Genomic DNA, 57,671 nt, shown 5'->3' with positions numbered 1-57,671 from the left:
CCGTAAAATGCTGAATGAAAATTTTGTAATCAATCATATTCGGGTTGATCGAATGCAGCGCAGCAGCGATGGAACGATCAAAAATGCGGTAAAACTGCACGATCAGTTAACCGTAGAATCGGTATTGATTCCCACGGCTTCAAGAACTACAGCCTGTGTTTCCTCGCAGGTGGGATGTAGCCTGGATTGCCAGTTTTGCGCTACTGCGAAATTAAAAAGAATGCGGAACCTGAATCCGGACGAGATTTATGACCAGGTTGTTGCAATCGATAACGAAAGCAGACTATATTTTGACCGCCCTCTGAGTAATATCGTTTTTATGGGGATGGGGGAGCCGCTAATGAATTATAATAATGTGATGAAGGCGGTTGAGAAAATAACCTCCCCGGAAGGTTTGGGCATGTCTCCTAAACGCATTACAATTTCTACTTCTGGTGTGCCTAAAATGATCAGGAAGCTGGCCGATGATGAAGCGAAGATTAAACTTGCAGTTTCGCTGCATTCGGCCATAGATGAAGTGCGCACGAAAATAATGCCGTTTAATGAAACCTTTCCTTTGAATGATTTAAGAGCAGCCCTGGAATACTGGTATTCAAAAACCAAAAGCCGTATTACTTACGAATATATAGTGTGGAAGGATATTAATGATACTCTTAGAGATGCTGAAGCCTTGGTTCGATTCTGTAAATATGTTCCCTGCAAGGTCAATTTGATAGAATATAATCCTATAGACGATGGGAATTTCCAGCAGGCCTCATCTCAGGCTACAGATATGTATCAGCAAATGCTGGAAAGGAATAATATTACCGTAACGGTGCGCCGTTCCCGAGGAAAAGATATCGATGCTGCTTGCGGTCAATTGGCGAATAAATCGGCTTAATAGGAAATACAAAGTCACTACTGAAAATTCTCTTTAAATATTTATCTTTGGTGGCTTAATGAAAGTGATTTCCCAAATAAAACTTCCTGTAGAGAAGGAGATGGAACTTTTTGAGAAGAAGTTCTTCGAGTCTATGTCTTCTCAAGTTGCACTGCTTAATCGCATTACCCATTATATTGTAAACCGAAAAGGTAAGCAGATGCGGCCAATGTTTGTGTTCCTGGTGGCTAAAATGGTTTCAGATGGTAGTGTAAACGAGCGGACTTACAGGGGGGCTTCGGTTATTGAATTGATCCATACCGCAACCCTGGTGCATGATGATGTGGTGGATGACTCTAACCGCCGTCGCGGTTTTTTTAGCATTAATGCCTTGTGGAAAAATAAGATCGCCGTTTTGGTTGGGGATTATCTGCTTTCTAAAGGTTTGCTTTTATCTATTGATAATAATGATTTTGATCTTCTCAAGATAATTTCCGTTGCTGTTAGGGAGATGAGCGAAGGAGAGCTGCTGCAAATAGAAAAAGCACGTCGTCTTGATATCACCGAAGCGGTTTATTATGATATTATTCGTCAAAAAACTGCTACTTTAATCGCTGCGTGTTGTAGCCTGGGAGCGGCCTCGGTAAAACCCGAATCCAACGAAATTGCTAAAATGAGGAGATTTGGAGAACTTATAGGGATGGCTTTTCAGATAAAAGATGATCTTTTCGACTATGGTGATGATAAAATTGGTAAACCTACCGGAATAGATATCAAAGAACAGAAAATGACACTTCCGCTAATCTATGCCCTGAATAATTCAGCGAAAAAAGAAAAATCCTGGCTAATAAATTCGGTTAAGAATCACAATAAGGATAAAAAGCGGGTCAAAGAGGTGATTGACTTCGTGAAAATGAAAGGAGGGCTTGATTATGCTGAGAACAAAATGATGGAATTCCAACGGGAGGCTCTTCTTATTCTGGAAGATTACCCCGAGTCGACTTATAAAAATTCGCTGGAATTAATGGTGAATTATGTTATTGAACGAAAAAAATAAACAACAATCCGCGCGATTTCTGGATTGACGCGGATTGTTTGTTATTTTAGAAATCTTGCAAGCTTAAAATTCGTCGTTTATCTCTTCATCATTTATATCATCGGTTTCGTGAATTTCTTCATCGATTTCCTCTTTAACCTTGTCTGCACCTTCTTCAATTTTTTCTCCGGCCTTTTTAGTATTGTCTTCAATATCTTCCCCAATGGCTTCAATAGCTTCCTCGGTTTTTTCTTCGGTAGTTTCTCTACAGGAATTTAATGATAGGGCCAGGATGGCTGCTAAAAATAAAATTAATTTCTTCATATCTTTAAGTTTAGGTTTAATTAAAAAAAGCCACTTTCTGGGAAGAAAGCGGCTTTCGAAATTTCTTTGAAAAGAACGATTACATATTATCGTCTTCGTTCATTTCTTCTTCCATTTCTTCTTCAGCATTTTCTGCTTCAGCTTCAATTTCGTTTCCGGCTTCTTCCATTTCGTTTCCGGCTTCCTCAGCTGCGTTTTCCATGTCTTCACCAGCAGACTCTAAAGCGTCTTCTGTTTTTTCTTCGGTAGTCTCTCTACAAGAGTAGATAGAAAGAGACATTGTTGCAACAGCAAATAATAAGAATAATTTTTTCATTTTTAGATAATGTTTAATTAGTTGAAGACACAAATTTAAACTAATTTTTAATTTATCAATGGATTCTTTTCATTCAAATATTTCAATTTACTGACGGCACCGTGCTTCAGGTTTAATTATACAGGTTCTTAGGCTGTCACCAATAATCTTCTCATTAGTGCTCTTACTGGAGTTTAATATTTTTTCCTGTAGTATTAGTTACGTTAAAAGGAACCACCGCCTTAAGGTCTTGTTCCCTTAATATTTATTTTTCGATTTTGGTAGATTTTTTATCCGGATAGGTATCAGGGTCCTCCCCGGCTAACCTGGCAAAATTTCGGTAGGCCTGTTTTACCCGCTTCTGTGGAGTTTGTTCAAATTCTGCTTCTGTTACCTCATATTCTTCCTGAAGGCTATCGAGTTTAGCATGCATTTGCTCCCGAATATCAACATAATCAGGATGCTTGTAAATATTATTTTCCTCCAGCGGGTCTTCCTTTAAATCGTACATCTCCCAAAAATCTATATCATCATAGAAATGTATGAGCTTATAGCGATGGGTTCTTACTCCATAATGTCTTTTTACCATATGAAATGCGGGGAAATCGTAGTAGTGATAGTAAATAGCATTTCTAAAATCCTGATCGCTGGTGGTTTGATTTACCAGCGGCTTTAGGGATCTTCCCTGCATGTCCTGAGGGATTTCGGCTCCGGCAAAATCCAGGAAGGTAGGAGCGAAGTCGAGGTTTTGAGTGAGTGCATTGATTTCGGTGCCTGATTTAATTTCTTTCGGAAATTGCATAAGCATGGGCATAGCAAGAGATTCTTCGTACATAAACCTTTTATCGAAAAAACCTTTTTCACCTAAATAGAATCCCTGATCTGTAGTGTAAATTACTATTGTGTTTTCATCAAGCCCGGTTTCCTCCAGGTAATCCAGTATTTGCCCAACACCTTCGTCTACGGAAGCTACCGTAGCCAGGTAATCCCGCAAATACCGCTGGCCTTTCCATTCTGCCAATTCTTTGCCACTTAGGTTAGCTTCGTGAAAGGCATCATTTTTTGGCCGGTAAGCCTCGTTCCAGGTATTTCGTTGCGCAGTGGTCATTCTTTCAAAATCGGTAGTCCAGGGATTATGGGCCAGAGAGTCACTACCTTTGGCCACAGTTAATTTGAGGTCATGGCCTTTATACATATCTTCATAAATGGTTTGAAGTTGCTGTTGAGCTGCTAACTGGTTCTCATGATCAGAAAAATAGGTTTCGGGTAAAGGGAATTTTATGCTGTCGTATAAATTAAGGTGTCTCGGAGCTGGCATCCAGTTTCTATGCGGAGCCTTATGTTGAACCATAAGCATAAAAGGTTTTTCCGAATCGGCATTTTGCTTTAACCAGTCCAGCCCCATATCGGTTATAATATCGGTCGCATAACCTTCAATTCTTGTGGTATCTTTTCCTTTTATAAAATCGGGGTTGTAATAATTTCCCTGATCGACCAGGATGTTCCAATGGTCAAAACCTTCGGGTAAACCGTGAAGGTGCCATTTTCCTACCAGGGCGGTTTGGTAGCCAACTTCTTTTAAATATTTAGGTAAGGTGGCTTGGGAGCCATCGAATACCTCCCCGTTCATTCTAAAACCATTCATGTGACTATGTTTTCCAGTGAGGATTACCGCCCTGCTGGGGCCACAAATTGAATTTGTGCAAAAATTATTATTGAATTTAACTCCGTTTTGTGCTATTCGGTCAATATTGGGAGTAGGGGCCAGTTTACTGATTGGGTGTCCATATGCACTTATGGCCTGGGCAGCATGATCATCAGTCATAATAAAGACTATGTTAGGTCTTTGAGTTTTTTCCTTCTCTGGCTGTGCTTCCTTTTGCTTGCAAGAAGAGAATAAGCTTATAAAAATAAAGGCTCCCAGAAATTTCAAAAATGAATGTTGTTTGAGCATTAGACGAAGTTTAATTGATTATTTTCTTTTCAAATTTCATCAAAAATACAAAAAGCTTGTATTTTTGATGAAATTAATACTACAACAAAAACTGCACAAAAAGTTTTAAATCGATGAAAATGAAGATAGTAAATAGTCTGGTAATCACGGTTTTGATCACTGTATCGGCATTTCCCCAAAAACTTACTCCACCTATACAAAACTATTCTTCTCGAGATTATGAAGCTGCCAGCCAGAACTGGGATATAGATATAGATCACCAGGGAATTATTTATGTGGCCAATAATCAGGGCTTGTTAAGCTATGACGGGCAACGCTGGAAACTTCATAGCCTTAAGACAGGTTCGATAATTCGATCGGTGTATACTCATAATGACAGGATCTATACCGGCTCCTATAAGGAGTTTGGGTATTGGTCCCGGGATAACACGGGGAGTTTAAGGTATAATTCTTTAATGTCTCTCATGGATGAAGAGGAGCTACATAGCGATGAGTTTTGGGAAATACTCTCTTATAAAAATGCTATTTACTTCAGATCTTTTGGTGCTATTTATAAATATGAAAATGATAAAATCACCCTGGTTACCAATGAAGTCACCAATAAAATGACGGTTTTTAAGAACCGCCTGCTAATCGCTGTTGTTAATTCCGGACTTTATTATCTGGACGAGAATGGAGATATGGAAGCTTTGCCTAATCAGGATGTGCTTGAAGGTGAAACTATCATTGATATTGAGGTGAAGGGCGAGAAACTGCTAATAGGTACAAGAGATGCTTTGTACGAATTCAAAGATGGGAAGTGCAGCCTGTTTAATGATGATTTTTTGAATGCTGATTTACGACGTTTCGAACTAAATCACATTCTGGCGTTAAATGAGAATGAGATTGTACTGGGGACTGTGAAAAATGGGATAATTCATTACAATATAACTGAAGCTAACTATAGTATTTACAATAGGCATAATGGCTTGCAAAACAATACGATTTTGCGGATGGTGGAAAATAACGGTAATATCTGGTTGAGTCTCGATAACGGCGTGGATATGATTAATCTAAATTCCCCAATAGAATATTTTACAGATGAGACCGGCGAATTGGGAGCAGTATACGATCTGACTTTTTTCAATGAACACTTATACCTTGGCAGTAATACTGGTGTTTATCGTTTTGTTGGGGATGAACAAGAGCTAATAGACGGTTCCGAGGGGCATACCTGGAATCTTGAAGTTCTTAATAATGAACTTTATGCCAATCATAATACAGGAACCTATAAAATAGAAAAGAACACCTTTGAACCTGTAGAGGAACGTACCGGGAGTTTTCAAATTCTGAATGTGCCCAATGCACAGAACAGTAAATTAATTGCAACATATACAGGATTAACACAGGTAAATGAAAATGGACTGGCTCAAACCGTAGAAGGAATTAATTTTCCTATACGCGAACTTTTATATCAAAACCCGTCATTTTTTTTGGCTTCCCATCCCTACGAAGGAATTTACAAAATTGTATTGAATGATGATTTAACCAGTGCACTTTCGGTTGATAAACTTAAGGATGTTGACGGGAAAGGTCATTACAATGCCGATATTTCTCGCATTAATGATCAGCTTGCGGTCTATAATGGAGGAAAATGGTTTAGGTATAATAGTTTTTCGGATAGCCTTGAGGTTTTTAAAGAGCTGGCTTCTTTTAATAATCATAAGTTGCTTTATTATGATAGTATGGGGTACTGGTTTACCGATACCCAGAAAAACTCTTTGGTCTTCACCGATTTAAAAGATGATCAGGTTAGAGTGGCTTTTCCTAAAATTAGGGAGAGGCTTGTGAAGAAATATGAAAAACTAATTAAGACGAATGACTCGATTTATTATGTGGCTTTAAATGATGGTTTTGCAAGGATCAATCTTCAGGAATTGATAAGGAGCAGACAAAACGAAAGACTTAGTGAACCTATTATTCGCGGCTTCTCTGACATAGAAAAACGATATGATCTCTCTCAAATGCCCGTTGTACCCTACAATAAAGCCAGAGATATCCTGGTGCAAACCGCTTTGCCTGTAAGTGATGCTGCCGGGATGAATTATGAACTAATAGGAGAAGATACCCTACGGGGAAAGGTGCAAAACGGTCATTTAAACTTTCAGAATTTAAGGCATGGAGATTATGAATTAAATCTTTTTGCAGTTAGTCAGCAAAAAGGCACTCCGGCTAGAAGTTCGTTCGCCTTTCGGGTTAATCCACCCTGGTATCTCTCGGGCCTAATGAAATTTGTTTATATGCTTCTGTTTCTTGCCTTTATAGGTCTCATTTATTGGTTTAATCAACTTAAACTTAAAAAACAACATCTTTTACTTGAACAAAAATTTGAGAAAGAACATAAAGAACGGCTAAATCAGCTTGAGAAGGAGCGTCTAATGAATGAGATTACCTTAAAAAGAAAAGAGCTGGCAAATACTACAATGGTGGCCGCTAAAAAGAATGAGGTGTTGATGGAGATCCAGGGGGAGCTGAATAAAGATAAAAGTAAATTTTCCAACCAATTCAGGTTGAAGCATATTATGAATAAAATTAATAGGGCCATTAAGAACAAGGATGAATGGCAGGTTTTTGAAACTAATTTTAACGAGGTTCACGAAGATTTTTTCAAAGATCTTTTGGAAACATACCCGCAACTCACCAATAAAGATCTCAAGCTCTGTTCTTATTTGAAAATGAATTTAACTTCAAAAGAAATAGCTCCTTTAATGGGGATCTCGGTGCGGGGAGTAGAGGTACATCGATACAGATTACGAAAAAAAATGGGACTGGATAAGAAAGAAAATTTAACAAATTTCCTTATTAAAAATTTCTAATATTCTCGGAAAAGTACGATAAATCAACTACATCATTACTACATCATCTACTTAAAATTTCTTTAATTTTTTACTTCATAACGCATTTAAAAAGCTTAAAATCAGTATTTTAGCTGTAAAAATTTTATGATGTAGTGGTAATGTACTATATCGTTTGCGTGAAGATAACCTAAGAACGTATCTTTCTGTAAAATTCAGTTAAAAACCGAGCGTATGAAATTTAAATTATTTTCTCTTTTAGTCTCCTTTTTTACCCTTGCAGGGTATGCCCAGGATACTAAAACAATTAGTGGGGTCATTGTCGACCCTAGTGAAATGCCCCTACCGGGGGCCGAGGTTAAGGTAATCGGCAAGAATATTTTTTCTATAACCGATTTTGATGGAAATTTCACATTGGAGGATGTGGAAGAAGGTGATGTTTTCAGGGTTACCTTTTTAGGGTTTAAACCTCAGGAAATAACGATTTCTTCTCAAGACCAATATAATGTTACTCTGGAGGAAGATGCCGGGCAGTTGGAAGAGGTCCTTATAGTGGGTTATGGTAGCCAGAAAAAGCGAGATCTCACCGGCTCAATTGCTAATATTGATGCGGAGGAAATTGAAAAAACGCCCACTGCTAATGTGATGCAGTCGTTACAGGGGAAAGTTTCAGGGGTGCAAATTGTAAACTCCGGTTCACCTGGCGAATCTCCTACTGTTAGGATTAGGGGGGTTGGGACCTTTGGAGACGCAACCAACGTTTTATATGTAGTAGATGGGGCTTTGTATGATAATATAGATTTTTTGAATACAAAGGACATCAAATCTGTTAACATATTAAAGGATGCTTCTTCCTCTGCAATTTATGGAGTAAGAGCTGCCAATGGAGTAGTGATTATTGAAACTAAATCAGGGAGAAAAAACCAGAAAGTTCAATTTGAATATGATGGCTATACCGGGATACAACGGGCACAGAATGTGGTAAAACTAGCCAATACCGAACAATTTTATACCATGGCTTTGGAATCGGGTTCTCAAGCCGATGTTAATTTTATTGAGAATGCGATTCAGCGATATGGACGAAGCCGGATAAATCCTAATGTGCCAGCCGTTAATACCGACTGGTATAAGGAAATTCTTAGGGAAGGCCTCATTCAAAACCATAGTATCTCTGCTTCCGGCGGGGGCGAAAAAGTGGCTTATGCCGTTGGGGCCAACTATACAGGTCAGGAAGGTATCCTGGATATGAAAAACGATTACGAACGATTTAATATACGGTCTAAAGTAGATGTCGATATCAGCGATCGCTTTAAAGCCGGGGTTAATACTATATTTAGTAATGCCACGAAATACGCTCCTGAAAACGGAGCCTGGTTCAGGGCTTATTTCGCCGTACCAGTTATGCCTGTGATCGATGAACTCAACACAGAGGCCGGGCCAATTCAATATTCAAATGCACAAAATCTTGGGTACAGAGGAACCCAAAACCCTTTTCAGGATCTTGCCTATAATCAAAACAGGCTTAAGATAAGAAAGTTGCTCACTACTATGTTTCTACAGTATGAGCTAATAGAAGATAAACTGGATTTTAAAACAACTTACAGTCACGATTATTCCAGTTTAGAAAACAGGGAAGTGAACTTACCCTATACCTTAGGAAATAATTTTGAAAGAAGATCCAGTATTAAAAGAGAAAATAATAACTTTTCCAATCAGTATTGGGATAATGTGCTTACCTATAATGACAACTTTGGAGATCACGACCTCACGGTAATGTTGGGTACCTCCTTTAGAGATGAAGCCAGTAATAGATTCGAAGCTACAGGTTATGATATCGCGGGCATTGGTCTTGAAACAAGCTGGTACCTTGATTTTGCAGATCAGGATTCCTTCAGCAATAATGTAGAAGAATTAGGTACCAGGTTTTATGGAGTATCCTACTTTGGGCGGGTAGCCTATGATTACAAAGATAAGTACCTATTATACGCAACCCTTAGGGCCGATGGTTCTTCAAAATTCACCTTAGATCCCTGGGGATACTTCCCTTCTGTAGGTCTTGGCTGGGTTGCTTCTGATGAAGATTTTCTTGCCGATAATGAGGTGTTTGATTTTCTTAAATTCAGAGCCAGTTGGGGGAAGTTAGGAAATGATAATGTAGATGCCAGTGCAGGATCGAATACCATTGAAGTGATTACCACTCCTATTGGAGACCAGCCGCGAACAGGGCTTACTTCTACGAGTGTATTCTCCAATAATACCTGGGAGGTGATCGAAGAAAAGAACTTTGGTTTAAACCTGCAAACTTTTGACAGCAGGTTATCCATAGATGCCGATTATTACATTCGTGATACTCAGGATGCCATTTTACCGGTTTATATTCCTATTGTAAACCGAAGTGTAGATCGAAACTCAGGAGTTATTCGAAATGAAGGCCTGGAATTAAGTGCTAACTGGAGCCAACAGGTTTCTGATGATTTTAGTTTCAGAATTGGAGCCAACTTCACAAGCCTTAAAAATGAAGCGATAGAAATTGAAGATGAAAGAGGATATATAGATTCCGGTTCGGCTGAATTCAGACAGCGAACTGAGCTTGGTGGCCCTCTTTTAGGTTTTTACGGATATGAAAGAATTGGAGTTTACCAAAATCAGCAACAAATAGATTCAGATCCAATTGCAGTTGAAAACGGCCTTGTTCCCGGAGATTTAATTTACCGTGACCAGAACGGGGATGGAGTAATAGATGATGCCGACCGTGTAATCCTGGGGTCATTTCTTCCAAAGTATACCTTTGGAGGTAGTATTGGTGTTAACTATAAGGCCTTCGAATTCTCTATGGATGTCTACGCGCAAACCGGAAACAAGATTCTTAACCGAAAAAGGGGAGAAATTATTTTCACCCAGGATACCAATATGGATGCTGATCTCGCTATTAACAGATGGCACGGAGAAGGGACCAGTAATAGTTATCCATCATCGGCAGGCCTTCGCAAGGCTTGGAATCAGCGATTAAGCGATTTCTGGGTGGAGGATGGAGACTTCTTCCGTATTCAGAATGTGCAGGTAGCATATAATATAGAAGCCGAAGGTTTACCGCAAACCAGAATTTATTTTACTGCGGAAAAACCACTTTCGGTATTTGACTATAACGGATTTAATCCTGAAGTTCCTAACGGAGTCGATAGACAAACTTATCCGGTTCCGGCAATTTATACGTTGGGAGTTAATTTAAAATTCTAAAAAGATTATTATGAAGATATATAGTTCAACAAAAATTTTGATCCTGTTCCTTGTTATGGGAGTGGGTCTAAGCTCGTGTCACGATAAGCTGGATGTGCGGGAAGGGCAATTAAATACCGGCGATCTTGATTATACCGATGCCAGTAATATGATTCAACCCTTAATTGGTGCCTACCATGAGTTGGCTACCCGTGGTTGGGAAGAACCGCTCTTACTGGGAGTTAGGGGAGACGATGTGAATGCCGGCGGCTTAGGCGACCAGCAACCCTTTGCTGATACTGATATGTACATATATAGCAAGGATTACTGGATGTATAATTCCCTGTGGAATGTGCATTACAATGATATTATCAATATGAATACCGCCATTTTACAGCTTGAAAACTTCAGGGAATTTGCCAATGAAGAAGATGCAGCCAGAGCCGACCAATATATCGCGGAAATTATGGTGATGAGAGCCTGGCTTCATTTTAATCTGGCCAGGGTATGGGAAGATGTATTCATTATTACTTCCAACCAGCCTGAGGAAGAATTGCAACAAGGGGTTTCATCAAAAGCCAATGTAATGCAATTTATTTCAGATCAGATGGATATGGCTATCCAGGAACTGCCAGATGCCAGGCCTAATGAACGAACCGATATACAAGGTGGGGTAACCAAATATACTGCTTATGCATTGAAAGCTCTCGCTCATCAGGAACTGGGAAATCATCAGGAAGTGGCAGATGCTGCCGGAGCGATAATCAGCTCCGGAAAATTTGAGCTTTATCCGGATTTTTACCAGCTTTTCAAAAAGCCTGGTGAGTTAAGCAATGAAAGCTTATTGGAATTGCAATATTCAGATTATGGAACGCCATCAGGAGATGCCCTCTATCATTTATATGCACCATTTGGACCACAAAACTGGACTCCGAAAAGGGAAAATGCCCAAAGTGGTTGGGGCTTCTATGAGCCTAGTCTTAAGTTTATTGAATTTATGTTGGATCGGGACGAAGAGGTGAGATTGCAAACCAGTGTCTTGTTCACCGATCGTGGTATTGCTGAACTGGAAGCCGATGGGTATACCGATCTTCCTGATTTTGTAAACAATACTACTCCTTCAGGTGATGTGATCAACGATTTTGAAAGAGCCCTTTTTTCCAGCGGGAAGCATTATTTACCGTCTGAACAATTAACCGATGGTAGAAATGATTATAGTGCTGGAAAAAATTTGATCGTAATTCGCTATTCTGAAATTCTTCTTATGTATGCTGAAGCATTAACTCTGGGAGCTAATGGAAACAGCATTTCAGCCGATCAGGCCGTAAATTTAGTTAGAGATCGCGCAGGTTTAGGCGATCTAAGCGGGGTAACCCATGAACAGGTTTTAGAGGAGAAATTTGCTGAATTTGCTATGGAATGGGGGATTAGATATTTTGATATGATTCGCAATGATAAGTACGAAGAACTAAGTTATGGCGGAAGAAACTTTTCGGCCGATAAGGAATATTTGCCTTATCCTCAGGCGCAGGTAGATGCATTGCCTCTTGAAGCAAATGCCATGATGAATTCAATATTAAACCAGCAAAACAAATAGGTATGAAAAATTATATAAAATCTTCAATAGGACTTTTGCTCCTCGTTATTGGTTTTGCTTCCTGTGATTATGATAATATAGATCCACTTACACAGGTAGATCCGGGACCTGATGCGGGAGCACCAGAAATTAATATTCAGTATCCCAATGAAGGAACTACCATTCAGGTTCCTGAACCGGTAGCTGCAATTGATATCCGTTTCGAAGTAAAAGACGATATTGAAGTAGATAATATTGAAGTATTGGTGAACGGAAATCAGATCGCAAGTTTCAACGATTTCCTTGATTACAGAATCGTAAAGCAACAGGTTGCCTTTGAGCAGGTAACCAATGGCGAACACACTTTAACAATTAAGGCTACAGATATTGCCGGAAACACCACCAGCAAAACTGTAAACTTTAGTAAAGAGCCGCCTTATACCCCGAGATATGCCGGGGAGTTCTTCTATATGCCATTTGATGCCGATTTTACTGAGTTGGTGAATATTTACATGGGAGAAGAAACTGGAAATCCGGGAATTACCTCCAATGCTTATTTAGGTACAGGTGCCTATAGTGGTGCCAATGATTCTTATGTTTCAGTACCTCTTAAGCAAGAAGAATTGGGTAATGAATTTACAGCTGCATTTTGGTATAAGCTGGATTCAAGTAATGATAAAGCGGGTATCTTAACCGCCACCGATGATGATGACCGTAACCAGGGGTTTAGGTTGTTTAGAGAGACAGATAATCAGGATCCGGAATATCAACGATTTAAGCTGAACATTGGAACCGGTGACGGTGAAGTTTGGAATGACGGAGGCTTGATTCATAAGGACAATAGCGAATGGGTGCATATAGCCCTGAGTTTTTCTCCAGCGGGGACCGTTATATATTTTGATGGTGTTGCTGTAGGATCTACTGAACTAACCAATGCTCAATTCGATTGGACCGGAGTTGAAGATTTAGTAGTTGGATCTGGATTAAACTTTTCTGGATGGGGACACAATTCAGATACCAGTTTAATTGATGAATTAAGATTATTCAATAGAGCTTTATCTGCTGAAGAAATTGCCGCCATGGTAGATGATGCCGCTGTTACTTTATATATGCCATTTGAGGGAGATTATAAAGACCAGGTATCCAACAGGGAAGTAGTTGTAGAAGGTGAACCGGGCTTAACTGAAGAGGCGGCGGCCGGCACGAATGCTTATGCCGGGGCCGAAAACGCCTATTTAACATTGCCTACTGAAGGACTTCAAAACGAAGAATTTAGCGCCACTTTCTGGTATAAATTCGATGGTAGCACTGAAAATGCAGGTTTAATTGCCATTAGCCCCGAAGATACTGAGAACCCAGATGCTCAAAACCTAAGGACTTCAGGTCTCCGATTTTTCAGGGAACTTAGAGATGGAGTGCCTGTACTTAAGTTGAATGTGGGAACAGGGGCTGGAGAAAGTTGGAACGATGGGGGAGCGATAGGGCCTTACGAAGGAGAATGGGTACATGTCGCTTTTACCATTTCAAGTGCTCAAAATGAGACCATAGTCTACATCGATGGAAAACCGGTGAATAATAATAATCTCGGAGGTAATTCTATCTCCTGGACCGGAGCAGATCTTCTTTCTGTAATGTCCGGTGCTCCAAGATTTACAGGTTGGGGACACCTTTCAGATAAGAGTTCTATGGATGAGCTGCGTTTTTACAACAAAGCGCTTACTCAGGAAGAGATTCAGGCCGAAATCGGCCAGTAATTTTAAATGAATCCCGGCATCCTTTTCCGGTGCCGGGATTTTTTTAATGACTTGCTCCAGAATTATTCTGGCGAAAAGACCTATTCTTAGATTTTAAAACACCTTTTTTATTAGCTTTTTAACCTGAAATTTTTTGGGTAGTTCAATAATTCTTAAAGATCAAATTATGCTTCGGACTATGTATGTATTAGGATTGTTTTTGATTTTTACGGCTTGTTCTAACGACACTGGCCCAGGCTATCAGGAACCTTATAATCCAGATGCAGGGAAGGATGAAGACGGGGAGGAGAGTCTTAGCGATGATGAAGTACTGGAAAAAGTACAGGAAACTACTTTTAAATATTTTTGGGATTTTGCCGGGGAAAATTCGGGCTTAGCGCGTGAACGCTCCCAGGATGATGCTTATGGAGGTGAAGGAAGAAATATTGTTACCATTGGAGGCTCCGGTTTTGGCCTCGCGGCTTTTCCGGTAGCTGTAGAGCGTGGTTGGATAAGCAGAGCTGAAGCAGTTGAAAGGCTGGAAAAAATTCTTGACTTTTTGGAAGAAATTCCTACCTATCACGGCGCTTTTTCCCATTGGTATTTAGACGATATAGCCCAAACACGTCCCTTCGGAGATATGGATGATGGTGGCGATCTTGTAGAAACTGCTTTCCTGATGCAGGGTTTGCTTATAAACCGACAGTATTTTTCTGAAGCAACAAATATTTCAGAACGAATTACAGAACTGTGGAAAGCTGTAGAATGGGATTGGTACACCCAGGGAGAAAATGTGCTTTACTGGCACTGGTCCCCAACCTATAATTTTCAAAAAGATTTGAAAATTCAGGGGTGGAATGAATCTCTAATGGTTTATGTACTAGCAGCATCATCACCCACTCATTCCATTGAACCTGAAGTTTATCATCAGGGTTGGGCATCAAATGGCGCTATGGTCAATAATCGTCAACATTACGGACTTGAGTTACCACTTGGGCCATCTTACGGCGGTCCCTTATTCTTTGCCCATTATTCTTTTATAGGCCTTGATCCTCGAAACCTGAGCGATCAATACGCAAATTACTGGCAGCAAAACACCGCCCATAGCCTAATTCATTATAATTACGCGATAGATAATCCGCGGAATTATGAAGGTTATGGAGAAAACAGTTGGGGTTTTACCGCCAGCGATAATTATGAAGGTTATTCCGCGCATAGTCCGGCAAACGATTTGGGAGTGATAACGCCAACAGCAGCTTTGTCGTCTTTCCCATATACTCCGGAAGAATCTATGAAGGCCCTACGCTATTTTTATGAAGAAATGGGAGATCAACTATGGGGGCCTTATGGATTTTATGATGCTTTTTCTGAAGAAGAAAACTGGGTGGCCGATGGTTACCTGGCTATAGACCAGGGACCCATAATAACTATGATAGAAAACTACCGAACAGGTTTACTTTGGGATCTTTTTATGCAAGATGAAGAAATACAAACCGGTTTAGACAAACTGGAGTTTAATTATTAATTCCGAAAATTAAAAATTATACAATAATGACTAACTATAAATCAATTCTAAGCTTTCTCCTTATTGGTGTCGTGCTTTTTAGCTGTAAGAACGAATCAAATAAGGAGGAGCAGGAATTAGAAAAAACTGAAACCTCGTCTCTTTCCAGGGAAGCGTTATTAGATACGGTTCAAAAGCAAACCCTTAAATATTTCTGGGATTATGCCGAGCCAAATTCGGGAATGGCACGAGAACGCTATCATCCAGATGGCGAATATCCAAAAAATGATTCCCACGTGGTAACCACAGGAGGATCGGGATTCGGGCTTATGGCTATAGTTTCCGGAATGGAACGGAAATGGATTGAGCGTGATTCGGCTGTTGCCCGCTTAGATAAGATCGCTGATTTTTTAGATAATGCTCCAAGATTTCACGGGGTATGGCCCCATTGGCTAAATGGAGAAACCGGTGAAGTTCAGGCTTTCAGCGATAAAGATAATGGAGGAGATCTTGTGGAAACTTCATTTTTAGCCCAGGGCTTTATTGTAGTTCGTGAATATTTGAAAAATGGAAACGAAGAAGAACAAGCAGTAGCTGCTAAATACGATGAGCTTTGGAAAGGCATAGAATGGCAATGGTATACCAATAATAAAAACGGACTTTACTGGCACTGGTCGCCAGATTATCAGTGGGAAATGGATTTTATGATAGAAGGTTACAACGAATGTTTGATCACTTACGTTATGGCTGCTTCTTCTCCAGACCACGCTATCGATGCTAAAGCTTATCACGATGGTTGGGCTCGTAGCGGCGATATTGTAAGCGATAAAGAAGCATACGGAATTCCGTTAATTCTAAAACATAACACCCGGGGTGATAAAGCCGGGCCGCTTTTTTGGGCACATTATTCTTATTTAGGATTAAACCCAAAAGGACTTGAAGATAAGTATGCGAATTACTGGGATTTGAATGTAAATCATACCCGAATTAACTATGAGTATACCCAGGAAAATCCAAATGATTTTGAAACTTATAATGAAAATTCATGGGGACTAACAGCTAGTTATACCCGAAATGAAAACGACGGTATAGGCTACACAGCTCATTCTCCAGATACCGATCGGGGAGTTGTTTCCCCAACTGCGGCGATTAGTTCTATCCCTTACACGCCGGAACTTTCATTGAATGCAATGCGTTATTTCTTCGAAGATCAAAATGAATTGCTTTGGGGACCTGCCGGTTTTTACGATGCTTTTAGCCTTGAAGGTGAAGATTGGGTAGCTCCAAAATACCTGGCTATAGACCAGGGACCACAAGTGGTGATGATAGAAAATTACAGATCTGGGTTAATTTGGGATCTATTTATGGGCGCTCCCGAAGTACAAAACGGTCTCGAAAAATTAGGGTTTAATACTGCTGATTAATTTATATGAATTACGAGCTAACATATTTTAAAGGTATTCGGAGTTTTATTTTGATACTTGTCGCAGTAATGATTACAGGTTCTTCATTGTCTCAACAAAAGTCTTTTGAATTTGTAGTGCTGCCCGATACCCAAACTTATGTTGAAGAATATCCAGAAATCTACCTACACCAAATGCGTTGGTTAGCAAATAATAAAGATAGATTTTCTTTCGCGTTGCATGTTGGTGATATTACCCAGAATAACAACGGGAAAGAATGGGATATTGCTAAAAAAGGCTTTCATATAATTAAGGGGAAGTTACCTTATTCTTTTGCTTTGGGAAATCACGATATGGGAAGTGAAAGCGGGAAATTTGCTGACACCAGGAATACTTCTTTAGCTAACGCCTACTTTACTGCTAGTGATTTTGCTAATCTTAAAACCACGTTTCCGGAAGGGAAAATAGATAATTTATTAAGTGAATTTACTATTGGCAAACAAAAATGGATGGTGCTTTCATTAGAATTTGGCCCACGTAATAAAACAATAGCCTGGGCAGATAAAATGATCGCAAAATATCCGGAGCATAATTTCATCATTGTCACTCACGCTTATGTTTATGAAGATAGCACACTGCACGATGGTGAGGATTGGTGGCTGCCTGAGAATTATGGAATAGGTAAAGATACCGGTGAAGAAACTCCAAATAACGGCGCTCAACTTTGGGAAAAACTAATTAAAAAACACGAAAATATTTCAATGGTGTTTTCAGGGCATATTCTTAAATCTGGCGTTGGAACTTTAATAAGCGAAGGTAAAAATGGGAATAAGGTTTACCAGATGCTTGCCAATTATCAAAAAGGGGTGGAAGGCTCGGAAAATGGTGGAAATGGTTTTTTAAGAATTATTAAAGTCAATCCCGAAAATCAAAGAATTGAAGTGAAAACCTACTCGCCCTGGCTTGACGAGTTTAAAAAGGAGAAAGCAAATGATTTCACTTTTAAAAATGTATTGTTTAAATAACACCAAACCTCATAGATTTCAAAAGCCTGTGAGGTTTATAAAAATGAATAAAATATGAAAAAGCGATTTTTAAACGTCTTAGCGGTTTTACTGTTTATTTTACTCATTGTGCCACTTTCAGTAGAAGCACAGGAGAATGAAGCCTTTAAAAAAGAACATTTTATTAAAAATTCTGATACCCTAAATTACCGTATTCTTTTTCCGAAGAATTTTTCTGAAGAAAAGGAATATCCTGTGGTTTTGTTTCTGCACGGTGCCGGAGAAAGAGGTAACAATAACCAGTCACAATTAACCCACGGTAGTGATTTGTTTTTGAAAAATCAGGAAGAATTTCCAGCCATAGTTATTTTTCCGCAGGCACCAAAAGAGGACTATTGGGCAAAGGTGGAGGTAAAGCGTGATACGGTTCCTTTTCAATTCGACTTTATGAATGAAAAACCTGCTACCAAATCGCTACAATTAGTCATGGGGCTTATGGATGAAATGACTTCAAAGAGCTACGTCAATAAAGATCGAGTCTATGTTGGCGGACTATCAATGGGAGGAATGGGAACCTTCGAGATCATCTATAAAAAGCCTGAAATGTTTGCAGCAGCCTTCGCTATTTGCGGCGGTGCAAATCCTGAAATAGCTAAAGAATATCCTGAAGGTTTCAATATTTGGCTTTTCCACGGAAAAAAAGATGACGTAGTACTTCCAAAATATTCTGAGGCTATGGCCCGGTCTATTAATCACTACGGTGGGAATGCCAAGCTTTCTTTATATCCGGAAGACAATCATAATAGTTGGGATTCAGCCTTTGCAGAACCTAATTTATTGCCGTGGTTATTCTCTCATAAAAAAGAAGAATAAGGAAGTAGTATAAAAAAGAAATGATGAAAAATTTCAAGAAGTTATTTACAATTACCGCCATACTTTTTGGTGCAATTTTAAATGCACAGGAAGTAGTGCCCGAAACCTATATCAATCCCCTGGATATTGATTATACCTATATGGTTTATAATTCCAGTAAGAATATTTCCTATCGTTCGGGTGCCGATCCTGCCGTAATTGAATTTCAGGGCGAATATTATATGTTTGTTACCCGTTCTTTTGGGTATTGGCATTCTAAAGATTTGATCAATTGGGAATTTATAAAACCAAAACAATGGTTTTTTGAAGGTTCCAACGCACCAACCGCTTTTAATTATAAGGATTCACTAGTTTATTTTGCCGGTGACCCCGCAGGTTACGGAAGCATTCTTTACAGCGATGATCCTAAAAGTGGTGAATGGACTCCAACAGCTTCAATTTCTAATAATATTCAGGATTCCGAATTATTCATTGATGATGACGGGAAAACCTATTTGTATTGGGGTTCCTCCAATGTACACCCACTTAAGGTTAAAATGCTCGACAAAGACGATCGTTTTCTTGAAACGGGAGTTGAAAAGGAACTTATTAATCTGGTAGAAGAAGAACACGGCTGGGAACGTTTTGGGGAGAATAATTACCATCCCACCTTAAAGGAAGGATATATGGAAGGTGCTTCAATGACAAAGCACGATGGAAAATACTATTTACAATATGCAGCACCCGGAACACAATTTAATGTTTATGCCGATGCCGCTTACGTAGGTGAAACGCCACTTGGTCCTTTTAAATACATGAAAAACAATCCCATGAGTTTCAAGCCGGGCGGATTCACCAATGGTGCCGGCCACGGAATTACTATGCAACAAACCAACGGACAATACTGGCATTTTGCCACCATGGCCCTGGCTTCTAATTCTCATTGGGAACGCAGGCTGGCTATGTTTCCCACTTATTTTGATGACGAAGGACTAATGTATACCATTACAAGTTATGGCGATTATCCTTTGTACGGTCCAGATCATCCTACAAAAGCAGGGCTGCACAATGGCTGGATGTTGCTTTCCTATAAAGGAAAAACAACGGTTTCCTCTTCAAAAATGCAGGTAAGAAAAAGCACTGCCACAGATGGTGATTTTGATATTACCGAAATGCCATTGGAAAAGAATAGTGAAGGTGAAATTATCTCAAAACTATTAACCGATGAAAGTCCAAAATCTTTTTGGGTTGCTCAAGCCAACGATGATAAACAGTGGGTTGAGATCGAGATGCTTTCTCCAGGAAAGATTTATGCTTTTCAACTGAATTTTCACGATGAGGAATCTGGTATTTATACCCGTACCGAAGGTTTACGACACCGGTATACCTTAGAAGTTTCAGAAGATGGTGAAAACTGGAAAACCATTGTAGATAGAAGTAAGAGCTTTGAAGATACGCCGAATGCCTATTTAACCCTTAACCAGCCTGTAAAGGCACAATACGTGCGCTATAATAATATTGAAGTTCCGGGGAATAACCTGGCTTTATCTGAAATTAGGGTTTTTGGGAAAGGTTTTGGCAAGAAACCTGCAAGGGTAAAAAGCCTCGAAGTTTCTCGCGAGGAAGACCGAAGAGATGCATCTTTCAGCTGGAAAGCAGTAAAGGGAGCCCAGGGCTATAATATTCGCTGGGGTATTGCTCCTGATAAATTATACCACGCCTGGTTAATTTATGATAAAAATGAACATTTTATGCGAAACCTGGATCGGGATACTGAATATTACTTTCAGATTGAAGCTTTTAATGAAAATGGGATTTCAGAGCGATCTGAAGTTATATATGTAGAATAAAAAATTTGTGAATTAATTAAACCAATAGAAATGAGAAAGATTTATTTGTCGATTAGCCTATTCCTTCTCGCAGGAACCTTGGTGCTGCAGGCACAAAGCCAAATTCCGGAAGTAGAAGAAATTCTGGAAAAAATGACGCTGGAAGAAAAGATTGGCCAGCTTAACCTACTTACTCCCGGTGGCGGCGTGGCTACAGGATCTGTAGTAAGTGAAGGCGTAGAAACCAAAATTAAAGAAGGAAGTGTTGGGGGTATATTTGGTGTTTCCAGCCCCGAAAAAGTAAGACAGGCGCAAAAACTTGCAGTAGAGAATTCCCGACTTGGAATTCCGTTGTTAATTGGCTCTGATGTTATTCATGGATATAAAACTACATTTCCAATTCCGTTGGGACTTTCTTCCAGCTGGGATATGGATTTGATAAAAGAAACTGCCCAAATTGCAGCAAAAGAAGCCACAGCTGATGGGATTAACTGGAATTTCTCACCAATGGTAGATATAGCTCGTGATCCTCGTTGGGGTCGTATTGCTGAAGGTGCCGGGGAAGATCCTTACCTGGGTTCACAGGTTGCAAAAGCGATGGTAGAAGGTTACCAGGGAGATGATTTTACTGCGCCCAATACAATGATCGCTACCGTAAAGCATTTAGCGCTTTATGGAGCATCTGAGGCCGGCCGGGATTACAATTCGGTAGATATGAGTAAATTGAAAATGTTTAATGAATATTTGCCACCTTATAAAGCAGCAGTAGACGCAGGTGTTGCCAGCGCAATGACTTCTTTTAACGATATTCACGGGGTTCCTGCTTCAGGGAATAAATGGTTAATTACCGATTTGCTTCGCGAGCGTTGGGGGTTTGAAGGTTTTGTTGTTTCAGATTATACTTCGGTAAATGAAATGATCGCCCACGGAATGGGAGACCTGCAGGATGTTTCGGCTTTGGCCATAAACGCGGGCCTTGATATGGATATGGTTGGAGAAGGATTTTTAACCACCCTTAAAAAATCTGTAGAAGAAGGTAAAGTTTCCGAAGAACAGATCACTAAAGCGGCTCGTAGAATTCTTGAAGCAAAACATAAACTGGGGCTTTTAGACGATCCATATTTATATTCAGATGAAAGCAGGCCAGAAAAAGATATTCTTTCCGAAGAAAATAGGGCAGTAGCGAGGAAGGCAGCAAAACGTTCTTTTGTGCTTTTGAAAAAGCATGAAAATACACTGCCTTTAGCTAAAGATGCAAAAATCGCATTGGTTGGCCCATTGGCAAATAATAAAAACAATATGCTTGGAACATGGGCGCCAACCGGGAATCCTCAGCTTTCAGTTCCGGTGATGGAAGGAATAAAAAATGTAGCTCCAAATGCTGAAATCTCCTACGCGAAGGGAGCCAATATTAGTAACGATACTACCTTTGCTAAAAATGTAAATGTTTTTGGTCCGCGTATCGAGATTTCTGAAGAAACTCCTGAAGCCATGATGGAAGAAGCTTTACAGGTTTCTAAAGATGCAGATGTAATTGTTGCTGTGGTTGGAGAAGCAACCGAAATGAGCGGGGAAGCTGCCAGCCGTACCAATTTAAATATTCCTGAGAGTCAGAAGAAATTGATTAGGGAACTCGTAAAAACCGGGAAACCTGTGGTTTTAGTATTGATGAGTGGCCGTCCGTTGGTGATTTCAGAAGAAATGGAATTGCCAGTGAGTATCTTGCAGGTTTGGCATCCGGGTGTAGAAGCCGGAAATGCGATAGCCGATGTTCTTTTTGGAGATTATAATCCTTCAGGAAAGTTAACTGCTACCTGGCCAAGAAATGTTGGGCAAATTCCAATTTACTACCGAATGAAAACCACCGGTAGACCAGCGGCATCACCATCTGAATTCCAGAAATTCAAGTCTAATTATTTAGATGTGGAAAATACTCCACAATTGCCATTTGGTTACGGACTTTCGTACACCGATTTTGAATACGGTGAGACAAAAGCAAGTAGTGATAAATTAAGCAAAAATGGCAGTATTACCATTACCACTACGCTTACCAATACCGGTGATTTTGATGGGGAAGAAGTAGTGCAGTTGTATATTCACGATAAGGTGAGAAGTATTACGCCGCCAATGAAGGAGTTGAAGGCGTTTAAAAAGATAAGATTAAAGAAAGGTGAAACCAAAGAAGTGAGTTTTGAGCTTACCGTTGAAGACCTGAAATTTTATAATGCAGATTTAGAATTTGTTGTAGAACCCGGCGAATTCGAGTTTTTCGTTGCCGGAAGTTCAGATCACGAATTTACAGGAACTTTTACTGTAGAGGAGTAGTTTTTATTGATGTACAACCCGGGGACACCCTACTGTCCTGGGGCTTACTAATCCCGCTTCGGCGGGATTTTTTATTTTAAAGCGCTTTAAAAATACTTATTACAATTTCTCTAATTTAATTCCCGATAACAATGCTTTTCCCGAATTCTCTTCGAATTCAATCTCAATCCCTGCACCGGTTTTTATTTCATATGAAATCTCCACAGCTTGAAGTCTGCCATAATCCCGGGCCAGGTTAAGGTCTCTGGAAAGTGTTTTTCCATTAATTTCTATATCGAAACTTCTTAAATTTGTTATCTTCTTTTTCTCAACTTCACTCAGGTTATAAATATTTTCTTCGGAAGCATTGTATTCAGGTTCAGTAAAAAGAAGAGTGATGCGGTATTTCCCTTTTTCTACATCGAATTTGTAAGCCACGATGCCTTCCCGCATAGTTTGAAATAACGGATCGTTTTCGGTGCCTTGAATATCTGAGGCAGTTCCCTGGAATTTACTGAAGTTTTTCTGGTAAACATTGCCACCACCATACCCAAAGCCTCCTTCTTTATATTCCTGATCGCTAACCCAGGTTTCGCCGGTTGTTTCATCGATGAAATTCACGTGAGTGCCTACATTTACCAGTATCGCATTTTGATTAATTTTCGCAACAAGATTTTTTCTGAATTTTACTTTAATTTCCCGGGAATGTGAAACTGTGCCATCTGTTGCAATTAACTCATGGTTTCCTTCCGGAAGCGAAAGTTTGAAAATTGCGATGCCATCTTTAACCTGCGAAGTGAATTCAGAATCACCTACTTTCAATTTTACTTCTTCAGCATTTGAAAATACATTGATTCTTAAGCTATCATTTTCATCTTTGGGATATCGCTTTTCATAATTTTTTCCGGCGATATGGATAATAGGCTCTTCCAGTAACCTCGCCTGGTAATAATGATAGATATCTTTTTTACTACGGTCCATATTCACCAAACCTTTCTGGTTGATATAAGGCCGGGAATCCTGCCGGAAAGATGAACCGAAATCGGCGAAATTCCAGGCGGTCATTCCAAATACATAATCGCGTTCCTGCACCTGGTTTATATAACTGCGGTGCAATTTCAGCTGGTAAGCTTCAGAATAATCCCAGGGTTTCGGCTCATCAGTCTGGATCCTGGAATCGGCACCGGGACCGTATTCCGAAATAAATAAAGGCCGATTTGGGTATCGTTTGTGTTGTTCATCTAAAAATTCTCCAAAACTTTCAAGGCCTGGAGAATACCAGCCAAAATAAAGATTCCAGCCAATTACATCGGGGATATCGGCAATGCCAGATTCGTTGTATAATTCGTTTTCGTGCAAAGCCAGTACACTTAAACGATCTGGGTCGAGTTTTTTGGTTTCTTTCTCCAGCTTTTTAGCCAGTTCTACCGTAGTTTTTATTTTGGCTTCTTTTTCCTCTTCAGTCATTTGGTTATTAAAAACCAGCCTGATAAATATCTCATTCATTAGTCCCCACATTACTATGGAAGGATGATTATAAAACTGAAGGATCTGCTCGCGCTGCATTTTAAGCGAAACCTCGTGGTAAGCATCGCTATCGGTGACATCGTTGATAACCGGTACTTCGGTCCATACCAATAACCCAAGTTCGTCGCAAATTTTATAAACCTCAGGATCCTGCGGATAATGAGCGGTACGAATCACGTTGGCGCCCATTTCCTTAATGGTTTTATAATCTGATTTATGGATTTTGTTTGGCAATGCATTGCCTAAACTTTTAAAATCCTGATGGCGGTTAGCACCAATAAGTTTTATAGGTTTCCCGTTTAAAACGAAGCCTTTTTCGGTGCTCACTTCAAACCACCGCAGTCCGAATTTGGAATCTATTTCATCTAAAATTTCTTCGGAATTCTCTTCAGAAATCTTTGCTACCGCTTCATATAATTTTGGAGAATCTGGCGACCATAATTCAGGATTAGTAATTTCTTTGCTGAAATTAACCGATCTAGTTTCAGCCGGTGAGAGCTGAACCTGTTTGGTTAAAGTTTCGATTTTCTGTTTTCCGGGATTAAAAATATCTACACTTACCTGGAGATTTTTAGAAGCTTTAGAATGATTTACGATTTTGGTTTCAAAACTAAGCTTTGCATTTTCAGCAGAAACATCAGGGGTTTTAATAAGCATATTCCCGGTGGCTTCATTTTCGAGTTCAAAGTGGATTTGGTTAGCGAGAATAAGTTGTAGATCGCGATAAATTCCGCCGTAGAAATTGAAATCGGCATCCAGCGGGGGGATATCGGTATTGTGCGCATTATCAACCTCAATTCGTAGCTGGTTTGCTTCTCCATAATTTAATGCTTCAGAAATATCGAAAACAAAACCCGTATAGCCGCCGCGATGTTCGCCTACTTTTTCCTCATTAATATACACAGTGGTGATTTGATTGCTACCTTCAAATTTTAAAAAGGCCTGTTTTTGTTGCCATTCCTGTGGAACAAAAAGTGATTTTTTGTAAGTTCCCTTTCCGCGGAAATATTCCTTGCCATCGCGAAAAGCATCTTCGGCATTCCAGGTATGCGGAATATTTACCATCTCGGTTTTTTCATTTTTTTCTGAAGAAAACTCCCAGGCAGAATTTATGGTTTGGATATTTCGTTGCGCAGCAAGGTTAAAGCTCCACAGGAAAATTAGAATAAAAAAATAGTAAGCAGATTTCATAGGAATAATTTTGAACGAGGTTTCTTATTTCCAGACTTCGAGTTGCCGGTTTTCACCATTCAAAAACACCGAGTTGAAAAACTCAAAAACTTCCGGTAAATAGTCAAAAGGCATTCCTGAATGTTCGTGTTTTCCGCCTTCGAAACTATAAAGCATATAAGCGGTATTCAAATTTGCCAGCTTTTGGGTAATTGTTTTGGACCCGTCTAGCATAATATATCCCGGCTGGTCTGGATCACACCAGTGATGAGGTGCGGTTTCATAAGGCACTAAATTATCTTCGGTTCCGTGGAAAAATATTCCGGGAACGGCGTTTTCTTCAGTAATATATCGCGCATCTACAATTGCGCCGGCAAGAGAGAAAACCCCGGCAAGATCTATGTTTTTGTATTTAGTAGTATCCTGAAACATTAACCTTTGGTTATAGACGGCGTTTAAAACCGCTTCGGCCCCGGCGCTGCTTCCACCAACAATTATTTTGGAAGTATCTATGCCGTATTCGTCCTTATTTTTCACCATAAAACTAACGGCATCCATAAAGTCCTCGGCAGCCAGTTTAAAGGTTTCCATTTTTCCTGCGGCTTCATAATCGCAACCAAAAGATTGTCCTTTTCGGGTTAACCGGTAAGATATCTGTACGGCTACATAACCTTTTTTGGCGGCGTTTTCTGCAAATTTAACTTCGGCGGGATTGGTTCGTGTACCGCCCGCAAATCCGCCACCGTGCATAAATATAATCACAGGCCTTTGCTGCATGGTATCATTTTTAGGTTGATAGATATCCAACTTTAAAGCTTCGCCATTTTTGGTTGCGTAAGTTTTGGTTTCTGTTTTTTTGAGTTTAAAAGAATCCTCTATAAATCGCTCTTGCGCTGAAATTGAAAAGCTTAGAAAAAGAAGGGTGTAAATAAAAAGGTTTTTCATAATAAAAGCTATGTTTGAAGCCTCAAGATACTTAATTTTGAAGGGAGAATAAGTGGGGAATTTAATTTTAATATTTTATCTTCGCTGCTGAAATTAGATTTCTGCCTGCGCAGAAATGACACTTAAAAGCTATGAGTTTACAGGATAAAGTAATGGCAGAGATGAAGGCTGCTATGAAGGCTAAAGACAGCGAAAAGCTGGAAGCTTTACGATCGGTAAAAGGAGCCATTTTATTGGCAAATACCGAAAGTTCTGGAAAAGATGGTCTTACCGAAGATGAGGAGCTGAAGCTTTTGCAAAAACTGGTAAAGCAACGCAAAGAGAGCGCTGCAATTTACCGGGAGCAAAACAGACCAGATTTGGCAGAGCCTGAAGAAAAGCAAGCCGCTGTGATCGAGTCTTTTTTGCCTGAGCAATTAAGCGAGGCTGAAATTGAAGCCAAAGTAGACGAAGTTATCGCTAAAACCGGTGCCAGCGGAATGCAGGATATGGGAAAAGTGATGGGAATGGCAAGTGCTGAGCTTGCCGGTAGAGCCGATGGTAAAACCATTTCTACCATTGTTAAGAAGAAATTGAGTAAGTAATTTTCAAAATAAATTTGAAAAGAATTTTTTTTAGTTTAGCAAACTGAATAACGGCCCCGTGGCGCAACTGAATAGCGCATCAGATTTCGGCTCTGAGGGTTGCAGGTTTGAATCCTGCCGGGGTCACTTAAAGCAGAAAGTCTACACGAGAGTGTAGACTTTTTTATTTCTCAGAAAAAGCTGAGATTGCTCAAAGCTTTTTTGGGAAATAAAAAAAGCACTGGCCGCAAGGCAGAACAACTTTCTATTTTCATGCGCGAGCCCTTAGGAAAAACAAAGTTAATCCTGCGGGGGTCACACTGGATAGCTTCCATAAGGCTGAAACCCCTTGAGAAATCATGGGGGTTTGTTTTTTAAGCTTAGAAAATTTTAAAAAGTTAGTCCATATATAGCTGTGCGGGGAGGACAGAATATAATTAACTCAATTTCTTCCTGATTAAAAGCAGTTTTTTTTGGCACTATGAAACTTTAGTCGTCTGAGACGGAAATTAAAACAAAAAAAGCCCCAGAGTCTGCGGCTTTTTTTAATTTCACCGTATGACAATTTTACGCTTTTCTTCATTGCTGATTGGTCTGATCGTTTTTGTTATGTGTTCCTGCAATCGAGTTGAAGATCAGAGAAATAAGAATCTCATTCTTTCAGATAGCAGCTACATCTATTTTCAAAAAGCTCAGGAGGCAGAAAAGGTTCAGGATAAAATCAAAAATCTCAATAAGGCGCTTGCGTTTGTGAAAAACAGGCACGATAGTTTATATCCTAAAGTTCTTGATTTCAAGGTTTACTATCACAACAGACTAAAGCAATACGACAGCTCGCTTTTTTATGCAAACAGACTGGTTGACATAGCCAAAGCACAGAATGATACGGCCTACCTGGCTACCGGTTATTATAGAAAAGCAGTGGTTTACAGGTATACCAACCAACCCGAGAAAACCTATGAAAATTCTTTAAAATCTAGAAAATATTATCGGCTACTTGGGGATAGTACCAGCTATGCTAGACGCACTTCAGAAATTGCCGCAGCCCAACACCTGATCACAGATTATTCGGGTGCTCAAAAAACGGCTACCGAGGCTTTAAGGCATTTTAAACAGGAAGATTCAACTTACATATCGAGCACTTTTAATACCATTGCAAGCTCCTACAGAAATCAAGGACTGTACGAGGATGCCCTTGCTGAATATAAAAATGCACTGAAATATGCCGTTGATACCGATGACAGCCTTAGTGCAATGAATAATATTGCTCTTTCTTTAAGAGACCTTCAGCGGAATAAGGAGGCCCTTCATATTTTTGAGCAAATCCTGGATAGAAATAAATTCAAGTTTGAAAAGTCTAAAGCTCGTTTTATAGATAACCATGCCTATACGAAATGGTTAACTGATTCGGCAGATGTAGAAGAAGAACTCCTGGATGCGCTGGCTATTCGTAAAAGTATAAATGATCTTAACGGACTTGTGGCCAGTTACGATCATCTTTCCGAATATTACAAAGGAAGGAACCGGGAAGTGGCAAAAGCTTTTGCCGACAGTCTTTTTCAAACAGCTGGAGACCTTGGAAGCAAGTCGGCTAAGTTAACCGCTCTTGAAAAGCTAATAGCACTTTCTTCCCAAAAAGAAGCTAAAAGTCTTTCGTCACAATATATAAGGATTAATGATAGCCTCAAGGCTGAAAACCTGAGAGCTAAAAATCTTTTTGCCAAAATCAGCTATGACGAAGAGGAAAAACTAAAGCAGATAGATGCACTGGAGAAAAGAACATTGGCTCAGAGTTTAAAAACTTCAGATCTTGAAAAACAACTAATTACCATTTCTTTTGGGGCTTCGATTATATTAATTCTGGTAGGTTTTGGCATTTATCACCTGAATCAAAGACACCAAAAAGAAAAATTAAAAGAAATTTATAATACCGAATCCAGAATTTCTAAAAAGATTCATGATGAATTAGCTAATGACATTTATAACATCATGAGCAAAATGGAAAGTACAGCTTCTGAAGAAGAACTGGCAGGGCTCGAGAGTATTTATTCCAGGACAAGAAATATTTCCAGGGAAAACAGGTCTATAGATACAGGAGAAAATTATCTCCACAACCTTACGGCCATGCTTACTTCCAATACTTCAGTAAATACAAGAATCATACTTCGGGGACAGGAGGATATTCACTGGAATAAATTAGCGACGGAAAAGAAAATTATTCTTTACAGGATTCTCCAGGAATTAATGATTAATATGAAAAAATACAGTGGAGCAAGCCTGGTAGCCATTAGCTTTCAGAAGACCAGTAAGTGCCTGACAATAAACTATTCTGACAATGGAAAAGGCTGTTCGAAAGAGGACCTGAGAAATGGGAACGGGATCCAAAATACGGAAAACCGTATTTTTTCTATTGGAGGAGGTATTATTTTTGAAGCACAGAAAGGAAAAGGGCTTAAAAGCAGTATTAAAATTCCGATTTAAAGCATGTTCAAAAAAGTACTTATTGCCGAAGATATGGATAGCATCAACCACGCTGTTGCTGCCAGCCTTTCAGAAATGAACATTGAAAATATCTTCCATGCTCAATACTGTGATCAAGCCTGGTTATTGGCTAAAAAAGCTTTGCAAGAAGAAAATCCTTTCGACTTGCTAATCTGTGATCTATCTTTTAAGAAAGACCACCGCAATGAGAAAATTACCTCCGGAAATGAACTGATTGGTATATTAAAATCGGAAGACCCCAATCTTAAAATCATTGTCAATTCAATTGAAGATCATCCTCAAACGGTAAGGGAGTTATGGGATTCAGGTAATATAGAAGCCTACGTTTGCAAAGGCCGCAATGGATTAAAAGAATTAAAAGAAGCAATTAATGCCCTTTGGGCAGGAAAAAATTACAATTCTCCCGAGATAGAGAAATCTCTGAAGCAGAATAATATACTTGTCCTCAATGAATTTGAAATTAAAATTGTACAATACCTTGCTAGTGGCTTTACCCAGGATCAAATAGAAGAAAAATTAAAATCAGAGAGAATAAAGCCAAATAGCAAAAGTGCTATTGAAAAGCGCCTGAAAGAATTAAAAGAAGAGTTTCAGGCAAATAATTCTATTCACCTGGTAAGTATAATGAAAGATTTAAAATTGATTTAGAAATAAAAAAGCCAGTTCTATAAAACATGCAAATTGAGTAGGGTCGATTTTTCCGTTTTTTGAACTGGCTATTTTTTATAGGAACCGTTAGGATGGGTTCTTCATGGAGCAGAGTTTAGCCTCATCCATAAATATAGACTAAATGAGTTAAGAAAAAAATCTAATAATCAATTGGATAACTCTTATACTAAATAGATGAGGTCATCTAACCTATTTCATGGAATCACTAACTATGAAAATTGGATAATTAAAGGTCTTTCAGGAATAATAAAGTGTTTGCGGGTTTTTCTATGTTCTTTATTGCCAAATGTGCAGTTTCAATTTAATGGTATTGACCAGGTAAATTGAAAGTCCCTATTTCTTTTCCAATATATGCAGATACTCCGTGGTTTTATTAGCTTTATGAATTCTGTTTTCGGTTTTGTCTGCCTTAAAACGTTGATAATCTGTAGAAGCTAATTGATAAGAACCATATTTAGACATTGACTTTTCAATCTGTTCTAAAGACATTAATCCTTCATTATTATAACTTAGAAAAATATATTGGAAGTCGGCATTTTCAATTAAATTTTCGAATGCCTGGAGGGCATAATTTCTACTACAATATTCAGATTTGTTATAGGTTCTTAAACCCGTTTTACCTTTAGGAATGAATTCATCATATATAGCAATAGTATTTAATAAATGATAATTTGCTCCGTACTGTCTGGCATTATAGGGCGGATCTAAATATAAAATATCTCCTTTTATTTCCTTAATTAATTTATTGCTATCAGTATTATATACCTCGTGGGAGTTCCCATTAAATTCAAAATAGGCACCTTCCAGGCTTAAAGGTTTTTGTGCCGATTTTTTGAGGTTTTTTAAGTAGGCACCATATACCGATGCCGTATTGGCGACCTTATCGGCACTCTCCAGAAGACTGGCTAAAAGAAAATAATAACTACTCTTATCAATTTTGCCTTTGTCCTTCCAGGTTTCTATGCTTATGCGAATTCCATCTATTTTCCGCGCATTTTCATCACTAAAATACTGTCTTGCTCCCTGGCCGGCTTTACTATAATTTTTATAAATGAATCCAGAGAAAGCTGGGGCTTCCTGCAGTTCTTTTATAAGCTCTTTACCAGCTTCGATTGGCTTATGGTTTTCAATATAATTTTTATTTAGAACATAACTATAGTATTCTAAATCATTGCTTATAACTTTTTTAACCTTAGTCTTGAAATTACGGCCCACAATACCAGTTCCGGCAAAAAGATCACAGAAAATTTTATCGGATAAGTCCTCACCTACAATAGATTCTACGTTGTCCTTTATGAACGGATTCAATTTGTTTTTGGAACCTATATAATTCATCAGAAAATTTGGTTTTTGCAAAATTAAACAATACCCACCACTTAGAGTTGTTTAGATTTTATATTCTTTTGGTTTATTCATTTCAGTATCCAGATTATGTCTGCCTGAATCTCATTTTTATCAATCACTATTTCAAGGAGGTTTTTAGAGGAAAAATTTTTGAGGTAGAAATCTATAGCAGCTTTAATCAATTGTATTTCCGATTTCAACTTCCAATGTCTTCCGGAGGGATCATGTAGAACTATGAATAACCTGTTTTTGAGGTGTTTTCTTCCTTGCTGACTTTGGTTAAGATATAACCATTCAATCAATTCTTGCTTGTGCTCCAAGGCATAATGTACTGAATGAGGAAATCCTCCAGGAAAAACTGTGGTTTTATGATCAAAAGGAATATCCTCAATTGTAAAATCTACTAATTTGTCATAGATATTTTTATTGGGACTGACTTGAGGGTGAGTAGAAAAAATATATTCGGCTCCCATAGCAGACCAGTAATTATACCAGCGATTTAATGCATAATCACGGATGTTCGCATCAAGACTCCTGGTTTTTTTCAACAGTTCCTGAAAACTATTGGTGACGTAGATAAAATTCGTTTCTCTATCCCAGGAATCAGATTGCTTTCGCCCCCAACGGTATGGGTAAATTAATCTTTTTTTTAGTTCAATTTCAAGCCGATGTAAGTCCATGGGTTAAAAGAGGTTAGTTTATTTAATCAAAATATCTCTGTAATATGTTTCGAAAAAATTGAATTTTTTTTTCTGTAATTCAATTTTGCCACTGATCCTTTTTCCTGGGTTTTTTCACCTAATTCTTACTGTAGCTTAGAAGTCTCACTTTATATTGAATTATTAATAGGGAGAGGCCGGCTTAATATTACGTTAAGGCCTAAATATGAAAACTACTCGTTTACGGCTGTTAAAGACATAAAGTTCAGAAATTAAGATTATTTATTCATTAAAATTTAAGGCAATTTATTTGCAAATTTTTAGAAAGGTGCGTTAAACTCAGCATAAATTGTTTTTAGCTTAGTATTGAACCCATAATTTTACCCTGAATCTAACACCTAAACTAATAGAATTATGGCTTCTTATTTGAATGAAAACGAAATAAAATCTTCTTTGAGGCAACTCGTAAAACAATATATTGAGGAGTGTGAAGATTGCGGTAGCCTTCCCGAGGAGTTTATTAGCCTTATAAAACATAACTTCCTGGCCAAGTATGTTTATTATAATAAAGAGAAAAAACACATTGAAATTGGGATCGATGAATCCTACTCCCCGGAAACTTATCCTGAAATAAAAGTTTATAAATTTCCGGTTAAGAAGGCCTCAGATTGGCTTGATAAATCATTTAGAAACACAAGGGGCGATATGGAATTTTATGGAAAACTTTTGAATCGAAATGAGATTTTAAGCTCATCGGAGCTTATCCTGATGAGTAGATAGAAACTTTTTTGCCCCAACTAAAAGCGATTTTGAACCCTACTTTGAAATCGCTTTTTTATTTTTATAAGATGAATATAGAAATAGCAAGAATTTACGAAAATAAAGAAGCTTCAGAAGCTGTTAGGATTTTGGTAGACAGACTTTGGCCCAGGGGTATTTCAAAAGAAAATGCAAACCTGGATTTCTGGTTTAAAGAATGGGCCCCCAGTAACGAATTGCGTAAAGAATTCCATCAGGAGCAAATTGATTGGAGTGAATTCCGTAAAAAATATCAGAAGGAATTAACTGATATCAAAGAGAAAATTCTTCAAGATCTAGAGGAGGTGGATAAACGTAAAACATTAGTACTCCTCTACGGTGCTAAAAATAAAGAAGAAAATCATGCCATCATCCTAAAAGATTTTCTTGAAAATGCTTAGGCTAATCATCATTCTTTAGCCAGGTCTTCCATTATCATTTTTGCGTGGATCCTTGAATTTTCTATAAACCATTTATGGGTCTCTACTCCGCCACAAATTACGCCGGCCAGGTAAATGCCCTTAACATTGGTCTCCATGGTTTGCTCGTTGTAATGAGGGATTTTTCTTCCATCATCAGAAAGTTTAATCCCCATATCCTTCAAAAATTCAAAATTGGGCCTGTATCCTGTTAAAAGTAAAACGAAGTCATTTTCAAGGATAATCTCACCATCTGGAGTACTAATCACCACCTCATTTTCTCTAATTTCTTTAAGGCGTGAGCTATAAAAGGCTTTGATGCTTCCTTCCTTAATTCGGTTAATGATATCGGGGCGAACCCAGTATTTTACCCGTTCGCCTATATCTTCTTTTCGAATTATCATACTAACCTCCCCACCTTTGCGATAAATTTCTAAAGCAGCATCAACAGCCGAGTTACTGGCGCCAACTACAATTGTTTTTTGAGTAGCATAATAATGAGGATCATCGTAATAATGGGCCACCTTTGGGAGATCCTCCCCCGGGATGTTAAGATAATTGGGGATGTCGTAAAAACCGGTTGCTACTACTACATTTTTAGTATTGTAAGTGGTTTTTTCGGTTTTTACTTCATGTAGATTTTTATTCTCACTCCCTACTGAAGTAACCTTTTCGAATAATTTAATGTTGAGTTTATTGGAAGTGGCAATTCGACGGTAATATTCCAGGGCTTCAGCTTTTACCGGCTTCGGATTGTTACTTATAAAAGGAATGTTATCCAATTCCAATTTTTCAGAAGTCGAAAAAAATGTCATTTTGGTAGGGTAGTGGTATAACGAATTTACCAGGCATCCCTTTTCCAAAATAAGATAAGAAAGCTGTTTTTTCTTTGCTTCAAGTCCGCAGGCAATTCCTATGGGACCACCGCCAATAATAATAACATCAAATATATCCTCAGGAGTTTGCAAGTAGTTTTAAGTTTTTTATTGTTTCAATTTGATCTTCAGCTTTAAAAACGAAGCTTCCGGCAACCAAAACATCGGCCCCGGCTTCAATTAATCGCGCAGCATTTTTATCGGTTACGCCTCCATCAATTTCGATAAGCGTGGTGGCGTTGTGCGTTATGATTATTTCTTTCAGGCGCTGTACCTTCTTATAAGTGTTTTCAATAAAACTTTGTCCTCCAAACCCGGGATTAACACTCATTAAACATACCAGGTCTATGTCTTGAATGACATCCTGTAATAAGTCTACACTGGTATGTGGATTTATAGCTACACCTGCTTTCATTCCTTCGGCTTTAATTGCCTGGAGCGTGCGATGCAGGTGGGTGCAGGCCTCATAATGTACCGTTAGGTTGTCTGCTCCCAGTTTAGCGAACTCACTAATGTATCTGTCTGGATCTACGATCATTAGATGAACGTCTATAGTCTTCTGGGCGTGTTTATTGATCGCTTTTAATACCGGCATCCCATAGGAGATATTCGGAACAAAAACACCGTCCATGATATCTATGTGAAACCAATCGGCATCACTTTGATTTACCATTTCAATATCACGCTGGAGATTTCCGAAATCAGCAGCAAGAATAGATGGGGCAATAAGTTTTGTTCTCATAAATGTTGTGCTGTGAGTGTGCCACAAAAATAATAAGATTATACTTAATTGATGCCTTCTGTAAATTTATTTAAGCGGGGTTTAATTTAATTCTGATTGGGGAAAGTTAATAGGTTAATTTACCGGGTGCAAGTGGCAGAATTCCCGGTGGTAATCGAGATTTATTCTGGTTGTTATACATAAAAAAACCCCGGTTCATCAGGCCGGGGTCATTCATCAATCAAAAAACGAACAGTTATATGTTATCCGGTAATCAGCCGGAATTAACTGTTGTCATCTTAAATATCTTATCCTAAATAGGTTTTCAGGATCTTACTTCTTGAGGTATGTTTCAGCCTTCTAATCGCCTTTTCTTTAATTTGTCTAACTCTTTCGCGTGTAAGATCAAAAGTCTCGCCAATTTCTTCCAGCGTCATTGGGTGCTGGTCTCCTAAACCGAAATACAAACGAATAACATCGGCTTCACGCGGAGTTAAGGTTTCTAAAGCACGCTCGATTTCTGTTCTTAAAGATTCGTGAAGAAGCTCTTTATCAGGATTTGGAGATTCTCCCGAACGCAATACATCGTAAAGGTTAGAATCTTCACCTTCTACCAAAGGAGCATCCATAGAGACGTGACGGCCAGAATTCTTCATAGATTCCTTCACATCATTTATCGTCATGTCCAGCTCTTTCGCGATTTCTTCAGCACTTGGTGGGCGCTCATGTGATTGCTCTAAGAAAGCAAAAGTTTTGTTGATCTTATTAATAGATCCAATTTTATTCAATGGCAAACGTACAATACGTGATTGCTCGGCCAGTGCCTGAAGAATGGACTGACGAATCCACCAAACAGCGTAAGAAATAAATTTAAAACCACGGGTTTCGTCAAAACGTTTCGCAGCCTTAATTAAACCTAAATTTCCTTCGTTAATAAGGTCGGGTAGGGTTAAGCCCTGATTTTGATATTGTTTTGCCACAGATACCACAAAACGAAGATTCGCTTTTGTTAGTTTCTCCAAGGCACGGTCATCACCCGCTTTAATTCGTTGTGCTAATTCTACCTCTTCATCGGCAGTAATCAAATCAACTTTACCAATTTCTTGCAAATACTTATCCAGCGAAGCAGTTTCACGGTTTGTTACCTGCTTCGTAATCTTAAGTTGTCTCATCTATCGTCTCCTTGGATTTTAATTGTGAATAGCTCTTGTATTAGTTTATACGCAGAGAGTAGTCGAAATGTTACAAAGAACCTTAATAAATTTTATTTGGGCGTTCCCCTGTGGGTCGGGCTTTCCGTTCAAGTCCGCGCTCCCTCCGGTCGCTGTGGGCTTTCCACTGCAATCCCTAACGCAGGTTTAATAGTTATTTTATTTAAAAAAAAGGATAAAAAAATGCCCTGAAAATTATTTCAGGGCATTTTAGGATATAAATTTAGACTTAATTAATCGTTATTTCTACGATCTCTGTTGTCTCTACCTCTGCGGTCATCACGGCCTCGGTTGTCCCGGGACCCGCGATTATCGCGATTATTATCTCTTGTCGGACGAGCCTGGTAACCTTCAGGTTTTTCAAGCAAAGCTTTTCTTGAAACTTTTTCCTTGCGGGTTTTAGGATCTACACCAAAGTATTTCACTTCAATTACGTCACCCAGATTTACAATATCTTTTACGTTGTCGGTGCGTTCCCAGGCCAGTTCAGAAATGTGAAGTAATACCTCGTTACCTGGGGCATCAAGATATTCTACCACAGCTCCAAAATCAAGGACTTTAATCACTTTTACTTTATAAGTAGCTCCTTTTTCAGGCTTAAAAGTAACCGAATCAATTTTGGCAAGCACCTTATCGATACCATCCTGATCAGTTCCCAGAATTTCAACAATTCCTTCTTCGGTTTCAGGATCTTCATTGATTACGATCTCGGTTCCCGTAGTTTTCTGAAGTTCCTGGATAACTTTTCCTCCAGGTCCAATTAAGGCACCAATAAATTCATTCGGAATTCTTCTGGTGATAATTTTTGGAGCGTAGGCTTTAACATTTTCACTAGGAGCAGCAATAGTATCTGTAAGTTTCTCAAGAATATGCAATCTTCCTGCACGGGCTTGTTTTAGCGCTTTTACTAAAATCTCGTAAGGAAGTCCTTTTACTTTAATGTCCATTTGGCAGGCGGTTATCCCGTCAGCCGTTCCGGTTACTTTAAAGTCCATATCTCCAAGATGATCTTCATCTCCAAGAATATCTGAAAGTACAGCGTGGCGTTCCCCGTCAGAGATTAATCCCATTGCGATACCCGACACCGGTTTCTTCATTTGGATACCTGCGTCCATCAATGCCATTGTTCCTGCACAAACAGTAGCCATAGAAGAGGAACCATTAGATTCCAAAACTTCTGAAACAATTCTTACTGTATATGGATTGTTTTCAGGAATCATTCCTTTTAATGCACGTTGTGCAAGGTTTCCGTGTCCAATCTCACGTCTTGAAGTACCTCTAATTGGATAAGCTTCACCTGTACAGAAAGGAGGGAAGTTATAATGCAGGTAGAATTTTTCTTCTCCCTGGTGAGTTGGCATATCTATAGTATTCGCTTCTCTGGAAGTTCCCAAAGTTACGGTTGCCAATGCCTGAGTTTCCCCACGGGTGAAGATAGCCGAACCGTGTACCGATGGTAAATAATCGATTTCACACCAAATAGGTCTGATCTCGTCGGTTTTTCTTCCGTCCAATCTCACCCCTTCAGCAAGGGTAAGTTCTCTTACCGCTTCCTTTTCGGTTTTGCTATAATATTTTTTGATTAGCTTTTCATTTTCCTCCAATTCTTCTTCAGAAAATAAAGCTAAAACTTCTTCTTTTACTGCTGAAAAAGCTTCGCTGCGTTCCTTTTTACCGTGACCGCCTTTAGCAATCTCGTAAATTTTATCGTAAGCCGCATCGCGAACTTTTTTCTCGATATCTTCTTTTTCTTCAGCAGTTGGATATTCCCTAACTGGTTTTTTACCAAAAGCTTCTGCAAGACGTAATTGAGCGTCTATTTGTTTTTTAATGTGTTCGTGAGCGAATTGAATGGCTTCAGCCATCTCTTCTTCTGAAATTTCTTTCATCTCGCCTTCTACCATCATCACAGAATCGGCAGATGCACCAATAATCATATCGATGTCTGAATCCTGTAATTGGCTGCGGCTTGGATTTATCACGAATTCACCATCAATTCTGGCCACACGGGCTTCAGAAATAGCGGTTTCAAAAGGAATGTCTGAAAGTTGAATTGCTGCAGAAGCGGCCAATCCTGCCAAAGCATCTGGCATAACTTCTTCGTCGTGAGACATCAACTGGATCATCACCTGAGTCTCAGTTCTATAATCTGATGGGAATAATGGACGTAGCACCCGGTCTACAATTCTCATTGTTAAAACTTCACCATCACTTGGTCTTGCTTCTCTTTTGAAAAAACCTCCAGGGTAACGCCCGGCAGCAGCAAATTTCTCACGGTAATCTACGGTTAAAGGGAAGAAATCCATAGTGCTTTCTTTGTAAGAAGAAACAACGGTACACAGCAGCATGGCTTTGCCCATTTGCACAACAACCGACCCGTGGGCTTGTTTTGCTAATTTTCCGGTTTCGATCGAGATCTCTCTTCCATCTCCAAGATCGATAACCTCTTTAAATGTTTGTGGAATCATAATAAAAATTTCAAATCAGGCCGTAGTCTTAGGGCCTGTGTTAAACAATGGTCTCCGTCTTTCAGGACGGTCTGGTTGTGTTGTTGTGTGTAGTTGTTGCAGACCAATGAAAAACTACCTTTCGCTCCGGACAATTTTGGAGCTACAGGGTGACAATTTAAGGCAATTTACAAATTGCTTCTATATAAAAAAAGGGGGCGTAAAGCCCCCTCGAAATTTATTTTCTTAATCCTAATTCCTTAACGATAGCACGATATCTCATAATATCCTTCTTCATCAGGTAATCAAGCAAACTTCTTCTTTTACCAACCAGCCTTACAAGAGAACGTTCGGTGTTGTAATCCTGACGGTTCTTTTTAAGGTGTTCTGAAAGGTGAGAAATTCTGTAAGTAAACAATGCGATTTGACCTTCAGTAGAACCGGTGTCATTCTTACCTTTTCCGTGCTTTTCAAAGATCTCCTGCTTTTTTTCTTTTGCTAAATACATTCCAATATTTATTTAAATGATTTTTATGTACTGACAGTTTTTCTGTCAAGCGGCAAATATACTATTTTCTTAAGATAAAGTTCTTTAAAACTCTTATTTATTTTCTTACTGGTTGATTTTGAATGAGATCCAGGTATAAATTCACTTTATTCTTAAGCTCTGAACGTTTTACAATGAAATCCAGGAAACCATGTTCTTTAACGAATTCAGCAGTTTGAAAGTCATCGGGAAGATCTTTTCCAGTAGTGTCTTTTACTACCCGGGGCCCCGCAAAACCTATAAGTGCACCGGGCTCCGAGATATTAATATCGCCAAGCATTGCAAAGGAAGCAGTTGTTCCTCCCGTAGTTGGATCGGTGCATAATGAGATGTATGGGATTTTTGCCTCGGCAAGTTGCGCAAGTTTTACTGAAGTTTTTGCCAATTGCATTAAGGATAATGCTGCCTCCATCATTCGGGCGCCTCCCGATTTTGAAATAATCATAAAAGGAATCTTGTTCTTCAGCGCGTAATCGGCTCCCCGGGCAATTTTTTCTCCTACCACAGAGCCCATTGATCCCCCAATAAAACTAAAGTCCATACAGGCTATTACCAGATCTTTTCCTTTAGATTTTCCTACCGCCGTACGAACGGCGTCTTTCAAGCCGGTTTTATCTTCGGCAGCTTTTAATCTGTCGGTATATTTCTTGGTGTCCTTAAATTCCAGTGGATCTTTAGAGGTCATGTTTTTATCGAGTTCCTTGAACTCATTATCATCAAAAAGGATCTTGAAATATTCCTTACTTCCTATCCTTACGTGGTAACCATCTTCAGGACTAACATAGAAATTGCTTTCCAATTGTTCGGCATCTACGATCTTTCCTGTTGGAGATTTATACCATAAACCTTTTGGAACATCTTTTTTGTGTTCGGTAGGGGTTTGAATTCCTTTTTGTGTTCTTTTAAACCAAGCCATTTGTTTCAGGTTTCAGGGATTGAACTCTTCCGGAACTACTCCGGAGACTGAGGGTTTATTTTAAATAAAAACAGCTGAAATAATAAAATTCCAGCTGTTTTTGCATTTTAATCTATAGGGTATTTACGTTATTCAGGTCTTCAAATGCCTTTTTTAGACGAGCTTTGAAAGTGAGCTCACCTTCACGAACCCATTTTCTGGGGTCGTAATATTTTTTGTTCGGAACATCATCTCCTTCAGGATTACCTATTTGAGTAGCAAGATAGTCTTTGTTGGTACCCATATAATCACGTATTCCTTCCAGGTACGCATATTGAAGGTCGGTGTCGATATTCATTTTGATAACTCCGTAACCAATTGCTTCTCTAATTTCTTCTACGGTAGAACCACTACCACCATGGAATACAAAATCGATGTGATTTTCTCCCACGGAGTATTTTTTGGTGATATATTCCTGTGAGTTTTTAAGGATTTTAGGAGTAAGTTTTACATTTCCTGGTTTATAAACTCCGTGTACATTTCCGAATGCAGCAGCAATAGTAAACTGATCGCTAACCTTGCTTAGCTCTTCATAAGCATAGGCTACTTCTTCAGGCTGGGTATATAATTTTGATGAATCCACATCGGTGTTGTCAACTCCGTCTTCCTCACCACCGGTAATTCCAAGCTCTATCTCCAGGGTCATTCCCATTTTGCTCATTCTTTCAAGGTATTTCTTGCTTATTTCCATATTTTCTTCCAGAGATTCTTCTGAAAGATCTATCATATGTGAGCTATATAAAGGTTTCCCGAATTGTTCGTAGTGTTTTTCACTGGCATCAAGAAGCCCATCTATCCAGGGAAGTAATTTTTTGGCACAGTGGTCGGTGTGCATTATAACCGGAACTCCATATAATTCTGCGAGTTCGTGAACGTGCTTGGCACCTGCCACACCCCCTGCGATGGCGGCCTTTTCATTTTCGTTAGATAATCCTTTTCCTGCATTGAATTGAGCTCCTCCATTTGAAAACTGAATGATAACGGGGGAGTTTAATTCTGCAGCGGTTTCCAAGACAGCATTGATACTGCTGGAACCTATAACATTTACCGCGGGAAGGGCAAAACCTTTTTCCTTGGCAAGTTTAAATATTTCCTGAACTTCTTTTCCTGTGGCTACGCCGGGTTTAATATTGTGACTCATAATTTATTTGAATTTGGCTTACAAAAATAAGAAAATTAAATGGCTTAGAAAGGATAATTGATACCCACATTATAAACCGCATGGTTGAAGTTATAATCTTTAAACCAGCGATTTCCTTCTTCGCGGGCGGGGTCGTAGGTTTTAAAACCTATATCGAATCTTAAAACAAAAAAGTTAAAGTCATACCTCAATCCAAAACCGGAGCCAACAGCTATATTTTTAAGATCGGAAAATGAGGTAAATGTGGCCTCTTCATTTTCAACAATATCCAGTACATTCCAAATATTCCCAACATCAATAAAAACGGCCGAATGTAAAGAGCCAAAAAGATTATACCGGTATTCCAGGTTTAAGGCAAGTTTCATGTTTGCCTCGTTAAATTCGTTGCGTCCGCCCGTGCTGCCCGGGCCAAGGTCATAGGCCTGCCAGGCGCGGTTATCGTTAGGACCTCCTGCAAAAAAGCTGCGGGCGAAGGGGATGCTGTTCGCATTTCCATAAGGAATTGCAATGCCGCCAAATGCCCGCACTGCAAAAATTTTTTCCTGACCAAAATCCCAGTGTTTAATAAAATCTATTTCGGTCTTGGCATATTGGGAAAAATTTACACCCAGAATTTTGTAATTGCCATTGGCATTTTTCTCCAGTCCCGCCAAACTGGAAACGGCCGATAAAAAATTGCCCGCAGTCTCTAATTTAAACCTGAACCTGGTAAACTCCTGGTCGTACAGATTTTCTTTGGTATTCCATAAATAAGTAAAGTTAGTTGCGAAAATCAAGTTGTTTTCAGTTAAGCGGTTTTTTCTCTCCTTTACATAATTAGCTATCTGGCGCTGCTCTGAATTTAATCCTGTGGTAGGTCCTTCCTCGGCATCAATATCTTCAAGGAAATTTTCTGCGCCCTGGGGTATAGTTAAGAGACCTTCATCATCCAAATAATCAGGGCTGGTAACCACATTAGGGGATTGAACGATCTCATTTAACTCGCTATAAGAATTTCTGTATACATTAAAATAATTGTCAGTATTCAAATTTCTTACATATTGAATATTGAGAAGGTCCAGCCTATTGGATAATTGGCGCGAAGGCGTCCAGCGATACTCCATTGCACCAGAAAGATTTCGTTTGTCCAACCCTATATTGGATTGGGTACTCACTCCCAAACTCAGGGTGGTGAAGGGAGACATGTACTTCGGGATAATACGTTCGGTGTTAACGGGAAGAAATATTCTGGGGAAGCTGAGTTTGAGATCGGCTCCAATTTCAGAAATATCAAAAAACCGGTCTTTATCACTGCTAGCCGCCGCATCGGTTGAGGAGCCAATGCTACCCCTTCCTGAAATCTCCAGGTTTTCAGCGCCTCGAAACACATTTCTTATTAAAAGGGAGCCCCCAAAGCCAATCCCAAATTCCTGAATGTTGCTTTGTGAGATTTCAAAATCGAAGCCCAGTGAATATTTTTGCTGTGGGGTAAGAAAAATATTTGCTACCAGGTCGGTGCGGGTACTGTCTTCAGGATCTGGTGTGTATCTAATGGTAGGATATTTGAAATTTCTGAGCGAATTAATTCTGTTGTAAGTACGCGTGCGTGCAATATCGCTGTAGGTATTTCCCGGTCTTATAAAAATAGCATCGGTAATAGCTTCGGGTTTATAACGTTGATCTCCAAAACTATAAATATTGTATCCTTCGTGCTGAATGCTGTCTGTAACGGGTTTTGATCTATTAGCATACGTGTAATCGGTAAAGACATTCACTTTGGTTACATCATGAATTTTAAATGGGACCCTTGAAGTAGTGTCGTCTTCGCTCGCAGGCCTATTCTTTATAATTACCGTCGTATTAACTTTGTAATTGGTACCTACGGTGTCAGCCTCAAAACTTATAAACTCCTGATCAAAGTTGTAAACTCCATTATTTCTAAAAAGCCGGGTAAGTCTGTCTCTTTCATCATTGTAATCAAGAGTTTTGTATTGTATATCTTCCTTTATGTGGGAATCCTGGGCGTTAGCATCGTAAAGGGAATCTATTACTTCAGAAGCTATTCTTTTGCTTATGGAATCTACAATATAAGGAGTGTGGGTCTTTACATAATATTCTACACTTGCCCGTTTCTTTTTTTCTTCCGATGGGATTATCTTATAATCTGTCTCCACATTAAACCACCCGTGATTCCAATACCAGGAGTTTAAGCGTCTAACCGATTTTTCGGTTTCTTCCTTGCTTACTATAACCGGAGCTTCTCCGGTCTTCTTTATCCATTCGTTAAAATTCTTCCTGGTATACAGGAATTTTTCAAATTGTTTGTAGGAAAGAATATCTACTAAAAACTTTTTCTTTTTGGGGTTGTCCAGATATTTTCGGGTAAGGATTGAATCTATATCCGGTCGTGCAAGATTATAAAAATGCAGTCGTATTGGGACTCCCAGCAATTTGGTGTTAGGCTCCTGGTAAAGCTGATTGTAGATTTGGTTATCATTAATTTTTTTTCCATCGAGGAACACGGCGTTTTCTGTTAACAATGCCTGGTCATTCTCTACGCGTTTAACAGCGTTACAGGAAATTAATAAGGACAGGAATAAGAAAAATAATGATATTTTTGCGAGAAACCGGTTCAAACAGTCGTTTTTAAGAAATCAAAAATACATTTTTTGTATGGTTAGTAAAAGCCAAATTAAGTTAATAAGAAGTCTTACTCAAAAAAAGTATCGTCTTAAAAATGCGATGTTTATAGTGGAAGGAAAAAAAAGTATTCAGGAATTTCTTTCGTCCCGGTTTCCTTTGGAAAAACTTTACACAACCGAAGACTGGTTTATTGCTCCAACTTCACAAACCGAAATTATTTCAGAGGCCGATCTTAAGAAAATAAGCCAACTAAAAACCCCTCAAACCGCGCTGGCAATTTTTAGAATTCCAAAACAGGAAGCATTTCTTCCCAAGGGTCTGGTAGTTGCCTTGGATGGGGTGAGAGATCCCGGTAATTTGGGAACAATAATTCGATTATGTGATTGGTTCGGAATTCAAGACCTGATTTGTTCTCCGGATACTGCCGACTCTTTTAATCCGAAAGTAGTGCAGGCAAGCATGGGATCCCTAACCAGAGTAGAAGTGGTCTATAGAGATCTTGCTGAATTTATTGGGAAGTATGAAAATCTCCCCGTTTTTGGTGCATTTATGGATGGTGAAAATATTTACGAGAAAACGCTTCCTGCTGAAGGGGTATTGGTCATGGGAAATGAAGCTAACGGTATTTCAGAAAAGATAGAGAGGCTAATCACCCAGCGGGTAGGAATTCCCCGGTTTGGCGACACCCCTCAAACAGAAAGTCTTAATGTGGCTACCGCAACCGCAATTCTTTTAAGTGAGTTTAAGCGCAGGTAATCTACTGAAAAGTAAAATTTAGAAAAACGGCCCGGGTTGACATTTTTTCAATATTACCAGTGTACAGGCTGTTGGCGGTATTATCTCTTATTAGCTCGTCGTTAATGGCAAACACCCCTCTAATGGAGGGTGAAAACTTAAAATAATACAAGTACAGGTCTATCCCAAACCCAATTTCGTAATAATAGGAATTTGTAGTCATCCTGAATTGCCCGGCATAATTATCATCAGGGTTGTTTTCGTTGCTCGAGAGGTTAATAGAAGTGGAGAGTCCGCCCACCACAAAGGGTTTAAAGTTGTTAAGCCTATCGGTAGAAAATTTAAGTAAAAGGGGGATATGAACGTAAGTGGCATTTATTTCCCGGTAGGTGTCGGGATCTGCGTGGGTAACCTGGAAGCCTCTGGTATTGAAACTAACCCCCGGTTCAAGCCGGAGATCGAGGTTGTTGGATAGTCTAAGATTCCCTACCAGACCAACGTTAAAGCCCATGTTGGTTTCAACGAGGCGGTCTTTTCCGCTAGTGGGGCTGGGGTCGTATTCTTCATATTTAAATTTGAAATCGTAAGAATTAAGGCCCAGAAAATATCCCCAGGACCAGCGCTGCCGATCAAAATTTTCTTTGTTCATAATCTTTTCCCCGGAAAATAGCTGGGCGTGGGAAAGGGAAAAAGACAGCAGGAAAAAGGCTAGCAGAAAAAATCTTCTCATAGTTTTATTTTGAACCCTTATAAATGGTTGCCACCCCAAAAGTTTGAGGTTGGTGTTCTACATTAGTAAACCCTATTTTCTTCAAAATATTGTTGAAGTTTTCGCCATAAGGGAAAGAGGCGGCGCTTTCACTTAAATAGGAATAGGCATCTTTGTCTTTAGAAAAAGCTTTTCCTATTAATGGAAGCACGTAACCCGAATAAAATTTATAGCCCTGTTTAAAAGGAAATTTCGTAGGAACAGAGGTTTCAAGAACTATAAATAGGCCTCCCGGTTTTAGGACTCTGTAAATTTCAGCCAACCCCTTCTCAAGGGTTTCAAAATTTCTTACTCCAAAAGCGACGGTAATGGCATCAAAAGTGTTGTCATCAAAGGGTAGCGCTTCAGAGTCACCCTGGATCATCTCTATCCTGTTGTCAAGATTTTTAGCGGTGATTTTTCTTCGGCCTACCTTCAGCATACCTTCAGAAAGATCTAAACCTACTATTCTTTCAGCTTTAATAGAAGCCATTTGGATAGCCAGATCTCCGGTGCCGGTTGCAATATCCAGAATGCTATCAGGATTTTGAGCGGCTACCAGTGCTATTACTTTTTTCCTCCATTTAACATCTGTCCCAAAAGAAATCACACGATTAAGTCCGTCGTAATTTCCCGAGATATTATCGAACATCTGTTCAACTTGTTTCTTTTTATTAAGTTTTGAATCGCGGTATGGGGTAACCTTTTTGCTCATGCAATAAATTTTTGCCAAAGATAAGTCTTATCGGGAAACTGTGTCTTACAGATTCTCAATTTGTTGAAGCTGCTTAGATTTTTGGATTGTGGAAAATAACGTACATTTGCTTTTCCTTACAATTTCAAGCAGTTATATGAAGATAATTATCGCCGGAGCGGGAGAAGTAGGCTTTCATTTGGCAAAATTACTTTCCTTTGAATCCCAGGATATTACCCTGATAGACACTAACCGGGATAATTTAATTTATGCTGATACGCATCTGGATATTCGAACCATTAAAGGGGATGCGACTTCTATTGGTATTTTAAAAGAAGCTCATGTGAAGCATGTTGATATGCTGATAGGGGTTACTTCCAGCGAAGCAACAAATATAACGGCCTGTGTTTTAGCTAAACAACTGGGGGCTAAAAGAACTATAGCCAGAATTTCCAATACCGAATTTCTTCATAATAAAGAGGAGATAGGCTTTGCTAAATTAGGAATAGATGAACTTATTTCTCCTGAAGCCATTGCAGCACGGGAAATAGAGTTGCTTTTAAATCAATCGGCTTTTAATGATAGTTATGAATTTGAAGGTGGTTTGCTTACTATGATTGGTCTTAGCTTGTCCCGCCAGGCACTTTTTGTAGGTAAAACTGTTAAAGAAGCAGCTGCAATTTTCCCAGAGCTAAATTTTGTGCCTATAGCTATTCAGCGCTTAGGTACTCAATACACCTTGATTCCCCGGGGAGATACTGAATTTCGGGAAGGCGATCAGGTGAATTTTGTTACCCTTAAAAAAGGGGTAGAAAACCTGTATAAATTGGCAGGAAAGGTAAAGCAGGATATCAAAAATGTGATGATCTTAGGAGGCAGTAAAATAGGAAAAAAAACTGCCCGTGACCTCTGCAGTCAAAACTTTAATGTTAAGCTAATTGAACAAAATAAAACCAAAGCTTATGACCTGGCCGACGAACTCCCAAAGGCGCTGGTTATCTATGGTGATGGTCGTAATGTAGAATTACTGGAAGAAGAGAATATCTACGACATGGATGCTTTTATTGCCGTAACCGGAAATTCTGAAACCAATATCATGTCCTGTCTGGTAGCGAAATCTAAAATGGTGAAAAAAACAATTTCCCTGGTAGAAAATATGGATTATTACCAGTTAAGTCACTCTATAGGAATCGACACCCTTATCAATAAAAAACTCCTGGCCGCCAATAATATTTTCCGTTATATAAGAAAAGGGGAAGTAGTGGCCATGACTAAAATCAACAATATGAACGCCGAGTTACTCGAGTTCATTGTTAAACCCAATTCCCAGGTTTGTGATAAAAGAATTAAAAACCTTGACTTTCCACGTTCAGCGATTATTGGAGGAATAATTAGAAATGGCGAAGGGATTATCGCTTTAGGTGATTTCATGATCAAGGCCGGAGACCGCATTGTAGTATGCTGTCTCCCACGATCTATTAAAAAAGTTGAAAAACTCTTTTTATAATGCCAAGGCTTAATTATCAGATCATTTTTCATGTGATGGGACTGTTGCTTTTATGTAACGGAGCCTTTATGTTATTGGCTGTTTTAATAAGTTGGTTTTACCAGGATGGAGTTACCCTTGAAATTTCTACGGCTGCTTTAATTACTTTATTTATAGGTATATTCCTTATGTTTAGTACAAAAGGGCATCGCAAGGAAGTCAAAAAACGTGAAGGTTATATAATTGTAACCTTCGGGTGGATTTTTATGGCCCTTAGCGGAACCCTGCCTTATTTAATAAGTGAAGCAATTCCTCAGTTTCATAATGCTTTTTTCGAAACCATGTCTGGTTATACCACAACCGGAGCCTCCATTTTAAATGATATTGAATCTATCCCCGACGGAATTTTATTTTGGCGGAGTTTAACGCATTGGATAGGCGGGATGGGAATTATTGTTCTGGCTATCGCAATTCTACCTCTTTTAGGGATAGGGGGTATGCAGCTTTTTGCCGCTGAAGCTCCCGGCCCAAATGCCGATAAGCTTAAACCCCGAATTACCGATACCGCCAAACGGCTTTGGTTGATCTACGTATCCTACACCGTGGCTGAAACAATCCTGCTTAGGCTTGCCGGGATGAGTTTCTTTGATGCTGTTAATCATTCTTTAAGTACGCTGTCTACCGGGGGGTTTTCAACCAAGAATATTAGTGTGGCCTATTGGAATGATCAGCCGCTAATTCAGTATATTATAATTTTATTCATGATCCTGGCGGGTAGTAATTTTGTGCTCAGTTATTTTAGTTTTAAAGGTCGGATTCAGAAGGTGCTCCATGATGACGAATTTAAATGGTATATTCTCTTTATTGCATTATTTACCATACTGGCCTCTGTTTTAATATATTTTGAAGCGGACATAAGTCTTTCTCAAATAGACCACCCCATGGTTTGGGGAGAAGCCGAAAGTGCTTTTAGACATGCCCTGTTTCAGGTAATCGCTATTATTACAACAACAGGTTTCGTTACGGCCGATTATACGATGTGGACGCCGTTTTTAACGGTTGTCTTCTTCGGTTTGTTCTTTCTCGGAGGATCAGCGGGATCTACTGCGGGAGGGGTAAAAGTGATGCGCCATATCATTATGATTAGAAATGGGATGACCGAATTTAAACGCAGCCTGCATCCCAATGCTATTTTACCGGTACGCTTCAACGGAAAATCTGTTAGCCATGATATCGTTTTTAATATCCTTGGTTTTTTTATTCTCTATATGCTGGCGTTTATTATTGGGTCGGTAGTTTTCGGTGGGATGGGCCTGGATTTTGAGACTGCCATAGGAGGGGCCGCTTCTTCTCTTGGAAATATTGGGCCTGCCTTGGGAGCCCTGGGCCCTGTTAATAATTATGATATCCTACCTGTCTTTGGAAAATTCTGGAGTGCCTTCTTAATGTTGATTGGACGTCTGGAACTCTTTACCGTCCTGATTATTTTAACCCCGTACTTTTGGCGTAACCACTAATAAAAAAACCGATCTGAATGTTCAAACCGGTTTAAATTTATTCCGAAAGTAAACTTAAAAATTAAGCTTCCGCTAAGACCTTTTTGATGCGTTTTAGGGCTTCTTCGATCTGGGGTTCGCTGGCAGCATAAGAAATCCTAATACAATCTGGATTTCCGAAGGCATCACCGGTGACCGTAGCTACCAGAGCTTCTTCCAGTAGGAACATAGAAAAATCGGTAGCATTTTCTATCTTATGACCTTTAATGGTTTTTCCGAAGAAATGAGAGACATTCGGGAAAACATAAAATGCACCTTCCGGCTCAGTGGTTTTAAAACCTTCAATCTCGTTGAGCAAATCGATGATAAGTTTTCTTCTCTTTTTAAAGGTGTCTACCATATAGCTTATCTTGCTCACAGGAGCTTCTAAAGCTGTAATCACGGCACGTTGTGCAATACAATTTGCACCGCTGGTAATCTGGCCCTGCATCTTGTTACAGGCACGCGCGATCCAGGCCGGAGCGCCAATGTAACCAATTCTCCAACCCGTCATGGCGAAGGCTTTGGAAACCCCATTAACGGTGATCACCCGATCATACATATCTTCAAATTGAGCCATAGAGGCGTGATCCCCTACGAAATTGATGTGCTCGTAGATTTCGTCACTAACAACAATTATGTTAGGGTGTTTCACCAGAACCTCGGCAAGAGCTCTTAATTCTTCTTTGCTATATACCATCCCACTTGGGTTACAGGGGGAGCTGTACCAGATCATCTTTGTTTTTGGAGTAATAGCGGCCTCCAATTGTTCCGGGGTCATTTTGAAATCGGTATCTACGGTGGTTGGAACTTCTACCGGCACGCCTTCAGCCAGTTTAACGATTTCAGCATAGCTCACCCAATAAGGACAGGGTAGGATAACCTCGTCGCCAGGATTAAGGATGACCATTGCTGCATTTGCCAGGGACTGTTTAGCACCTGTTGAAACCACGATCTGAGACCTGTCATAAGTAAGGTCGTTATCCCTTTTGAATTTATTGATAATGGCGTCTTTCAACTCTACATAACCGTCTACCGGGGTGTAGCTATTGTAATTATCCTTAATTGCCTGAATGGCAGCTTCCTTAATGAAGTCGGGGGTATTGAAATCCGGTTCCCCCAGGCTTAGTCCAATAATATCTTTACCTTCAGCTTTAAGTTCACGCGCTTTTGCAGCCATAGCCAAAGTTTGAGAGGTTGCCAGGTTATTAATCCTGTCGGAAAGTTGTTCTTGCATTTTTTTAAGACTTAAAATTAGTTATAATGAAATTGCAGGTTTTGTTCCCATTTCTTTTAGATGTTTAAAATGGGCAATTATAGCTGCGCGTGTGGTTTTGTATTCGTTGTAAGGAAGGTTACACTCCTTAGCGGTTTCTTTTACTATTTTAGAAAGTTTTGAATAGTGAATATGACTTATATTCGGAAAAATGTGGTGTTCTACCTGATGGTTCAGGCCGCCTGTAAACCAGTTCACTATTTTGTTTCTAGTAGAGAAATTTACCGTAGTAAAAAGCTGGTGAATCGCCCAGGTATTTTTCATAGTTCCGGTTTTATCCGGCAGGGGCATCTGGGTCTCTTTTACCACGTGGGCCAATTGAAATACTATGCTTAAGATTAAACCGGCGGTGTAATGCATCACGAAAAATCCGATTAGGATCTTCCACCAGGAAATCGAAAGAATGAGCATAGGAATGACAATCCAGATAGTAACGTAGATTAATTTTGTAATCGCAATAATGCTCCATTGGGTAACCGGATTAGGCATTTTTCCGTAAGAAAGTTTACGTTTCAGGTAGTTTTTGGTTTGCTTGAAATCGGTGGTTAAAGCCCAATTGAAGGTTAATAACCCATAGAGAAAAATGGAATAATAATGTTGAAATTTGTGAAACCATCGCCATTCAGCATGTTCAGAAAAACGAATAATTCTTCCCGCATCCAGGTCTTCATCGTGCCCGTGGATATTGGTGTAGGTATGGTGGAGTACATTATGTTGTACCTGCCAGTTATAAACATTCCCGGCAAGCACGTAAATTGTACCACCCATGAATTTATTCACCCATTTTTTAGTGGAATATGAACCGTGATTACCGTCGTGCATAATATTCATGCCCACTCCGGCCATTCCGGCTCCCATTACTACGGTAAGTAAAAGCATCCACCACTGGGAAATATCCAGAGTGAGAATTAAAAAGTAAGGAGTTAAGAATAAGGAGAACATGACGATAGCTTTCAGGTGAAGCTTCCAGTTTCCTGTTTTTCTTAGGTTATTTTCTTTAAAATAATTATTCACCCTTTTGTTTAGAATCCTGAAGAATTTTGCAGAATCTACCCGGGAGAATTTTATTTGATTTTGAATGTTTTCCATTAATTATTATAAATAAGTTCCAAAGTTAAAATATTCTCGTGGTTAGGTCTGTTAATTAGGTTAATTTTTCCATTTCAAATTATGTATTTTTGCCTTAAAATATGAAATTTTGGAATTGATCAAGAAATACTTCCCGCATTTAACTGAAGACCAGATTTTAAAATTCACCAAATTAGAAGAATTATATAAGGATTGGAACCTGAAAATAAATGTGGTTTCCCGAAAGGATATAGACGAGCTTTACCTGCGACACGTGCTACATTCCCTGGGTATTGCGAAAGTACAAAGCTTTAAACCCGGCTCCAAAATTCTGGATGTGGGAACAGGCGGTGGCTTTCCCGGGATTCCTTTGGCGATACTATTTCCTGAAACCCAGTTCCACCTGGTAGATTCTATCGGAAAAAAAATAAAGGTTGTTGAAGAAGTAGTTGCCGGGCTGGAGCTAGAGAACGTTAAGGTAACCAACGCCAGGGTAGAGGAGATTTCAGGTGAATATGATTTTATTGTTAGTAGAGCTGTTGCAGCGATGCCCACTTTTGTGCATTGGGTAAAAGGTAAGATAGCAAAAAAGAGCAATCACGAATTAAAGAACGGAATTCTCTATTTAAAAGGTGGAGATTTGACGGTTGAACTTCGTGATTTTCCGAAAGCAACAATCTACGAACTCCCAAATTATTTTGAGGAAGAATTTTTCCTGACCAAAAAGGTGGTTCATCTTCCTTTGAAATATAAGAAATAAGTTACTGCTTTATAATTACCTGGGTGGCTATAATTCCTTTGTTCGTATAGGCTCTTACTACATAAACAGCAGAGCTTAGCGGTTTGTCCAGTTCGAGGCTTATTAATTTTGAAGTTGGAACTTCGAGAAAACTGTGTACTTCCTGGCCAGAAATACTGTAAATAACCAATTTATGTATTTCAAGCATTTCCGGATTTTTGATGTGTAACTCCCGGCTATTGTAGGAGTATCCCATGGTTAATGCTGATTCTTCCTCATGTTCAACTTCTTCCTCGGGCTCTTCACCATTATTAAATACAATCTCATACCTTTCATTATGAATTTCCGGGGGAAGGCTGGCTTTAAAATCAGCTTGAGTTAGGTTGAAATAGGAATCATCAATTTTATCTTTTAGATAGATATTCATGCCTTTTGGTATATTTTCCAATTCCTTTATTTTAATACTGAATTCACTTTCTTCAGCAATCTTTAATCCTAAAGGAAGGACTTGGTCCATATTAAAATGCGGTACCGCCTGGATTATAAATTCATCTTCATTTATCATCCAATACATGTCTTCTTCTGAATTATCCAAAAGCAGGGCATCATAGCCAAGGTCATACCCGTTGGTTGATTTCCTGTCGGCGGTAACAAGGAGCTCACGAATATACCCTGTTGGGGAATTAAACTGAAGCCGTATTTTGTACCTGTTGTCTTTTTGCATTTTATTTGCTGAGATCGCCTTTTGTTTTGAAAGACTTTCCGGACTTAAAAATTGACTTTGGGATTTGTTTGCTTCCGAAGCAAAGACCCGGTATTCATTTTTAAATTTTACCGTCCCGCCGGTAATATTGGTGTTGGTTTGAGCATCTGAATCCCCGGAAGCGGTATTGATGAAAAAACCTTGTCCTACAGGAATATATGGTCCCGGGGTTTTTGTTCCTTCTTCATCAGATTCAAAATTGATCCTGTTATCGTTGGAGAGAGCTCTAAGCCCACCCGAAAGGTTGAAGGCAGCATAACCACCTACATATTTTTCGAGATAATGGGTTTGTCCTGAATAGTGATCCCAGTAATAAATGGTTCCGTTGAAAACATTTCCACCAATAGAGGGATTAGTGTTTTTAAGGTGACCTTCGATAAACTTGACAGCATTTACTGCAGACGGGTATGGGTTCCCAATTAGATAATTCTGATCAGCACTTATTCCGGTTAATTCGATATCCCCGTTATTAGGGAAACCTTTAAAGGTGTAGTTCTGTAGCTTATTCTGTTTAACCGAAACCCAGTACGTACCTTTCATGGTATAGCCTTCCCCGGGTTTCAGGAAATATGCTGCATCTGTAGGATTACTGCCAATTCTTTCCCATTGGCTGTATTCATTAGCCTGCCTTTTTCTGAAGGCATTGATCCAGTAATTACTGATCTTAATAGGGGAGCTTAATGGCCCGTCGGCATGGGCATAGCGGTCACCAAAATTGATGTTTTTGAAATTATTTGTTCCTAAATCAGTTCCGTCGAACATAACTCCGGCAACCGTGTATGTTGAAGAATTGGAAGGTAAAACCGGAGAACTCCAGTAGTTATAATTAAAACTGCTGGCAGTTCCCTGTTGGTCGCGTTCAATATGCCCCGATCCTAAAACCTCACTACCCTCAGACTGGATAAGCTGAGATTCTCCGTTAAGGTCCAGTATTCCGTCTAACTTGAAATAATGGGTAATGGTAAGCCCGTTTCCGGAAGTGTTATTTGCTCCCTGCATATCCAATGTGCCTCCTTCATCCAGAAGGGCAAGCAGGTCTATGCTTTTAGAATTATTCGTGCTGGCAGGATTATGAACCAGTTTATTGTTTAGCCTTACGATATTCCAAGCTATGGTATCTCCGGTTATTCCAGGACTACTTGGAGGATCCCAAACCAGGGGTTCCTTCCAGGTATTTGTGTCCCACCAGTTCCCAGCTTGTGCTGCTATGTAGGGAAGGGGAGCAGTTCTTTCCTGAGGAGAAGTAATATTTTTAAGTTTTCCGTGGACACCAATTCCTTGATGAGAATTCATATTGCCACATCCTATATCATCCATTCTATAATATCCAATCAAATCATCCCATTTGAGATTATCCACAAGAATTGGAATTTCCTCACCTTCAACCTCATTGGTATTAGCTTTTTTAATACGTTGATTCATCATTAGATGGATCTGATCTTGTGTGAGTGCGGCATTCCAAATTCTTAGCTCTTCCATCCACCCATTGAAATAATTTGAAGAGTCGCCGGGTTCATTGCCGTCCATTGCACCCAGGATGGCGTTATAATCGTTATCTCCAGGTGAACCACCTCCATCTACTTTAACTTCAACTCCATCGATGTAAAGTTTGTATTCTCCGGCTGCGGAATGGGTGACCGCTATATGGTACCAACGGTTTGTATTAATTTCTTCTGGTGAAGCAATGGTTCCCGATTTATCCCAATTAAAAGATACTATGCCATCTTCAATTCTTAAATCATAACCTTTTGCTGGATCTGAGAAATTTCCATCCCTTTTTGAAAAAATTGTTTGAAGACCATTTTTAGATTCTGGTTTTACCCAAACCTCCAGACTAAAGTCTCCACTTAAGTTATAATTATCATTAAAGTCTACATGGTCATCAACTCCATCGAAATCAACCTGGTCACAATCATTAATGGTAACGATCATATCACTGGAACATCCATCAACGGTCCAGGTTAGAGTATATGTTCCCGGACCAGCGGTAAAAGTTGCATTAGGATCATTAATATCTGAAAAAGATACGTCTTTGCAAGTTGGTGTTGCACCAGCCCAGGACCACGTGCCTATCTCTCCAGTTCCAGGATTATCACAGGTTTTACAGTCTTCAGGTATGGAGGGATACGCGTCCTTTGCTGCGTTTTCATTTGCTGAAATAGTATTGTCATAAGCATTTAACTGTACCGTATTCCGTCCGCATTCTGCTTCTGTAAATTTAATATCTTCCCCGGCATATGCATAAGATACATAAATGTCAATAAGATCTGTACCCTCTTCGCCATAGGTTCTACAGCCATTAATTAAGGCAGTTCCTCCATATTGATGAATTCCCGGAGATTGAGGGGTAAAAGTTATATCAACATTTGTTTCCCCGGTTTCTATAGGTTCTTCCTCGGGATTACCTATACCAATAGTCCATTCCAACTCAGTGTCTACAGGTACTTCTTTATTCACAAAAATATTATCCATCGCCCACACACTTTTATCGCTGGTTCCTGTAAAAGACCATCTTATTCTTACGTTGCTTTCGCCAATATAATCTTCTAGAGAAATGGAGGTGTTATCTGTTTTGAAATTATATTCGGTAGTTGTTGAACCACTTACCGATGCAGCAGTTCCAGCTGTAAACCACTTTTTAACCCCGGTACCTGCAGCATGCATTTCCCTAAGTAGAGAATAAGTTTCTCCACCATCAATGGATACTTCAATTAGTGCGATGTCCCCATCTGCAAAGTAAAAAGCCTGATCAAAATCTAAACTTGCCGACCCCGCATTCGATAAATCCAATATTGGACTCTCTAAGGTTGTTGGTACATCTCCATCATAAAGTGGATCTCCGTTATTCTTGGTTTCATAGAAATTTCCCTGAGCTATAGCAAATTTACCATCACCTCCATCGTAAGTGATATCACCAAATTCATGATCGTTTGTACCAGACCAGTTTCTTGCCTTTTTGGAGTCTCCGCCGGCAGTAAAACCGCCTGGATCACCATCAACTAACCATGAATCCGGATCCTGGGTGTTTAATTGTCCCTGGTTAAAATCTCCGGGGGCTTTGTCTGATGGTATTGCTGGTTGAGTGGCTGAATAATTACTTGTGGCTCGAAGGCTTACCTCATCATCCAAACAATATTTATCGCTATCATCTAAATTGGTAACTGTTGGGGCATCCCCTGCGGGTAATGCTCTTACATAAAAACTTTCAGAATATGCTGAGCAGCTTCCAACTTCCACCAAAGCTCGGTAATAAGTAGATTCCAAACCGCCTTCTTCAAAACTGGCTGTATGAGAATTGCTTGTATTGTTTATTATTTCCCAGATACCTCTATTTACGGCAAATTTTTCCCAATGAACAATTGTTCCAATTTGCCCAGATAATTCCAGATCAATAGAAATTTCATCCCCGCAGGCAGAAATGTCAATTTGGTCCTGGAATGTTGAAGAAAGAAAGGTGCCCTCTATGGTGCCGCCATCTATTGTTTCAGGTACAAGCTCAATTTTCTGCTCTTGTGTTGATATGTTGCCCTGACTATCAATATATTCCCAGGTAATACTGTTTGTTCCAAAGAAAGAATATGGAAATTGAAAATCTTCGCTTAATGTTCCAGAAATAGTGCCTTCGCACGCATCTGTAGCTGTGGGAATTGTTAATTCTGAAATACCTGAAATTTGGCAACCGCTTATGGTTTCTTTAGGTAATGTAGTTATATCCGGTACAGGTGCAACAGTATTATCAATAATTACTTCCTGCTCAATAGGCCCAATCTTATTGCCTGAAGCATCTGTAAAATACCAATAAATTGTCTCTGATGCATCAAAGGTGAGTTCGGTAAGACCCGTTGTTCCAGTGATTGCCCCGTCACAATTATCAGTCGTTGTAGGCGGGGTAACTGTTAAGGGGCATTCGGAAGTTAAGTCTGGTAATTCAGGTATCGTTGGTGGCTGTGTATCTTTAACGGTTATTTTTTGAGTTAGCTCAATAGAGTTTCCAGCCTCATCGGTTAGGCTATAAGTTCTGGTGATTATTTCCGGATTAAAATTGCCGTCGCTTGAATCAGAAACAAAAGCTACGATTGGGTTGGAAGTACAATTATCTGCTGCATCGGTGACTGCTGAAGGATCAGGATCAGGAACATCGGCTGCACACTGGACGTTTATTGGGGTTGGATTGCTGGCAGTTGGATCTATGGTGTCATCAACAGTTATTTCCTGGGTTACCTCGATTGAGTTTCCAGCTTCATCTGTTACGCTGTAAGTTCTTATAATTATTTCAGGATTATTGTTGCCGTCACTTGAATCAGAAACAAAAGCTAACGTAGGATTGGTAGTGCAATTGTCTGCTTCATCGGTGACTACTGAAGGATCAGGATCAGGAACATCAGCTGCACACTGGACGTTTATTGGGGCTGGATTGCTGGCAGTTGGTTTTTCGTTATCTTCAACTGTGATTATTTGAGCTGCAGTATTGGTATTTCCTGCATTATCGGTAACCGTCCAGGTTACTGTAGTTTCCCCTAAAGGAAAAGTAGCCGGAGCATCATTTTCTACAGAAGCAACTCCGCAATTATCACTTGTAGTAGAGTTTCCAAGGCTTACATCGGTAGCATCACAGCTTCCAGGATCTGAATCTATAACTAAATCAGCCGGAGCTGTAATTGTTGGTGCCTCATTATCTTCAACTGTAATTTTTTGAGTGGCAGTAGCAGTATTTCCTGTATCATCGGTGACCGTCCAGGTTACTGTAGTTTCCCCTAATGGAAAAGTAGCCGGAGCATCATTTTCTACC

The 57,671-nt window shown here is 39.4% G+C and carries 41 protein-coding genes and 1 tRNA gene (1 of these 42 running past the window's edge); 22 read left to right on the top strand and 20 right to left on the bottom strand.

The window, feature by feature from the left end; genetic code table 11:
* Positions 1-880: the 3' portion of a 23S rRNA (adenine(2503)-C(2))-methyltransferase RlmN gene (gene rlmN, locus BUW93_RS11885; protein WP_081211939.1), read on the top strand. Its footprint begins 164 nt before the window's first position; 880 of the gene's 1,044 nt are visible here — the last part of the coding sequence; the start codon falls outside the window, past its left edge; it ends in the stop codon at positions 878-880.
* A 58-nt stretch (positions 881-938) separates the two neighbouring features.
* On the top strand, positions 939-1,916 hold the full coding sequence (locus BUW93_RS11880; RefSeq protein WP_081211938.1) for a polyprenyl synthetase family protein: 978 nt from the start codon (positions 939-941) through the stop codon (positions 1,914-1,916).
* A 63-nt stretch (positions 1,917-1,979) separates the two neighbouring features.
* Here the strand turns inward: BUW93_RS11880 and BUW93_RS11875 are convergent, their stop codons facing one another.
* The 3 genes from BUW93_RS11875 to BUW93_RS11865 form a co-directional block, all read right to left on the bottom strand.
* The gene (locus tag BUW93_RS11875; protein WP_081211937.1) at positions 1,980-2,219 is read right to left on the bottom strand and encodes a hypothetical protein; all 240 of its coding nucleotides are present in this window, start codon (positions 2,217-2,219) and stop codon (positions 1,980-1,982) included.
* A 79-nt stretch (positions 2,220-2,298) separates the two neighbouring features.
* Positions 2,299-2,535, bottom strand: a complete 237-nt coding sequence (locus BUW93_RS11870) for a hypothetical protein (RefSeq protein WP_081211936.1) — start codon at positions 2,533-2,535, stop codon at positions 2,299-2,301.
* A gap of 244 nt (positions 2,536-2,779) precedes the next feature.
* Complete coding sequence (locus BUW93_RS11865) at positions 2,780-4,468, bottom strand: sulfatase family protein (protein WP_081211935.1); 1,689 nt, start codon at positions 4,466-4,468, stop codon at positions 2,780-2,782.
* Between the two features lie 119 nt (positions 4,469-4,587).
* Here BUW93_RS11865 and BUW93_RS11860 point away from each other — a divergent pair, with 119 nt between their 5' ends.
* The 10 genes from BUW93_RS11860 to bglX all read left to right on the top strand — a co-directional run bounded on the left by BUW93_RS11860 (position 4,588) and on the right by bglX (position 22,744).
* Positions 4,588-7,323 (top strand): helix-turn-helix and ligand-binding sensor domain-containing protein, encoded by a 2,736-nt coding sequence (locus BUW93_RS11860; RefSeq protein ID WP_232778355.1) that lies wholly within the window; start codon positions 4,588-4,590, stop codon positions 7,321-7,323.
* Positions 7,324-7,536: 213 nt separating this feature from the next.
* Entirely contained in the window at positions 7,537-10,539 is a 3,003-nt protein-coding gene (locus BUW93_RS11855) for a SusC/RagA family TonB-linked outer membrane protein (protein WP_081211933.1), read from the top strand.
* 10 nt (positions 10,540-10,549) lie between these two features.
* Positions 10,550-12,115, top strand: coding sequence for a RagB/SusD family nutrient uptake outer membrane protein (locus BUW93_RS11850; RefSeq protein ID WP_081211931.1), 1,566 nt, complete (start codon positions 10,550-10,552; stop codon positions 12,113-12,115).
* Between the two features lie 2 nt (positions 12,116-12,117).
* Entirely contained in the window at positions 12,118-13,848 is a 1,731-nt protein-coding gene (locus BUW93_RS11845; protein WP_081211930.1) for a LamG-like jellyroll fold domain-containing protein, read from the top strand.
* Between the two features lie 166 nt (positions 13,849-14,014).
* Positions 14,015-15,352 (top strand): glucoamylase family protein, encoded by a 1,338-nt coding sequence (locus tag BUW93_RS11840; protein ID WP_081211929.1) that lies wholly within the window; start codon positions 14,015-14,017, stop codon positions 15,350-15,352.
* Between the two features lie 26 nt (positions 15,353-15,378).
* On the top strand, positions 15,379-16,755 hold the full coding sequence (locus BUW93_RS11835) for a glucoamylase family protein (protein ID WP_081211927.1): 1,377 nt from the start codon (positions 15,379-15,381) through the stop codon (positions 16,753-16,755).
* A 5-nt stretch (positions 16,756-16,760) separates the two neighbouring features.
* The gene (locus BUW93_RS11830) at positions 16,761-17,759 is read left to right on the top strand and encodes a metallophosphoesterase (RefSeq protein ID WP_110688296.1); all 999 of its coding nucleotides are present in this window, start codon (positions 16,761-16,763) and stop codon (positions 17,757-17,759) included.
* A 54-nt stretch (positions 17,760-17,813) separates the two neighbouring features.
* On the top strand, positions 17,814-18,611 hold the full coding sequence (locus BUW93_RS11825; protein ID WP_081211925.1) for a carboxylesterase family protein: 798 nt from the start codon (positions 17,814-17,816) through the stop codon (positions 18,609-18,611).
* Positions 18,612-18,631: 20 nt separating this feature from the next.
* On the top strand, positions 18,632-20,440 hold the full coding sequence (locus tag BUW93_RS11820) for a family 43 glycosylhydrolase (protein WP_232778354.1): 1,809 nt from the start codon (positions 18,632-18,634) through the stop codon (positions 20,438-20,440).
* Positions 20,441-20,470: 30 nt separating this feature from the next.
* Positions 20,471-22,744: a beta-glucosidase BglX gene (bglX, locus tag BUW93_RS11815; protein WP_081211924.1), complete on the top strand. Its 2,274-nt coding sequence runs from the start codon at positions 20,471-20,473 to the stop codon at positions 22,742-22,744.
* Between the two features lie 99 nt (positions 22,745-22,843).
* On the opposite strand, the gene BUW93_RS11810 is transcribed toward bglX, so the two are convergent.
* A complete protein-coding gene (locus BUW93_RS11810) occupies positions 22,844-25,441 on the bottom strand; it encodes a glycoside hydrolase family 2 TIM barrel-domain containing protein (RefSeq protein ID WP_081211922.1) in 2,598 nt (865 codons plus the stop codon).
* A gap of 24 nt (positions 25,442-25,465) precedes the next feature.
* Positions 25,466-26,365, bottom strand: coding sequence for an alpha/beta hydrolase (locus BUW93_RS11805; protein ID WP_081211921.1), 900 nt, complete (start codon positions 26,363-26,365; stop codon positions 25,466-25,468).
* Between the two features lie 131 nt (positions 26,366-26,496).
* Between BUW93_RS11805 and BUW93_RS11800 the strand changes: the two genes are divergently transcribed.
* From BUW93_RS11800 to BUW93_RS11785, 4 genes are all read left to right on the top strand, one after another.
* On the top strand, positions 26,497-26,949 hold the full coding sequence (locus BUW93_RS11800) for a GatB/YqeY domain-containing protein (protein ID WP_081211919.1): 453 nt from the start codon (positions 26,497-26,499) through the stop codon (positions 26,947-26,949).
* A gap of 52 nt (positions 26,950-27,001) precedes the next feature.
* Positions 27,002-27,075: transfer RNA gene (locus BUW93_RS11795), tRNA-Arg, on the top strand.
* Positions 27,076-27,486: 411 nt separating this feature from the next.
* Positions 27,487-29,409, top strand: coding sequence for an ATP-binding protein (locus BUW93_RS11790; RefSeq protein ID WP_081211917.1), 1,923 nt, complete (start codon positions 27,487-27,489; stop codon positions 29,407-29,409).
* Positions 29,410-29,412: 3 nt separating this feature from the next.
* On the top strand, positions 29,413-30,078 hold the full coding sequence (locus tag BUW93_RS11785; RefSeq protein ID WP_081211916.1) for a response regulator: 666 nt from the start codon (positions 29,413-29,415) through the stop codon (positions 30,076-30,078).
* 354 nt (positions 30,079-30,432) lie between these two features.
* Here BUW93_RS11785 and BUW93_RS11780 read toward each other — a convergent pair whose 3' ends face one another.
* On the bottom strand, positions 30,433-31,434 hold the full coding sequence (locus BUW93_RS11780) for a DNA adenine methylase (protein WP_081211915.1): 1,002 nt from the start codon (positions 31,432-31,434) through the stop codon (positions 30,433-30,435).
* A 77-nt stretch (positions 31,435-31,511) separates the two neighbouring features.
* Positions 31,512-32,123 (bottom strand): hypothetical protein, encoded by a 612-nt coding sequence (locus BUW93_RS11775; RefSeq protein ID WP_081211913.1) that lies wholly within the window; start codon positions 32,121-32,123, stop codon positions 31,512-31,514.
* Between the two features lie 393 nt (positions 32,124-32,516).
* Here BUW93_RS11775 and BUW93_RS11770 point away from each other — a divergent pair, with 393 nt between their 5' ends.
* Both BUW93_RS11770 and BUW93_RS11765 read left to right on the top strand, forming a co-directional pair.
* Positions 32,517-32,882 carry a hypothetical protein gene (locus BUW93_RS11770; RefSeq protein WP_081211911.1) on the top strand — a complete coding sequence of 122 codons (366 nt, stop codon included), beginning with the start codon at positions 32,517-32,519 and terminating at the stop codon, positions 32,880-32,882.
* Between the two features lie 68 nt (positions 32,883-32,950).
* Positions 32,951-33,301 (top strand): DUF488 domain-containing protein, encoded by a 351-nt coding sequence (locus tag BUW93_RS11765; RefSeq protein ID WP_081211910.1) that lies wholly within the window; start codon positions 32,951-32,953, stop codon positions 33,299-33,301.
* An 8-nt stretch (positions 33,302-33,309) separates the two neighbouring features.
* Here BUW93_RS11765 and BUW93_RS11760 read toward each other — a convergent pair whose 3' ends face one another.
* The 8 genes from BUW93_RS11760 to tamL form a co-directional block, all read right to left on the bottom strand.
* Positions 33,310-34,287, bottom strand: coding sequence for a YpdA family putative bacillithiol disulfide reductase (locus BUW93_RS11760; protein WP_081211908.1), 978 nt, complete (start codon positions 34,285-34,287; stop codon positions 33,310-33,312).
* Entirely contained in the window at positions 34,274-34,936 is a 663-nt protein-coding gene (gene rpe / locus BUW93_RS11755) for a ribulose-phosphate 3-epimerase (RefSeq protein WP_081211907.1), read from the bottom strand. Before rpe ends, BUW93_RS11760 begins: the two co-directional genes overlap by 14 nt.
* Before the next feature lie 287 nt (positions 34,937-35,223).
* Positions 35,224-36,087 carry a sigma-70 family RNA polymerase sigma factor gene (locus BUW93_RS11750; RefSeq protein ID WP_011708302.1) on the bottom strand — a complete coding sequence of 288 codons (864 nt, stop codon included), beginning with the start codon at positions 36,085-36,087 and terminating at the stop codon, positions 35,224-35,226.
* Positions 36,088-36,359: 272 nt separating this feature from the next.
* The gene (locus tag BUW93_RS11745) at positions 36,360-38,594 is read right to left on the bottom strand and encodes a polyribonucleotide nucleotidyltransferase (RefSeq protein WP_081211906.1); all 2,235 of its coding nucleotides are present in this window, start codon (positions 38,592-38,594) and stop codon (positions 36,360-36,362) included.
* Positions 38,595-38,811: 217 nt separating this feature from the next.
* A complete protein-coding gene (gene rpsO / locus BUW93_RS11740; RefSeq protein WP_081211905.1) occupies positions 38,812-39,081 on the bottom strand; it encodes a 30S ribosomal protein S15 in 270 nt (89 codons plus the stop codon).
* A 97-nt stretch (positions 39,082-39,178) separates the two neighbouring features.
* Positions 39,179-40,036: an acetyl-CoA carboxylase, carboxyltransferase subunit beta gene (accD, locus tag BUW93_RS11735; RefSeq protein ID WP_081211903.1), complete on the bottom strand. Its 858-nt coding sequence runs from the start codon at positions 40,034-40,036 to the stop codon at positions 39,179-39,181.
* Positions 40,037-40,148: 112 nt separating this feature from the next.
* A complete protein-coding gene (gene fbaA / locus BUW93_RS11730) occupies positions 40,149-41,216 on the bottom strand; it encodes a class II fructose-bisphosphate aldolase (RefSeq protein WP_081211901.1) in 1,068 nt (355 codons plus the stop codon).
* Between the two features lie 44 nt (positions 41,217-41,260).
* Positions 41,261-43,831: a translocation and assembly module lipoprotein TamL gene (tamL, locus tag BUW93_RS11725; protein ID WP_081211899.1), complete on the bottom strand. Its 2,571-nt coding sequence runs from the start codon at positions 43,829-43,831 to the stop codon at positions 41,261-41,263.
* Positions 43,832-43,868: 37 nt separating this feature from the next.
* Between tamL and BUW93_RS11720 the strand changes: the two genes are divergently transcribed.
* The gene (locus tag BUW93_RS11720) at positions 43,869-44,594 is read left to right on the top strand and encodes a TrmH family RNA methyltransferase (protein ID WP_081211897.1); all 726 of its coding nucleotides are present in this window, start codon (positions 43,869-43,871) and stop codon (positions 44,592-44,594) included.
* Position 44,595: 1 nt separating this feature from the next.
* Here the strand turns inward: BUW93_RS11720 and porT are convergent, their stop codons facing one another.
* A complete protein-coding gene (gene porT, locus BUW93_RS11715; protein ID WP_081211895.1) occupies positions 44,596-45,303 on the bottom strand; it encodes a type IX secretion/gliding motility protein PorT/SprT in 708 nt (235 codons plus the stop codon).
* A 4-nt stretch (positions 45,304-45,307) separates the two neighbouring features.
* Positions 45,308-46,036: a bifunctional demethylmenaquinone methyltransferase/2-methoxy-6-polyprenyl-1,4-benzoquinol methylase UbiE gene (ubiE, locus tag BUW93_RS11710; RefSeq protein WP_081211894.1), complete on the bottom strand. Its 729-nt coding sequence runs from the start codon at positions 46,034-46,036 to the stop codon at positions 45,308-45,310.
* 136 nt (positions 46,037-46,172) lie between these two features.
* On the opposite strand from ubiE, the gene trkA reads away from it, so the two are divergent.
* Both trkA and BUW93_RS11700 read left to right on the top strand, forming a co-directional pair.
* On the top strand, positions 46,173-47,522 hold the full coding sequence (trkA, locus tag BUW93_RS11705; protein WP_081211893.1) for a Trk system potassium transporter TrkA: 1,350 nt from the start codon (positions 46,173-46,175) through the stop codon (positions 47,520-47,522).
* Entirely contained in the window at positions 47,522-49,018 is a 1,497-nt protein-coding gene (locus BUW93_RS11700) for a TrkH family potassium uptake protein (RefSeq protein ID WP_081211892.1), read from the top strand. Before trkA ends, BUW93_RS11700 begins: the two co-directional genes overlap by 1 nt.
* A 61-nt stretch (positions 49,019-49,079) precedes the next feature.
* On the opposite strand, the gene BUW93_RS11695 is transcribed toward BUW93_RS11700, so the two are convergent.
* Together BUW93_RS11695 and BUW93_RS11690 are read right to left on the bottom strand one after the other, a co-directional pair.
* Positions 49,080-50,273, bottom strand: a complete 1,194-nt coding sequence (locus BUW93_RS11695; RefSeq protein ID WP_081211891.1) for a pyridoxal phosphate-dependent aminotransferase — start codon at positions 50,271-50,273, stop codon at positions 49,080-49,082.
* A 21-nt stretch (positions 50,274-50,294) separates the two neighbouring features.
* The gene (locus tag BUW93_RS11690) at positions 50,295-51,401 is read right to left on the bottom strand and encodes a fatty acid desaturase family protein (RefSeq protein WP_081211890.1); all 1,107 of its coding nucleotides are present in this window, start codon (positions 51,399-51,401) and stop codon (positions 50,295-50,297) included.
* Positions 51,402-51,510: 109 nt separating this feature from the next.
* Between BUW93_RS11690 and rsmG the strand changes: the two genes are divergently transcribed.
* A complete protein-coding gene (gene rsmG / locus BUW93_RS11685) occupies positions 51,511-52,140 on the top strand; it encodes a 16S rRNA (guanine(527)-N(7))-methyltransferase RsmG (protein WP_081211889.1) in 630 nt (209 codons plus the stop codon).
* 1 nt (position 52,141) lies between these two features.
* On the opposite strand, the gene BUW93_RS11680 is transcribed toward rsmG, so the two are convergent.
* On the bottom strand, positions 52,142-57,671 hold a 5,530-nt coding region (locus BUW93_RS11680), incomplete at its 5' end, for a LamG-like jellyroll fold domain-containing protein (RefSeq protein WP_157893319.1).

Origin of the sequence: Salegentibacter sediminis (genome assembly GCF_002078605.1) — a bacterium.
Classification (GTDB): domain Bacteria; phylum Bacteroidota; class Bacteroidia; order Flavobacteriales; family Flavobacteriaceae; genus Salegentibacter; species Salegentibacter sediminis.
The sequence above is the reverse complement of the archived record's forward strand: the minus strand, read 5'-3'. Positions and strand labels throughout refer to the sequence as shown.

Bases quoted from the DNA above. Each gene is read 5' to 3' on its own strand.
- BUW93_RS11880 (WP_081211938.1), top strand. From the start codon at position 939: ATGAAAGTGATTTCCCAAATAAAACTTCCTGTAGAGAAGGAGATGGAA.
- BUW93_RS11875 (WP_081211937.1), bottom strand. From the start codon at position 2,219: ATGAAGAAATTAATTTTATTTTTAGCAGCCATCCTGGCCCTATCATTA.
- BUW93_RS11870 (WP_081211936.1), bottom strand. From the start codon at position 2,535: ATGAAAAAATTATTCTTATTATTTGCTGTTGCAACAATGTCTCTTTCT.
- BUW93_RS11865 (WP_081211935.1), bottom strand. From the start codon at position 4,468: ATGCTCAAACAACATTCATTTTTGAAATTTCTGGGAGCCTTTATTTTT.
- BUW93_RS11860 (WP_232778355.1), top strand. From the start codon at position 4,588: ATGAAGATAGTAAATAGTCTGGTAATCACGGTTTTGATCACTGTATCG.
- BUW93_RS11855 (WP_081211933.1), top strand. From the start codon at position 7,537: ATGAAATTTAAATTATTTTCTCTTTTAGTCTCCTTTTTTACCCTTGCA.
- BUW93_RS11850 (WP_081211931.1), top strand. From the start codon at position 10,550: ATGAAGATATATAGTTCAACAAAAATTTTGATCCTGTTCCTTGTTATG.
- BUW93_RS11845 (WP_081211930.1), top strand. From the start codon at position 12,118: ATGAAAAATTATATAAAATCTTCAATAGGACTTTTGCTCCTCGTTATT.
- BUW93_RS11840 (WP_081211929.1), top strand. From the start codon at position 14,015: ATGCTTCGGACTATGTATGTATTAGGATTGTTTTTGATTTTTACGGCT.
- BUW93_RS11835 (WP_081211927.1), top strand. From the start codon at position 15,379: ATGACTAACTATAAATCAATTCTAAGCTTTCTCCTTATTGGTGTCGTG.
- BUW93_RS11830 (WP_110688296.1), top strand. From the start codon at position 16,761: ATGAATTACGAGCTAACATATTTTAAAGGTATTCGGAGTTTTATTTTG.
- BUW93_RS11825 (WP_081211925.1), top strand. From the start codon at position 17,814: ATGAAAAAGCGATTTTTAAACGTCTTAGCGGTTTTACTGTTTATTTTA.
- BUW93_RS11820 (WP_232778354.1), top strand. From the start codon at position 18,632: ATGATGAAAAATTTCAAGAAGTTATTTACAATTACCGCCATACTTTTT.
- bglX (WP_081211924.1), top strand. From the start codon at position 20,471: ATGAGAAAGATTTATTTGTCGATTAGCCTATTCCTTCTCGCAGGAACC.
- BUW93_RS11810 (WP_081211922.1), bottom strand. From the start codon at position 25,441: ATGAAATCTGCTTACTATTTTTTTATTCTAATTTTCCTGTGGAGCTTT.
- BUW93_RS11805 (WP_081211921.1), bottom strand. From the start codon at position 26,365: ATGAAAAACCTTTTTATTTACACCCTTCTTTTTCTAAGCTTTTCAATT.
- BUW93_RS11800 (WP_081211919.1), top strand. From the start codon at position 26,497: ATGAGTTTACAGGATAAAGTAATGGCAGAGATGAAGGCTGCTATGAAG.
- BUW93_RS11790 (WP_081211917.1), top strand. From the start codon at position 27,487: ATGACAATTTTACGCTTTTCTTCATTGCTGATTGGTCTGATCGTTTTT.
- BUW93_RS11785 (WP_081211916.1), top strand. From the start codon at position 29,413: ATGTTCAAAAAAGTACTTATTGCCGAAGATATGGATAGCATCAACCAC.
- BUW93_RS11780 (WP_081211915.1), bottom strand. From the start codon at position 31,434: ATGAATTATATAGGTTCCAAAAACAAATTGAATCCGTTCATAAAGGAC.
- BUW93_RS11775 (WP_081211913.1), bottom strand. From the start codon at position 32,123: ATGGACTTACATCGGCTTGAAATTGAACTAAAAAAAAGATTAATTTAC.
- BUW93_RS11770 (WP_081211911.1), top strand. From the start codon at position 32,517: ATGGCTTCTTATTTGAATGAAAACGAAATAAAATCTTCTTTGAGGCAA.
- BUW93_RS11765 (WP_081211910.1), top strand. From the start codon at position 32,951: ATGAATATAGAAATAGCAAGAATTTACGAAAATAAAGAAGCTTCAGAA.
- rpe (WP_081211907.1), bottom strand. From the start codon at position 34,936: ATGAGAACAAAACTTATTGCCCCATCTATTCTTGCTGCTGATTTCGGA.
- BUW93_RS11750 (WP_011708302.1), bottom strand. From the start codon at position 36,087: ATGAGACAACTTAAGATTACGAAGCAGGTAACAAACCGTGAAACTGCT.
- BUW93_RS11745 (WP_081211906.1), bottom strand. From the start codon at position 38,594: ATGATTCCACAAACATTTAAAGAGGTTATCGATCTTGGAGATGGAAGA.
- rpsO (WP_081211905.1), bottom strand. From the start codon at position 39,081: ATGTATTTAGCAAAAGAAAAAAAGCAGGAGATCTTTGAAAAGCACGGA.
- accD (WP_081211903.1), bottom strand. From the start codon at position 40,036: ATGGCTTGGTTTAAAAGAACACAAAAAGGAATTCAAACCCCTACCGAA.
- fbaA (WP_081211901.1), bottom strand. From the start codon at position 41,216: ATGAGTCACAATATTAAACCCGGCGTAGCCACAGGAAAAGAAGTTCAG.
- BUW93_RS11720 (WP_081211897.1), top strand. From the start codon at position 43,869: ATGGTTAGTAAAAGCCAAATTAAGTTAATAAGAAGTCTTACTCAAAAA.
- porT (WP_081211895.1), bottom strand. From the start codon at position 45,303: ATGAGAAGATTTTTTCTGCTAGCCTTTTTCCTGCTGTCTTTTTCCCTT.
- ubiE (WP_081211894.1), bottom strand. From the start codon at position 46,036: ATGAGCAAAAAGGTTACCCCATACCGCGATTCAAAACTTAATAAAAAG.
- trkA (WP_081211893.1), top strand. From the start codon at position 46,173: ATGAAGATAATTATCGCCGGAGCGGGAGAAGTAGGCTTTCATTTGGCA.
- BUW93_RS11700 (WP_081211892.1), top strand. From the start codon at position 47,522: ATGCCAAGGCTTAATTATCAGATCATTTTTCATGTGATGGGACTGTTG.
- BUW93_RS11695 (WP_081211891.1), bottom strand. From the start codon at position 50,273: ATGCAAGAACAACTTTCCGACAGGATTAATAACCTGGCAACCTCTCAA.
- BUW93_RS11690 (WP_081211890.1), bottom strand. From the start codon at position 51,401: ATGGAAAACATTCAAAATCAAATAAAATTCTCCCGGGTAGATTCTGCA.